The organism is Fictibacillus sp. Mic-4, assembly GCF_049843615.1.
In the GTDB taxonomy this organism is placed as follows: domain Bacteria; phylum Bacillota; class Bacilli; order Bacillales; family Fictibacillaceae; genus Fictibacillus_A; species Fictibacillus_A gelatini.
On record NZ_JBBHZM010000006.1, the window covers coordinates 1 to 56,794 of the forward strand.

The 56,794-nt window shown below is 43.6% G+C and carries 64 protein-coding genes and 1 pseudogene (1 of these 65 cut by a window edge); 30 read left to right on the forward strand and 35 right to left on the reverse strand.

All coding sequences use genetic code 11. The annotated features are described in order from the left end of the window. Positions 1–315: 315 nt before the first annotated feature. Positions 316–1,203, forward strand: a complete 888-nt coding sequence (locus WD019_RS06365; protein WP_425710948.1) for a glycerophosphodiester phosphodiesterase — start codon at positions 316–318, stop codon at positions 1,201–1,203. A gap of 151 nt (positions 1,204–1,354) precedes the next feature. Here WD019_RS06365 and WD019_RS06370 read toward each other — a convergent pair whose 3' ends face one another. From WD019_RS06370 to WD019_RS06380, 3 genes are all read right to left on the reverse strand, one after another. After that, entirely contained in the window at positions 1,355–1,738 is a 384-nt protein-coding gene (locus tag WD019_RS06370; RefSeq protein ID WP_425710949.1) for a VOC family protein, read from the reverse strand. Positions 1,739–1,869: 131 nt separating this feature from the next. Next, positions 1,870–2,208, reverse strand: a complete 339-nt coding sequence (locus tag WD019_RS06375; RefSeq protein WP_425710950.1) for a DUF4306 domain-containing protein — start codon at positions 2,206–2,208, stop codon at positions 1,870–1,872. Between the two features lie 275 nt (positions 2,209–2,483). Then, a complete protein-coding gene (locus tag WD019_RS06380; protein ID WP_425710951.1) occupies positions 2,484–2,681 on the reverse strand; it encodes a hypothetical protein in 198 nt (65 codons plus the stop codon). Between the two features lie 72 nt (positions 2,682–2,753). On the opposite strand from WD019_RS06380, the gene WD019_RS06385 reads away from it, so the two are divergent. Next, complete coding sequence (locus WD019_RS06385) at positions 2,754–3,434, forward strand: DMT family transporter (protein WP_425711042.1); 681 nt, start codon at positions 2,754–2,756, stop codon at positions 3,432–3,434. A 79-nt stretch (positions 3,435–3,513) separates the two neighbouring features. Here the strand turns inward: WD019_RS06385 and WD019_RS06390 are convergent, their stop codons facing one another. From WD019_RS06390 to WD019_RS06400, 3 genes are all read right to left on the reverse strand, one after another. Beyond that, positions 3,514–4,224 (reverse strand): B3/B4 domain-containing protein, encoded by a 711-nt coding sequence (locus WD019_RS06390; protein WP_425710952.1) that lies wholly within the window; start codon positions 4,222–4,224, stop codon positions 3,514–3,516. Between the two features lie 46 nt (positions 4,225–4,270). Then, positions 4,271–4,909, reverse strand: coding sequence for a LysE family translocator (locus WD019_RS06395; protein ID WP_026679417.1), 639 nt, complete (start codon positions 4,907–4,909; stop codon positions 4,271–4,273). 63 nt (positions 4,910–4,972) lie between these two features. After that, positions 4,973–5,596, reverse strand: coding sequence for an FMN-binding negative transcriptional regulator (locus WD019_RS06400; protein WP_425710953.1), 624 nt, complete (start codon positions 5,594–5,596; stop codon positions 4,973–4,975). Positions 5,597–5,706: 110 nt separating this feature from the next. Between WD019_RS06400 and WD019_RS06405 the strand changes: the two genes are divergently transcribed. Next, complete coding sequence (locus WD019_RS06405) at positions 5,707–7,086, forward strand: PLP-dependent aminotransferase family protein (protein ID WP_425710954.1); 1,380 nt, start codon at positions 5,707–5,709, stop codon at positions 7,084–7,086. A gap of 315 nt (positions 7,087–7,401) precedes the next feature. Here the strand turns inward: WD019_RS06405 and WD019_RS06410 are convergent, their stop codons facing one another. The 3 genes from WD019_RS06410 to WD019_RS06420 form a co-directional block, all read right to left on the reverse strand. After that, a complete protein-coding gene (locus WD019_RS06410; RefSeq protein ID WP_425710955.1) occupies positions 7,402–7,641 on the reverse strand; it encodes a hypothetical protein in 240 nt (79 codons plus the stop codon). A 110-nt stretch (positions 7,642–7,751) separates the two neighbouring features. Further along, entirely contained in the window at positions 7,752–8,120 is a 369-nt protein-coding gene (locus WD019_RS06415) for a (2Fe-2S) ferredoxin domain-containing protein (RefSeq protein ID WP_425710956.1), read from the reverse strand. 15 nt (positions 8,121–8,135) lie between these two features. Next, positions 8,136–8,336 (reverse strand): hypothetical protein, encoded by a 201-nt coding sequence (locus WD019_RS06420; RefSeq protein ID WP_425710957.1) that lies wholly within the window; start codon positions 8,334–8,336, stop codon positions 8,136–8,138. Positions 8,337–8,468: 132 nt separating this feature from the next. Between WD019_RS06420 and WD019_RS06425 the strand changes: the two genes are divergently transcribed. After that, positions 8,469–9,680 carry a GTP-binding protein gene (locus WD019_RS06425; RefSeq protein ID WP_081412776.1) on the forward strand — a complete coding sequence of 404 codons (1,212 nt, stop codon included), beginning with the start codon at positions 8,469–8,471 and terminating at the stop codon, positions 9,678–9,680. Positions 9,681–9,722: 42 nt separating this feature from the next. Here WD019_RS06425 and WD019_RS06430 read toward each other — a convergent pair whose 3' ends face one another. Continuing rightward, positions 9,723–10,697: a CobW family GTP-binding protein gene (locus WD019_RS06430; protein ID WP_425710958.1), complete on the reverse strand. Its 975-nt coding sequence runs from the start codon at positions 10,695–10,697 to the stop codon at positions 9,723–9,725. A 141-nt stretch (positions 10,698–10,838) separates the two neighbouring features. Here WD019_RS06430 and WD019_RS06435 point away from each other — a divergent pair, with 141 nt between their 5' ends. Both WD019_RS06435 and WD019_RS06440 read left to right on the forward strand, forming a co-directional pair. Then, positions 10,839–11,858 carry a permease gene (locus tag WD019_RS06435; protein WP_425710959.1) on the forward strand — a complete coding sequence of 340 codons (1,020 nt, stop codon included), beginning with the start codon at positions 10,839–10,841 and terminating at the stop codon, positions 11,856–11,858. Between the two features lie 13 nt (positions 11,859–11,871). Next, a complete protein-coding gene (locus WD019_RS06440) occupies positions 11,872–12,825 on the forward strand; it encodes a TIGR03943 family putative permease subunit (protein ID WP_425710960.1) in 954 nt (317 codons plus the stop codon). 220 nt (positions 12,826–13,045) lie between these two features. Here the strand turns inward: WD019_RS06440 and WD019_RS06445 are convergent, their stop codons facing one another. Beyond that, the gene (locus WD019_RS06445; RefSeq protein WP_026679426.1) at positions 13,046–13,387 is read right to left on the reverse strand and encodes a YmaF family protein; all 342 of its coding nucleotides are present in this window, start codon (positions 13,385–13,387) and stop codon (positions 13,046–13,048) included. Between the two features lie 216 nt (positions 13,388–13,603). Beyond that, entirely contained in the window at positions 13,604–14,530 is a 927-nt protein-coding gene (locus tag WD019_RS06450) for a substrate-binding domain-containing protein (RefSeq protein ID WP_425710961.1), read from the reverse strand. Between the two features lie 91 nt (positions 14,531–14,621). Between WD019_RS06450 and modA the strand changes: the two genes are divergently transcribed. Further along, positions 14,622–15,422: a molybdate ABC transporter substrate-binding protein gene (gene modA, locus WD019_RS06455; protein WP_425710962.1), complete on the forward strand. Its 801-nt coding sequence runs from the start codon at positions 14,622–14,624 to the stop codon at positions 15,420–15,422. Position 15,423: 1 nt separating this feature from the next. Next, positions 15,424–16,068: a molybdate ABC transporter permease subunit gene (modB, locus tag WD019_RS06460; RefSeq protein WP_026679429.1), complete on the forward strand. Its 645-nt coding sequence runs from the start codon at positions 15,424–15,426 to the stop codon at positions 16,066–16,068. Between the two features lie 284 nt (positions 16,069–16,352). Here the strand turns inward: modB and WD019_RS06465 are convergent, their stop codons facing one another. Then, positions 16,353–16,691, reverse strand: coding sequence for a MerR family transcriptional regulator (locus tag WD019_RS06465; protein WP_425710963.1), 339 nt, complete (start codon positions 16,689–16,691; stop codon positions 16,353–16,355). Between the two features lie 142 nt (positions 16,692–16,833). On the opposite strand from WD019_RS06465, the gene WD019_RS06470 reads away from it, so the two are divergent. Then, a complete protein-coding gene (locus WD019_RS06470; protein WP_425711043.1) occupies positions 16,834–18,057 on the forward strand; it encodes an MFS transporter in 1,224 nt (407 codons plus the stop codon). 85 nt (positions 18,058–18,142) lie between these two features. On the opposite strand, the gene WD019_RS06475 is transcribed toward WD019_RS06470, so the two are convergent. Beyond that, positions 18,143–18,652: a DUF3189 family protein gene (locus tag WD019_RS06475; RefSeq protein ID WP_425710964.1), complete on the reverse strand. Its 510-nt coding sequence runs from the start codon at positions 18,650–18,652 to the stop codon at positions 18,143–18,145. A 125-nt stretch (positions 18,653–18,777) separates the two neighbouring features. On the opposite strand from WD019_RS06475, the gene WD019_RS06480 reads away from it, so the two are divergent. Both WD019_RS06480 and WD019_RS06485 read left to right on the forward strand, forming a co-directional pair. Continuing rightward, positions 18,778–19,710, forward strand: coding sequence for a hypothetical protein (locus WD019_RS06480; RefSeq protein ID WP_425710965.1), 933 nt, complete (start codon positions 18,778–18,780; stop codon positions 19,708–19,710). 1,323 nt (positions 19,711–21,033) lie between these two features. After that, positions 21,034–21,336, forward strand: a complete 303-nt coding sequence (locus WD019_RS06485; RefSeq protein ID WP_425710966.1) for a DUF3846 domain-containing protein — start codon at positions 21,034–21,036, stop codon at positions 21,334–21,336. A gap of 119 nt (positions 21,337–21,455) precedes the next feature. On the opposite strand, the gene WD019_RS06490 is transcribed toward WD019_RS06485, so the two are convergent. Both WD019_RS06490 and WD019_RS06495 read right to left on the reverse strand, forming a co-directional pair. Next, positions 21,456–21,653, reverse strand: coding sequence for a hypothetical protein (locus WD019_RS06490; protein ID WP_026679435.1), 198 nt, complete (start codon positions 21,651–21,653; stop codon positions 21,456–21,458). A 195-nt stretch (positions 21,654–21,848) separates the two neighbouring features. Next, entirely contained in the window at positions 21,849–22,469 is a 621-nt protein-coding gene (locus WD019_RS06495; protein ID WP_425710967.1) for a cell wall hydrolase, read from the reverse strand. 305 nt (positions 22,470–22,774) lie between these two features. On the opposite strand from WD019_RS06495, the gene WD019_RS06500 reads away from it, so the two are divergent. Next, positions 22,775–23,113: a hypothetical protein gene (locus WD019_RS06500; protein ID WP_425710968.1), complete on the forward strand. Its 339-nt coding sequence runs from the start codon at positions 22,775–22,777 to the stop codon at positions 23,111–23,113. Positions 23,114–23,163: 50 nt separating this feature from the next. Here WD019_RS06500 and WD019_RS06505 read toward each other — a convergent pair whose 3' ends face one another. Beyond that, complete coding sequence (locus WD019_RS06505; RefSeq protein ID WP_026679438.1) at positions 23,164–23,715, reverse strand: DJ-1/PfpI family protein; 552 nt, start codon at positions 23,713–23,715, stop codon at positions 23,164–23,166. A gap of 682 nt (positions 23,716–24,397) precedes the next feature. On the opposite strand from WD019_RS06505, the gene WD019_RS06510 reads away from it, so the two are divergent. After that, complete coding sequence (locus WD019_RS06510) at positions 24,398–25,678, forward strand: amidohydrolase family protein (protein WP_425711044.1); 1,281 nt, start codon at positions 24,398–24,400, stop codon at positions 25,676–25,678. 54 nt (positions 25,679–25,732) lie between these two features. Then, complete coding sequence (locus WD019_RS06515) at positions 25,733–26,251, forward strand: GNAT family N-acetyltransferase (protein ID WP_425710969.1); 519 nt, start codon at positions 25,733–25,735, stop codon at positions 26,249–26,251. Between the two features lie 154 nt (positions 26,252–26,405). Here WD019_RS06515 and WD019_RS06520 read toward each other — a convergent pair whose 3' ends face one another. Further along, on the reverse strand, positions 26,406–26,909 hold the full coding sequence (locus WD019_RS06520; RefSeq protein ID WP_425710970.1) for a GNAT family N-acetyltransferase: 504 nt from the start codon (positions 26,907–26,909) through the stop codon (positions 26,406–26,408). A 243-nt stretch (positions 26,910–27,152) separates the two neighbouring features. Between WD019_RS06520 and WD019_RS06525 the strand changes: the two genes are divergently transcribed. From WD019_RS06525 to WD019_RS06535, 3 genes are all read left to right on the forward strand, one after another. Next, positions 27,153–27,734 (forward strand): TetR/AcrR family transcriptional regulator, encoded by a 582-nt coding sequence (locus WD019_RS06525; RefSeq protein WP_026679445.1) that lies wholly within the window; start codon positions 27,153–27,155, stop codon positions 27,732–27,734. A gap of 3 nt (positions 27,735–27,737) precedes the next feature. Next, the gene (locus tag WD019_RS06530) at positions 27,738–28,940 is read left to right on the forward strand and encodes an MFS transporter (RefSeq protein WP_425710971.1); all 1,203 of its coding nucleotides are present in this window, start codon (positions 27,738–27,740) and stop codon (positions 28,938–28,940) included. 189 nt (positions 28,941–29,129) lie between these two features. Then, positions 29,130–30,200: a PrsW family intramembrane metalloprotease gene (locus WD019_RS06535; protein WP_425710972.1), complete on the forward strand. Its 1,071-nt coding sequence runs from the start codon at positions 29,130–29,132 to the stop codon at positions 30,198–30,200. Positions 30,201–30,754: 554 nt separating this feature from the next. Here WD019_RS06535 and WD019_RS06540 read toward each other — a convergent pair. Next, the gene (locus tag WD019_RS06540) at positions 30,755–31,729 is read right to left on the reverse strand and encodes a nuclease-related domain-containing protein (RefSeq protein WP_425710973.1); all 975 of its coding nucleotides are present in this window, start codon (positions 31,727–31,729) and stop codon (positions 30,755–30,757) included. Between the two features lie 815 nt (positions 31,730–32,544). Between WD019_RS06540 and WD019_RS06545 the strand changes: the two genes are divergently transcribed. Further along, the gene (locus tag WD019_RS06545; RefSeq protein WP_425710974.1) at positions 32,545–34,038 is read left to right on the forward strand and encodes a flavin monoamine oxidase family protein; all 1,494 of its coding nucleotides are present in this window, start codon (positions 32,545–32,547) and stop codon (positions 34,036–34,038) included. A gap of 98 nt (positions 34,039–34,136) precedes the next feature. Here the strand turns inward: WD019_RS06545 and WD019_RS06550 are convergent, their stop codons facing one another. Then, positions 34,137–35,570 (reverse strand): alanine/glycine:cation symporter family protein, encoded by a 1,434-nt coding sequence (locus WD019_RS06550; RefSeq protein ID WP_425710975.1) that lies wholly within the window; start codon positions 35,568–35,570, stop codon positions 34,137–34,139. A 774-nt stretch (positions 35,571–36,344) separates the two neighbouring features. On the opposite strand from WD019_RS06550, the gene WD019_RS06555 reads away from it, so the two are divergent. Next, positions 36,345–38,384: a molybdopterin-containing oxidoreductase family protein gene (locus tag WD019_RS06555; RefSeq protein ID WP_425710976.1), complete on the forward strand. Its 2,040-nt coding sequence runs from the start codon at positions 36,345–36,347 to the stop codon at positions 38,382–38,384. An 18-nt stretch (positions 38,385–38,402) separates the two neighbouring features. On the opposite strand, the pseudogene WD019_RS06560 reads toward WD019_RS06555, so the two are convergent. Next, positions 38,403–38,561 (reverse strand): annotated as a pseudogene (locus WD019_RS06560) (cytoplasmic protein); the annotation flags it as partial. A gap of 762 nt (positions 38,562–39,323) precedes the next feature. Continuing rightward, the gene (gene msrA / locus WD019_RS06565; RefSeq protein ID WP_425711045.1) at positions 39,324–39,848 is read right to left on the reverse strand and encodes a peptide-methionine (S)-S-oxide reductase MsrA; all 525 of its coding nucleotides are present in this window, start codon (positions 39,846–39,848) and stop codon (positions 39,324–39,326) included. A 389-nt stretch (positions 39,849–40,237) separates the two neighbouring features. On the opposite strand from msrA, the gene WD019_RS06570 reads away from it, so the two are divergent. The 3 genes from WD019_RS06570 (at position 40,238) to WD019_RS06580 (ending at position 41,070) form a co-directional block, all read left to right on the forward strand. After that, positions 40,238–40,414, forward strand: coding sequence for a hypothetical protein (locus WD019_RS06570; protein WP_425710977.1), 177 nt, complete (start codon positions 40,238–40,240; stop codon positions 40,412–40,414). Further along, the gene (locus tag WD019_RS06575; protein ID WP_425710978.1) at positions 40,404–40,595 is read left to right on the forward strand and encodes a hypothetical protein; all 192 of its coding nucleotides are present in this window, start codon (positions 40,404–40,406) and stop codon (positions 40,593–40,595) included. The genes WD019_RS06570 and WD019_RS06575 overlap by 11 nt, the downstream gene beginning before the upstream one ends. 61 nt (positions 40,596–40,656) lie before the next feature. Beyond that, the gene (locus WD019_RS06580) at positions 40,657–41,070 is read left to right on the forward strand and encodes a hypothetical protein (protein WP_425710979.1); all 414 of its coding nucleotides are present in this window, start codon (positions 40,657–40,659) and stop codon (positions 41,068–41,070) included. Here WD019_RS06580 and WD019_RS06585 read toward each other — a convergent pair. Then, positions 41,042–42,700 carry a NucA/NucB deoxyribonuclease domain-containing protein gene (locus tag WD019_RS06585; RefSeq protein WP_425710980.1) on the reverse strand — a complete coding sequence of 553 codons (1,659 nt, stop codon included), beginning with the start codon at positions 42,698–42,700 and terminating at the stop codon, positions 41,042–41,044. The two genes, WD019_RS06580 and WD019_RS06585, sit on opposite strands and share 29 nt — an antisense overlap. Positions 42,701–43,368: 668 nt before the next feature. Between WD019_RS06585 and WD019_RS06590 the strand changes: the two genes are divergently transcribed. Together WD019_RS06590 and WD019_RS06595 are read left to right on the forward strand one after the other, a co-directional pair. Continuing rightward, a complete protein-coding gene (locus WD019_RS06590) occupies positions 43,369–44,400 on the forward strand; it encodes a processed acidic surface protein (protein ID WP_425710981.1) in 1,032 nt (343 codons plus the stop codon). A gap of 2 nt (positions 44,401–44,402) precedes the next feature. After that, positions 44,403–45,071, forward strand: a complete 669-nt coding sequence (locus WD019_RS06595; protein ID WP_425710982.1) for a class D sortase — start codon at positions 44,403–44,405, stop codon at positions 45,069–45,071. Between the two features lie 569 nt (positions 45,072–45,640). Here the strand turns inward: WD019_RS06595 and WD019_RS06600 are convergent. Both WD019_RS06600 and WD019_RS06605 read right to left on the reverse strand, forming a co-directional pair. Beyond that, positions 45,641–46,132 (reverse strand): peptidoglycan-binding domain-containing protein, encoded by a 492-nt coding sequence (locus WD019_RS06600; RefSeq protein WP_425710983.1) that lies wholly within the window; start codon positions 46,130–46,132, stop codon positions 45,641–45,643. A gap of 334 nt (positions 46,133–46,466) precedes the next feature. After that, positions 46,467–46,568, reverse strand: coding sequence for a YjcZ family sporulation protein (locus WD019_RS06605; RefSeq protein ID WP_081412782.1), 102 nt, complete (start codon positions 46,566–46,568; stop codon positions 46,467–46,469). Between the two features lie 238 nt (positions 46,569–46,806). Between WD019_RS06605 and WD019_RS06610 the strand changes: the two genes are divergently transcribed. Then, positions 46,807–47,643 (forward strand): C39 family peptidase, encoded by an 837-nt coding sequence (locus tag WD019_RS06610; RefSeq protein WP_425710984.1) that lies wholly within the window; start codon positions 46,807–46,809, stop codon positions 47,641–47,643. Positions 47,644–47,826: 183 nt separating this feature from the next. Here WD019_RS06610 and pqqE read toward each other — a convergent pair whose 3' ends face one another. The 9 genes from pqqE to WD019_RS06655 form a co-directional block, all read right to left on the reverse strand. Continuing rightward, a complete protein-coding gene (gene pqqE / locus WD019_RS06615) occupies positions 47,827–48,954 on the reverse strand; it encodes a pyrroloquinoline quinone biosynthesis protein PqqE (protein ID WP_035352019.1) in 1,128 nt (375 codons plus the stop codon). After that, positions 48,929–49,270: a pyrroloquinoline quinone biosynthesis peptide chaperone PqqD gene (gene pqqD, locus WD019_RS06620; RefSeq protein WP_425710985.1), complete on the reverse strand. Its 342-nt coding sequence runs from the start codon at positions 49,268–49,270 to the stop codon at positions 48,929–48,931. The genes pqqE and pqqD overlap by 26 nt, the downstream gene beginning before the upstream one ends. Positions 49,271–49,509: 239 nt before the next feature. Beyond that, on the reverse strand, positions 49,510–50,250 hold the full coding sequence (pqqC, locus tag WD019_RS06625; RefSeq protein ID WP_425710986.1) for a pyrroloquinoline-quinone synthase PqqC: 741 nt from the start codon (positions 50,248–50,250) through the stop codon (positions 49,510–49,512). Between the two features lie 2 nt (positions 50,251–50,252). Further along, positions 50,253–51,185, reverse strand: a complete 933-nt coding sequence (gene pqqB, locus WD019_RS06630) for a pyrroloquinoline quinone biosynthesis protein PqqB (RefSeq protein ID WP_425711046.1) — start codon at positions 51,183–51,185, stop codon at positions 50,253–50,255. Next, complete coding sequence (locus tag WD019_RS06635; RefSeq protein WP_425710987.1) at positions 51,167–51,403, reverse strand: hypothetical protein; 237 nt, start codon at positions 51,401–51,403, stop codon at positions 51,167–51,169. The genes pqqB and WD019_RS06635 overlap by 19 nt, the downstream gene beginning before the upstream one ends. Before the next feature lie 49 nt (positions 51,404–51,452). Then, positions 51,453–51,545 (reverse strand): pyrroloquinoline quinone precursor peptide PqqA, encoded by a 93-nt coding sequence (gene pqqA, locus WD019_RS06640; protein WP_154658063.1) that lies wholly within the window; start codon positions 51,543–51,545, stop codon positions 51,453–51,455. Between the two features lie 369 nt (positions 51,546–51,914). Next, positions 51,915–52,550, reverse strand: a complete 636-nt coding sequence (locus WD019_RS06645) for an NUDIX hydrolase (RefSeq protein WP_425710988.1) — start codon at positions 52,548–52,550, stop codon at positions 51,915–51,917. Between the two features lie 40 nt (positions 52,551–52,590). After that, entirely contained in the window at positions 52,591–53,106 is a 516-nt protein-coding gene (locus tag WD019_RS06650; RefSeq protein ID WP_425710989.1) for a histidine phosphatase family protein, read from the reverse strand. 21 nt (positions 53,107–53,127) lie between these two features. Beyond that, entirely contained in the window at positions 53,128–53,913 is a 786-nt protein-coding gene (locus WD019_RS06655; RefSeq protein ID WP_425710990.1) for a carbon-nitrogen family hydrolase, read from the reverse strand. A gap of 210 nt (positions 53,914–54,123) precedes the next feature. On the opposite strand from WD019_RS06655, the gene WD019_RS06660 reads away from it, so the two are divergent. The 5 genes from WD019_RS06660 to WD019_RS06680 all read left to right on the forward strand — a co-directional run bounded on the left by WD019_RS06660 (position 54,124) and on the right by WD019_RS06680 (position 56,546). After that, the gene (locus WD019_RS06660) at positions 54,124–54,780 is read left to right on the forward strand and encodes an ABC transporter ATP-binding protein (RefSeq protein ID WP_425710991.1); all 657 of its coding nucleotides are present in this window, start codon (positions 54,124–54,126) and stop codon (positions 54,778–54,780) included. Next, a complete protein-coding gene (locus WD019_RS06665) occupies positions 54,777–55,553 on the forward strand; it encodes an ABC transporter permease (protein WP_026679472.1) in 777 nt (258 codons plus the stop codon). The genes WD019_RS06660 and WD019_RS06665 overlap by 4 nt, the downstream gene beginning before the upstream one ends. A 33-nt stretch (positions 55,554–55,586) precedes the next feature. Further along, entirely contained in the window at positions 55,587–55,931 is a 345-nt protein-coding gene (locus WD019_RS06670; protein WP_425711047.1) for a DUF6176 family protein, read from the forward strand. Between the two features lie 67 nt (positions 55,932–55,998). Then, the gene (locus WD019_RS06675) at positions 55,999–56,148 is read left to right on the forward strand and encodes a hypothetical protein (protein ID WP_245595308.1); all 150 of its coding nucleotides are present in this window, start codon (positions 55,999–56,001) and stop codon (positions 56,146–56,148) included. Positions 56,149–56,372: 224 nt separating this feature from the next. Continuing rightward, on the forward strand, positions 56,373–56,546 hold the full coding sequence (locus WD019_RS06680) for a hypothetical protein (protein WP_425710992.1): 174 nt from the start codon (positions 56,373–56,375) through the stop codon (positions 56,544–56,546). A gap of 27 nt (positions 56,547–56,573) precedes the next feature. On the opposite strand, the gene WD019_RS06685 is transcribed toward WD019_RS06680, so the two are convergent. Continuing rightward, positions 56,574–56,794, reverse strand: the final stretch of a protein-coding gene (locus WD019_RS06685) for an NAD(P)/FAD-dependent oxidoreductase (protein WP_425710993.1). The gene runs 751 nt beyond the window's last position; 221 of the gene's 972 nt are visible here — the last part of the coding sequence; its start codon lies off the right edge, out of view; it ends in the stop codon at positions 56,574–56,576.

Here is a 56,794-nt window from a genome sequence, read left to right on the forward strand (position 1 = left end):
TATCTACTTATTATCGGATATCAACTGTTTATTGTCCAAATGCCATAAAAATAGACCACAATAAAGAAGTTTAAACCTATTTTTTACTTTCATTTTCTTATCAATAAGAACGTTCTTAGATGAAGGGGCACTAGTTTTCTAGTTTCATTGAAATGGAATAATTCGCCGGCAGAGGCCGCTGGCATTTTTCCCCGCCATGCGTTTGACAGTTCTCACTTTACAAAACATTTACGCTTTCTTCACAGGAAACATCCATTGTCTTAAAATCTATCAATTATCCTATAAACGATGTTAATAGAGAGGAGAATTCGTGCAATGAAAAGAATAGTAAGAAGTGTCTTCATGTCAGCGGCCCTTGTTGGGATTGGAGCAGGAGTAGCTTGTAAAGCGGAGGCGGCTGAACCGAACCATCCGTCGCTCAATCCGAACAAAATTTTAAACATTGCCCACCGCGGCGCATCAGGCCATGCTCCAGAGCATACAATGCTATCCTATGAAATGGGGCAAAAAATGAAAGGCGATTATATAGAAATCGATCTTCAAATGACGAAAGACGGAAAACTGATTGCGATGCATGATGAATCATTGGACCGGACAACAAACGGGACGGGCCCCGTTAAGGAGCGCACATTGCAAGAAATCAAGCGGCTCGACGCCGGCTCCTGGTTCAATGAAAAGTACCCGGACCTTGCCAGAGATGAATACGCCGGCCTGAAGGTGCCTACGCTGGAAGAAGTGATCCAAAAATTCGGCAGAGGCGCCAACTACTATATCGAAACGAAATCACCTGAAGTATATCCGGGAATGGAAGAAAAGCTGCTCAGCATCCTGAACAAATACAAATTGACAGGGCCAAATGTTCCTTCCAGTAAAGTCATCATCCAATCGTTCAGCCCAGAAAGCTTGAAGAAAGTCCATAAGCTGAACCCTGCCATTCCTCTCGTGCAATTATTATGGTACGACAGCAATGCGGCCGTCACTGACGCCGAGCTGGAAGAATATAAGACGTACAGCGTCGGTATTGGAATGAATTTCGACAAAATTGACAAAGCGTACGTTCAAAAGGTGAGAAAACACGGACTTCTCATCCATCCTTATACGGTCAATGATAAAAAAGATATGCGCAAACTGCTCGATTGGGGAGTGACGGGAATGTTCACCAACTTCCCTGACCGCCTGCAGGAGGTTTTGCAAGAAAAGTAGAGTACGTGTAAAAAAAGCCCCTTTGGCTGGCAATAACCTGGCAGTTTTTGAAGATGATCCTGCATACGCAGGGTCTTCTTTTTTATTTACGGAAGCGATCAGCAAAAAATCTTATGTTCCGGCTGTTAAAAAGAGCAAGTAGACTCGTAGTCTACTTGCTCTTTTCCATAACCGCAAAATAATTGTTTTCGTTATCGGCGAAGTTAAATACCCGTCCGGAAGGCATATTGACAATTTCCCCGACAGTTACATTTTTACTTGCTAAATCGTTGTATAACTTATCGAGATTTTCCGTGAAAAACATTAACGAAGGCGTTCCGAGATTTAATTCAGGCTGCATTTTAGCAACGAGTTCCTTATTGTGAAGAATAATGCTCGTTTCAGCTTCCTTTGTTGGGGCGATTTCAATCCATCTCATTCCCTGGCCGTTATTCTCATCCGAAATCACGCTAAATCCTACTTTTTCTGTCCAAAAATTGACTGCCCCATCCTGATCGTTGACGTACAACATAATTTGACCAACTTGATTAATCATTCATTTCCCTCCCTGGTTTTGGCGTTATTATTTATTTCTGCAAACCTTTCGGATTATCCTTGTTACAATTCTACTCCGTTCAAAAAAAAGCTGATCGTTCAGCTTGATTGACCGTCTAGTGCAAGAAGCAATTACCTTATGATTCTACGTATAATATGCGACGTTATTTTTCCAATCCAGTAAATGATTAATCCCATTAAGAGTAAAAATGATAAAAGCAAAACTGCAGTCATTATCGGTTCACATTTAAATGCATAAATGAATTTATCCACATCATAAATTTGATCGGGTTCGGTTACGCTTTCAGGGGTAAAGACAATTTCATTTCTCCAATCTTCATCAAGCATCAAATAGGAAGCTGTCCAGGTAGTGACGAAAAAGCTAAACGCAAATATCGGCAATAGCACGATAAAAAGAATGAGCCTTGCCACACTCCATGGTCCCCATGAACAATTTCCATTCCTTTTCACCTTGCACCTCACCTCTGGTTTTCCGTTAATTGGCTTTATTGTAAATGTATAAGAATATCTTTGGAAAGTACTATCTTTTCCTAGTACCCGATCAAACGTTCTATCTCTAATGCCCTATCGGCTAAGAACGTTCTTATGTTCAATTTCGCCTAAGTAAAAGATACGATGATGAAAGCAAAAAACAGATTCAACTTCTCTAGTGGTGTTATTTCATGAATGTTTTTAACTAAAGATTTAAAAACATTCAGTTTTCTTGCCTTCAATTTATTTGCATACTACCAATAAAGCAATCCTATTTTCGGATCAAGAGGGGTAATGGGATGAAGACGCAGGCAAAGGAGGATTTGATGATGCTCGTCGTAACTATTTTTTGGGGTTCGTCGTACTTGTTCATGAAGATGGTGCTCGGCGGAATGCGGGAATTCAATTTGATCGCCTGGCGTTTTGGCATTGCTTTTTCTTTTATCTGCCATCCTCTACCGCCGGCGTCTCCTTCAGGCTAACAATCAAACGATCAAATATGGATTTCTATTAGGCTCGATTTTATTTTTGTATTCGCCTCTGTTACATTTGGAGTGAAGTCGACCTCCGCTTCAAATGCCGGGTTTCTGGTCAGTCTTACAGTTGTATTCGTCCCGCTGTATTCGGCCGTTTTTTTTAAAAAAGCGCCTGAAAAGAGGATAGTTTTCGGCGTGTTATTGGCTCTTGCAGGCATTGGCCTGTTGACGCTAAACCATCAATTGGCGGTTCATTCCGGCGATCTTTTGTGCATCTTATGCGCCTTGTTTTATGCCTTGAACATTATGATGACGGGCAGACTGACGAAGAATGTCGATTCCATCACGCTTGGAGTGGTGCAACTCGGGTTTGCCGCTATGTGGGGCCTCTTATTTTCAACGCTTTTCGAGACGCCTGAGCTTCCGGGCACGCCCGGGTCATGGGTTGCTGTATTGGGGTTGGGCGTGTTTTGCAGCGCTTTTGGATTCATCATGCAAACCGCTGCCCAGAAACATACAACTCCGACCCACACAAGCCTCATTTTTTCATTGGAACCGGTTTTCTCAGCCGTTTTCGCTTTTCTATTCGCAGGGGAAATGCTCACAGCAAAAGGGTATGTAGGCTGTCTATTCGTGTTATCAGGTGTATTTCTAGCACAAATCAACTGGCAAGGCCCGCTTATGAAACGCGGGCTAAACAAAAGAAACAATGGGGCTAAGTTGGAGTGAACGGTTTCATTCATTCCTCCCGATTCCCCATCCGGTTCACCGAAAATTAAATAGGCTAAATATAGATGGCCATTTTGCCTTAACCAAAGATTGCAGTTTCCCTATTATTCATATCTAGCACTTCAACCTTCACACTACCACCAAGATGATATGACACTAAATCAGACAATGCGTTTAGAGCCATATGAAACTCATCGCTTCTTGTCTCATCTATTAATTCAATGCAAAGGAATGCATTTTTCGTATTTTCCGTCAGCATCGTCCTCTGGGCTTCGCGCCAATTCCAGCATCTGCATATCGCACCGCCATCATCTTTATAAACAATTTCACCTTCATATGGTGAAGCATTTTCCACACTCCCTAATGGAATAAACGGTTCATCACCATTTGCCCGTGTTAGCCGAATATCGCCTACAAAAGTGTCGATATCTTCTCCGCCACACGGAAGCCCATAGCGTAATGAAATTGAATTATAGATGTCAACAAGCGGGTTAATGGTTCCGATAGGATTGCCATTTTTCACTCTTTTTAATAACGCTTCGATGGAACTCCTTGCTCCTTTCTTTGTCTTGAATTTCCGAAAAGCTTCCCGCCAGACGGAGATGGCTGGATTCTTGCTGAATTCCTCCAGACTTAAGAATTGATGTGCTTCTTTCTCTGCCTCCCTGAGCAACTTCTCGTAAATTTCAACATCCCTTATTGAATTATCAATCCCCCGGCAAATAACGGTACCTATTTTTGCTTGAGGGAATAATGACCAAAAATCATCTTCAATGATCAACCGAGGCATCAACGATCTCTCCCTTTCATTTTACTTATAGTCCGGGTGTACACGCCTATGTTTTGGAAGGGCTGGCAAAGGCGGAGAACACCCCTAGAACAATATACAAATAACCAGTTATCCGGGACTGTAGCTTTGAACTCACTTTTCTGTCCAAAATCCGCTTTCTAATACTTGCTGCAAGAGCTGCATACAAACTATCACTTATAAAAGCCAGAATAATAAATATCATTCCTAAAAGCAAAAATTGCACTGGGACGGAACCAGCAGAAGGTGATATAAATTGCGGAAAGAAAGCTAAGAAAAAGAGTGCCGTCTTAGGGTTCATTATTTCTACGAGCGCTGATTGATAAAAAATCTTTATTAATTTTTTGCGAGGGGCTTTTGGAATTTCTGAAGCCGTAGAATCAGATGCAGAAAATAACGTTTTGCACCCCAGATAGATCAGATAAGCGGCCCCCAGGAATTTAACGATCGTAAAGGCTGTTGCTGATGTCATAAGGATCGCAGAAACCCCGATGGCTCCAGCTAAAACATGGACAGAACCGCCAAGAGATACGCCAAGAACGGATACCAGGCCCGCTTTCTTTCCTTGATCGATGCTTCTTGCCATAATATAGAGTACAGCTGGTCCAGGTATGATTAACAATGTAGCCGCAGCAATGACAAATAGCCAAATTGTCGAAAACTCCATAAAATCCAACTCCTTGTAGTATTTTTGCAGATGATTTATTTCAAGAAACAAGAGTTAGGCCCATTATTTAAAAAGTTCTTTCCGCTTTTCACGCATCCACCGGGCAACCTGAGTTTCCCCTTGTTCATTTGATTTTTCAAGCTCTGCGACAATCGATTTGTAATCGGTGTCACTGCGATTCTGGCTCATTTTGGCTGCAGCTTGAATATCGGTGATTTCAATTTCAAAGCCAACGATTCCTTTCATTTCACTCTCAAGCAACTCTGGATCAAACGTATCCCAGAGCCGGCCATTTTCCCGGTGAGATTCATAATGTTGAAGCATCGAATCCAGAGCCGATCTCAACTCATCCCCACTGATCACACGAGCGGTCCCATATGCATGTACAGCGAGATAATCCCATGTAGGAACCTCTTCAACCTCATACCAACTTGATGAAATGTAAGCGTGCGGCCTTTGAAAAATAAGCAACACTTCACGATGAGGATCCAACGTTTTTTTCTGCCTGTTTCCGTATGCAATGTGCCCGGTCGCAAAGATTTTCCCTTCCTCTTCACGAATGTCGAGCGGAAGGTGGGTAGCCAACGGGCGCTCTCCATCAACCGTAACCAATAAGGCAAACGGATTAGATTTCATCATTTGAACTGCTTCATTATGATCCATACGGTAATACTTAGGAATATACACAATCATCATCCTTTCAACTTGTAATTTAACTTTAAAAAAATAGTACTATGCATACTGACATGAAAAAAGGTACAATATTAAATAAATATACATGTCAGAAGGGATCGTAAATGAAAACGACCATTTTTAGACTCAATAATGACTCTCCCAAATACAAACAAATCTATGAGCAATTTAAATTATTTATTGAGCAAGGCGACATAAAAGCTAACGAGCAATTGCCCTCCATTCGCCAACTCGCAGACTCTCTTCAAGTAAGCCGAAATACAACATTAATGGCTTATGAACAGCTTGTAGCTGAAGGGTATATTCGCGGGGAAGGACGAAAAGGTTATTTTGCAAATGAGCTAGAACCTCTGATCTCTCAGGAGGCATTCATCTCTTATCCTAAAAAACAGACAGAGGCCAAGAAACCTCCGATTGTTAATTTCAGGGCAGATAGCGTTGATCAAACACATTTCCCGCTGAAAATTTGGAGAAGAATCGCCAATCATGTTTTAACTTTGCAGGAAAGCTTTCGATACGGGGAACCATTTGGGGAAGTAGCCTTGCGCGAACAAATTTCCGCCTATTTATTTCAATCACGCGGAGTGAAAACAAATGCAGATGCAATCATTATCGGAAGCAGTACCCAACAAATGCTTGTCTACCTTGGGCAAATCCTAAAGGATGAATTCCGGAGCATTATCGTTGAAGACCCTGGATACGACGGCGCCAGGGAAGCTTTTCAATTCCATCGTTTCACGTTTGAAACGTTGCCGGTTGATGAAACAGGCGCTGATCTTTCACTATTAGAACAAATGAAATCACGGTTAATCTATGTCACCCCTTCCCATCAAAGTCCAATGGGAGCAAGTATGTCTATCGGGCAACGGCAAACGCTTATTCATTGGGTGAACAAGATGCGCGGGTATATTATCGAAGACGATTATGATAGTGAATTTCGCTATACCCAACAACCATTTCCCGCTCTTGCCTCCATTGATTCAGCAAGAGTCATTTATTTAGGGAATTTCTCAAAGTCATTTCTTCCAGGAATCCGTTTAAGCTATATGGTATTGCCGGAACCGCTTTTAGAACGTTATAAACTTCAATTCCGTTATTTTGAAAGTACCACTTCCATTCTTAGCCAGCTCACCATGGCTAAATTTATGGAGGAAGGAGAATGGAATCGCCACATTAAACGCATGCGTCTTGTTTATAAACGAAAAATGCAGCACTTAGTTTCTGAACTAAGAAAACAATTCGGACAAACGATTTCGATTATTGGCGAGCAGTCTGGTTTGTACGTATTAATTAAAGTACACTTGAACCGCTCTGAAGAATGGCTAATCGAGCGTGCTTCTTCATATGGTGTTAATGTGCGTCCCACCTCACTCTATTTCGTAAAAAACTATACCGATCAACCGATGATTAAACTTGGATTTAGTCACCTTTCTTTTGATGAAATTGAGCTTGGTGTAAAACTCTTAAAAAAAGCCTGGGTTTAAAAACGCTCAGGATAGTAAGTAACGTCTTCAACAAACTTTACTTTTAGAAACCGATTTTTCGTTACCGAAGGAAAAAATCGATTTTTCCATGGCTAAGTTCGTTTTTTAGAAAGAGGGCTTTTCGTCTTTGTATATTTGGACGGAAGCTTTCCCGCTTTTAGGGCAAGAGACGATTGAAATTGGATAATCGCGCGAAAGGCTTTCATACGGTATTAAGAACAGCCCAATCTCTATCATTAATAAAATTGGCAAGGGAAGCTGCTTCTTTCGATCACAAAAGAACAAGCCGCCTGGTAAGGGAGGGACGATCGGTCTTCAACAGAATTGGGCGGCAATTTCCGATTGAAATTCATCACCTAAAATGACGGCTTTGTAAATTGAATGTCGTTCACCTTTCATAATTTCATAGCCTGATGCGCCATGGCCATCTTCTTCTAGCAACTGATGGATTAGCCTGCCGCTTTCGTTTGTTTCTTCCGTGTATGTGTCGCTGGGTATGATAATCTTGCACCGAACAACTTTGGGCGCCTCTTTTTTATAGTCAATGGCACTCATTTTCCCTCCCCTAATGATGCCGAAATACTTCACACGTCCTTCGCCCGGGACTCGCGTGTCGAAATTAATTTTATTCCGTCTATGGGATGCACGCTGTTCACACAAGAGATTTATCGATATTTTTTCACGCCTTTAATGACGCTGTTTTCTTTATTTCTCACAAATTGATGATGCTGGTATGAATGGCTGATTTTCTTATCTAATGCTGCCCCGCTTGCGATCGATTGCACGAGGGCTTTTGCGTCCCCGGGCTTGATATCCTTATACCAAATCCCTTCTGGATAGACGATTGTCACACATGCATCATGACACCTGCCATTGCACCTCGTTCTTGTTGTATGAATCACCTCATCAAGACCCCGGCGGTTTAGCTCAGCCCTGATCGCGTTGGTTACTTCATCTCCTTGATTGCGCAAGCACGATGCGCCATTGCAGATGAGAATATGGTGTTTTAATTCAGAAAAATCCCAGGTAGCCATTGTTACCTTCCTTTCTTATTCATTCATGGATAAAACGTCGACAATATGCAGCTCTTTTTTACCATAGGACAGATGTTGATCAGTTGCTTGTTTTGGCTTGCTGCTGGCGGCATCGCAGCCAGTCATTAAGGCCGAACAAGCCAAAAGGATATAGTTTCTTTTCAGTTCTTTTCTCCATTTCCTAAAATATAAATCGTAATGATTACGATTTATCAAAAATACTACTACCTTATTTGTTGATAAGTCAAGAAAAATATTTTTTCCTTTTCGCAGCGAGGCTTACGGAAAAATTACGCTTTTCTTTTTTTAACGGTTTATGCTATTGTTAAATCGTAATGATTACGTTTTATGGATAAGGAGTGTTTTACAGTGAAAAAAATTCCCGTAACGGTCCTGAGCGGTTATCTCGGTTCGGGAAAAACAACTTTGCTCAATCACATTTTAGCGAACCGCGAAGGGCTTAAAATCGCGGTCATCGTCAATGACATGAGCGAGATCAATGTTGATGCGGCTCTTGTGAAACAAGGCGGGTTTTCGCGAACAGAGGAAAAGCTGGTCGAAATGCAAAACGGCTGCATTTGCTGCACCCTCCGCGAAGACTTGATGAAAGAAGTCGAAAAGTTGATCAAGCAAGGAAACATTGATTATATCGTCATCGAATCTTCTGGAATAAGCGAGCCGATCCCTGTGGCGCAAACATTTACATACATCGACGAGGAATTGGGGATCGATTTGACCAAATCATGCAGGCTGGATACGATGGTCACGGTCGTCGATGCCAACCGCTTTTGGGATGACTTTGCATCTGGAGAAAGCTTGCTCGACCGAAAGCAGGCAGTGAACGAGAATGATGCCCGCGAAGTGATCGATTTAATCATTGACCAAATTGAGTTTTCCAATGTGCTCATCCTCAATAAAACCGATTTAGTCGAGCAAGAAGAAGTTGACCGGCTGAAAGGGGTTTTGCGGAAACTGCAGCCTGAAGCCAAAATCATCGAGACGGCCTTTGCAAACGTTCCATTAAAAGATGTTTTGAATACAAAGCGGTTTGACTTCGAGCAAGCGAGCCAGTCCGCCGGATGGCTAAAAGAGCTGAACGAGGAACATACGCCTGAAACAGAGGAATTCGGAATTTCATCTTTCGTTTACCGGAGAAAACGGCCATTCCATCCTGAGCGTTTACTTGAATGGCTCGAAAATTGGCCGGAAGATGTCGTCCGGGCAAAGGGCATCTTCTGGGTGGCCACACGGAATAATATGGCCGGGCTGCTATCGCAAGCAGGAACTTCCATCATCATCCAGGGCGCAGGCGAGTGGCTTGCCGCCTATCCAGAGAATGAACGGCAAAAGCTGCTCGACGAAGACCCCGAATTGCAGAAAAACTGGGACGAAGTATATGGCGATCGCATGACTGAACTCGTTTTCATCGGCCTCGACATGAACCGACAACAGGTTGAACAGTCTCTCGATAACTGCCTTTTGACGAATAAAGAAATGAGCGGTGATTGGGACAAGCTGTCCGATCCGCTGCCCCAGTTTGCCATTGGCACAGAACAATAAACATAAGCTCCCTTTCAGGAATACTGGAAGGGAGCTTATGTATTAAGAGCTCGCCGTTTTTAAGACAAGTCGCCGGAAGCTTTCTTTCATCTCCTTCACCGGCAATCGGTGCCCGATCATGATGATGCACGTCTCGCGCTTTTCTTCACACGCGAGCCTCGTGAAATGAGACCGGCCTGAAGCATACTGGAATTGGAATAACCCGCCTTCTCTCTTTAAACGGACGATCCCCTTGCCCCTCACAACATTTTCCGGGAGGGCATGGAGCCATTTCTCAATCGAAGCGCGTTCAATGGCCGGAACATTTTCCATTTTTATTGCCTGGAATGGATGGTGGTGGCCTTCTTTATGATGGGGGCTGTTCGCTTGATCGGGCGCCGGGACGGTAAAAGAACCGGCCCATTTCTTAAACACGGTGTCCATGTCAACTTTCCCAAATGCCGTTTCAATGGTTTTTGTTTGCCCTTGAAGCAGTTTCTGTATTTTCTTTATGGCTTTTCCCTTTACCTTTTCGCTGACAAGATCGGTTTTATTTAAGATGATCAACGTGCTTGCACTTAATTGTTCATCAAGCAAATCGCGGATTTCCTTCGAACTCGAAAAGATGCTGCCATATTCCAAAAACTTGCTGCAATCGACGATGCCGATGATCGACTGGATTTCAAAGCGATCCATGAGCGCGGGATCCTTCAGCGCTTCCACGATTTCTTTTGGATTGGCAATTCCCGTCCCTTCAATAAGGAGCACATCCACCTCGTTCTCTTTTTTCAAAAAAAGCGCCAGCTCTTCAATCAAGTTCTCCTTAACCGTGCAGCAAATGCAGCCATCCAGCAACTCTACCATTTTTTCACGCTGAAAGAGGTGACTTTCGACATTCGCCTGGCCCAGTTCATTCAATACGATTCCGGGCGTGGCGTTCATGCTTTTGCAATGTTGGAGCATGTTCAGCATGACTGTCGTTTTGCCGCTCCCAAGAAACCCTGTCAAAATAAACACTGGAATTTTCCTCATTTTCATAAATATCCTCCTATGTACAAAAATAGTTTGATTGCATTGGCGATCCCAATCCTATAATACTTGCAAATCGTAATGATTATGATTTAGAATTAAAATATCATTTTTCAGCTTTGTTGGATGAAAATTAGGAGGGCACCCTTTATGGCTTACATAAAAAAGACGGAAGGCTCTTTGAGAAAAGATGTAATCGGGATTTGCCTTTTTTTAATGTTTCTCGTTTCTTTCCTTTTCACGGAACAGATTAAACAGGATCCGCTGATGGCGAAACTCCCAAAAATGTTCGTCCAATTCAACACCATTTTTTTGAGCATCATCATCGAGACCATTCCTTTTATTCTATTAGGCGTGTTTATTTCATCCTTTATCCAAACATTCGTTTCAGAAAAAGCGATCGCGAAATTCATTCCAAAAAAACCGATAATGGCGATTGTTCCCGCGATTTTGCTTGGCTTTGCTTTTCCATTATGCGAATGCGCAATCGTTCCTGTGGTGAGAAGATTGATAAAAAAAGGATTGCCCCTCCATATCGGGGCTGTCTTGCTTATTTCCACCCCTATCCTTAATCCTGTCGTCCTCCTATCAACCTATTTTGCGTTCCGGAATCATGAGGCGATCCTTTACGCGCGGATGGGTCTTGCCATTTTTGTGGCGGCCATAGTGGGGACCATCACCTATTTTTTTTTCAAAAACCGCAAAGAATTGAAGTGGAGCAAGGAAGAATTGGCCGGTGAAGCCGTATCGGGGGCAACGCGAACGTTAAGCAGATGGAAGCAGACGTTTTACCATGCTTCAGATGAATTTTTTGACACTGGCAAATACATCATTATCGGCGCGTTTCTTGCCAGCCTGTTCCAAACCTTTTTCAACAGGAATTTCCTTCTATCCATCGGAACGGATGATGTCCGCTCCACTGGCCTGATGATGGGACTCTCGTTTCTTTTGTCGATTTGTTCAGAAGCCGACGCATTTATTGCCGCTTCCTTTGGCACCACGTTTTCAAAGGTGTCGTTAATCGCTTTTCTCGTATACGGTCCCATACTGGACATTAAAAATGCGCTCATGCTCTTTGCCACGTTCAACACCCGCTTTGTTCTCGCGTTCATTTCAATTGTCACAGTAGTTGTGTTTTTCTCGGCCCTGTGCCTGAAATTCATTTTATAATGGAGGGAAGGAATTGAAGAATGAACAAGATTGGGAATTCCATACGTATATTCGCGCGATCATATTATTCGGATTCATGCTGCTCCTATTTGCTTTTATCGTAAGCGGGAAAATCAACTCGTACGTTTCGCCGCGAATGGTGCCTTTTTCGTATATGGCCATGATTGGCTTTGGTTTGCTCGGTGCCGTCCAGATGTTCAGGGGGACGGCGAAAAACACGGAGGAGGAAATGAATTGCGGCTGCGGCATTGATCACCGCCCAAAAGGCTCCCCGCTAGCCCAGTTTTCTCTCTATCTCATTTTCGTCATCCCGGTTTTAGCCGGCCTCATGATCCCGGAAGCGGCGTTGGACACATCCGTTGCGAAAAATCGCGGCGTCAAATATGGCTCTGGCATTTATTCGAAGCCGAGTCCCCCAAAAATGGAGAACGAGAAATCAAACGCATTTAAAATCGATGCCGACGAATATTTGAAGGATCCAGATGGCTATATAAAAAAAATGGAAAAAAATGCAGCAAAACAAGCCGGAGTAGACGAATCTGCTGCAGGATCAGATGATGCCCGAGCGTATTACGCTTCTTTGGTGAATACGCTCGCGAGGACAAATAAAATCATCGTCACTCCGAACAACTTTATGGAAGTCATGGCTGCCATGGATCATGACATTCGCCCGTTTGTCGGCAAACAAATGGAGATTAGTGGTTTTGTTTACCGGGAATCCGGCTTCAAAGCGGATCAAGCCGTCGTTGCCCGCTTTGCCGTGGAGTGCTGCATAGCGGATGCTTCTGTTTATGGCGTCCTCATGTCAAGCAAAGACATGAAAGCCTATCAAGATGATGCATGGATCAAAGCAACTGGTGTCATAACGAAATCCGTTTACAACAAACATCCGATCCCGCTCATGAAAGTCCAACACTTGACAAGAATTAAAGAGCCGAAAGACCCTTATGTGTACCCGGACATGTAGCCATGGAATGATGGATAGATCGTGGGATGCGATAAGACACCCATTTAGAAAAATCAACGCCCGGGTATTTCCCGTTTTACTGATGAGAAATGTAAAAGGAACGGCGAACTGATATGTTCACCGTCCCTCTCTAGAAAGTGTTGATTTATTTTTCTAATCGCTAAATGAGGAAATTTCTTGCATCCCTTATTTATCCCGGCGGGCTTTAGAAAAGTCCATCTCACTTGTTCCCGGGGGCCGGCTGGTCGACTCCCTTTACCCGATGCCTATGCCCATCATCGGTTGACGTATAGAAATCGTAATAATGGACATGCATCCCGTTCCCCACCGGGATCGCCGGTCCGGACCAGGCCTGGTAATGATGGGTGTGGCCGTCTTCAAAAACGACATATCCCTCCGTATAATGAATATGGCTGCCATCCTGGGTGCGGGTCGGAGGATGTGTAACATCCAGGCATTGGTGTACATGCCCTCCTTCCATCGACGTATAATCGACAGAACCATGGGTATGATGCGGAACAAATCCTTCCACAAAGTCATCCTTCCCAATTTTTCGATTCATGCAGCTTCCCCCTTTTATGCATTTTTATCATGTTTATGCGCCGAAATAGTATTGTTGACCTGGCGCGTGAAAAACGCAAGGCTTCATTTCCAGGCGGCTGAATCAGGACCCTGGCACCAAAATTTTTACTCCTGTAAAACTTTCTCGAATGTGGCGGCACGAATGTCCGCGAACAGATCATTTTAATGAAATTCACTGGCCGTCATTCGGATCGCTTTAAAAAGGCGTCTCATATATAACTTCTCCGGTCAGCGATACATCATAGCCGCCGATGGAAGCGACTTCTTTTTTAAACGCATCGGAACGTAAAATTTGTTTCACGACATTCAGTAATTCCCCGGATGATTTGAGAATGACAAGGTCGTACCGTTCTTGGATTAAAGGAAGGAAATCGATGCCGACGATTCTGGCCGCTTTTTCAATACCGATTCCTACATTCGCTCTCCCGCTTGCGATCGCAGAAGCGACGCTTAAATGATTTGACTCCTCGTTTTCATAGCCGCTAATGATGTTTGGTGAAATATTGTGAAGGATTAATTGTTCGTCAAGCAACACCCTTGCCCCTGAGCCTTTTTCCCGATTGGCCAATTGAATGAACGGCTTGCTCAGGTCACTCCACGTTTGTATATTCTGGGGATTTCCGTTTGGAACATAGAAGCCGGCCATGCGCGAGACGAGGTTGACAACCGTATAAGAATGTCCAGTAAGCAACTTTTTAACATAGGGAACATTATATTCGCCTGTTTCACCATCAAACAAATGCAGGCTGACAATGTCGCACTCGCCCTGATACATCGAGATAAGACTATTTAAGCTGCCAACATAAGAGCGCAATGGCCTTAAGGGAGAATTTTTTTCAATTTCACTTGCAAGGAGGTCGAGAACCATATCTTGTCCACTAATGACCACGGTTCTTGGGCTTGATTTTTCTACTTTTTGCAGCTTTTCATTGTGTGAAGGCACAACGGCGGACTGCCGATTTCCTCTCTTATAGTTTTCAAGGTCGGCCTGGTCGATGCGCATTTGCCTCCCGACACGGAAAGCGGGCAATTCTCCTTTTTTAATAATGTCGTAAACGGTTAATTTTGAAACTTTCAAAAGGCCGGCCACTTCTTCAACGGTATATGAATGCTCTTTGTTCATAAAAAATCCCCTTCTTTCTTGCAAAAACTAATCTATATTCAATTATAATAAGTTATAACTAATTATAATGAATTATAATTTGGAGGGCGCTATGAAAAAATTTCTCATATCCATCTTAATGTTCGTCATTATGATTTGCAGCGGATGTTCAACTCCGGGTGTGACAAAAAAAGATTCTTCCTCAGCCGGCAAACAAACGGAGCTGACAATCTCAGCGGCCGCAAGCTTGAATGATGCGCTTGCTGAAATCAAATCCGTCTATGAAAAAAAGCATAACAACGTACATCTTTCCTTTAATTTTGGCGCATCCGGAGCGTTAGAGCAACAAATATCCCAGGGTGCGCCAGTCGATTTGTTCTTCTCCGCGGCCAAAGACAAGTTAGATTCTCTTGTTCAAAAGGGATTGATCGACAAAAAACAAGCTTGCGATCTTGTCGGAAATGATCTCGTTTTGATCGTTCCGAAAAACGAAAAGGAAAAGGTCTCGCGTTTTGAGCAATTAACGGACAACAACATAAAAAAAATCGCCATCGGCACACCCGAATCCGTTCCAGCAGGCGCCTATGCGAAAGAAACACTGCAAAATTTGAGAATCTGGGACAACGTTCAAAACAAAGTCGTCCAGGCAAAAGATGTTCGCCAGGTTCTGTCCTATGTAGAAACCGGTAATGTGGATGCCGGGCTCGTTTATAAAACGGACGCGCTTCCCTCCTCAAAAGTGAAAATCGTTCGAACAGCGAATGAGGACACACATCAGCCCATCGTTTATCCGCTCGGCATTATTAAAAGCTCAACACATATGAAACAGGCGGAAGCATTTTACCGATTCATGCAGGGCGATGAAGCGCTCCGTATTTTGAAAAAGCATGGGTTTAAAGGATTGAAACAATAAAATGGTGAACGACTTCTGGTCTCCAGTAAAACTATCGATCAGCATTGCATGTGTATCAAGCATTTTTGTTATCCTTTCAGGCACAATCGTTGGGAGGCTGATGGCCCGGAAACGTTTTGCCGGAAAGGTCATTGTTGAAACGATGCTTATGCTGCCGCTCGTACTTCCGCCATCCGTCGTTGGCTTCTTGCTGATTGTCATCTTTGGGAGTAACAGCCCGGTCGGCCGGATCTTTCATCAACCGATTATGTTCACATGGTGGGCGGCGGTCATCGCTTCGTCAGTCGTCGCCTTTCCGTTAATGTACCAGGCGGCAAAAACCGGATTTCAGTCGGTCGATGGAGAAATTGAAGACGCGGCAAGAGTGGACGGGGCGAATGAATTCAAGGTGCTGCTGTTCATTTCCATTCCGCTTGCGTTCAAATCGCTTCTTTCGGGGGCAGTCTTGAGCTTTGCGAGAGCGCTCGGCGAATTTGGCGCAACATTGATGTTCGCTGGGAATATCCCCGGGAGGACGCAAACGATTCCAACCGCCATTTATGTCGCCATGGATTCCGGAAATATGCAGTTAGCCTGGCTCTGGGTGCTCGCAATCATCGCTATTTCATTTATGATGCTTGTCATTGTACAGCTCAGACAAAAATAATGTTCTTTTATTTCGTATCAATTGCGGTTTGGAAAATAAAATTCGAGGTTTGGAAAATAAAATAAGTGTTTTGGAAAACAAATTTCCCACTTAGAAAATAAAATTCGGAGTTCGGAAAATAAAGTACGGAGTTCGGAAAATATCGCGATGAATTTTTGCGATCTGTCCTTTTTGCATTCAAAATTGTTACGATTTTGACTTTTAAATGCGCCTATCTAGCAAACGGGCTTATAAATGCTTTCTTGAAGCGTGAAAAAGCCGATGATGAAATCGGCTCAAGGGTATTATTCATTATTTTTCTCATTGGAAGCTGTATTGGCCAGCTTGAGAAAAACGTCATTGATGTTTTTCATCCGGGCCTCCACCTTTTTAGCTGCCGCATCCAGCGTGAATCCTTCTTCAATCAATTCTTGAATGAGAAGGATTTTTTTTATGTTTATATAATTGTACCTGCGGGTCGTTCCTTCCCCTTCCTTCTCTGACTCGATGATCCCTTTTTCTTCCCAGTAGCGTATTTTTCTTGTCGGCACCCCGGTAATGTCAGAAACTTCTCCGATTCCCACAACAAGTTTTTTTAACAAATCAAAGTCAAGCAATGGATCGATCTCATGTTTATCGCTCACAATCTTCCCTCCCTTACTCTTCGTAATTATTTTACAACACAAGAAATTTATTTACAAAAATTAAACGCAATCTATTGACTCTGTTTGTAACTTAATTACAATGTATGTATATAATGTTCATTAAGTGAAACTAAATGTTCAAATGAATAAGGAGGCCATTTCTTTGGAAAAAGCAGTCAGCAACATCCAGCATGCAGCTTCTGATAAAAACTATCCCCTTCTAACGGCGATTTTTTTCTGGTGCGGGTTGGTCGTCGTCTCAAACCTGTATGTCACCATTCCCCTTGTTTCAATCTTTTCAGACACATTTGATGTATCAACGGCGCAAGCCACATGGACCAGCAGCGTTTTTTCACTTTGTTATGCCGTAGGCTTTTTGTTTTTTGGCCCATTGTCCGATCGCTATGGTCGCAAAACCATTATTTTGATCGGGCTTGGTGCGCTAGCCGTTGTTTCTCCTATCATTGGCTTGTTTCATAGCCTGCCCTTGTTAGTGGCTCTTAGAGGAGTTCAAGGGATTGCAGCGGCGACGTTTGCGCCGGCCGCTCTTGCTTACGTTGTTGAAGTATTTCCTGCGGATAAGCGGGTCACTGCGATTGGATTTGTCAGCACGGGATTTTTAATGTCCGGCATTGTCGGCCAGGTCATAAGCAGCCTTATCAGCCAGCATTTTGGCTGGAACAAAGTGTTTTATCTTCTTGGCGTGATTTATTTGCTTTCTGCCTTTTTAGTTGCGCTGTTTCTTCCGGCGAATGATGCCAGGCGAGAAGAGGGGGGCGTTCTTGCATCTTTCACACAAATGGGAAAAGTGTTTGTGAAAAGAAACTTGTTAAAGTGCTACATCATCACTGTGACGCTTCTGCTTTCTTTTGTCGGCATGTATACGGCGCTCGGGAGCTATTTAAGCAGCCCGGCATTTGGCCTTGGCGGGCAGGACATCTTGTACGTCCGCACTTTCGGGATCTTAGGCATGCTGCTTTCCCCGTTTGCCGGGCGCCTGGTTGCAAAGTTTGGCATTCTCACTGTTCTTAGAGGCGGCCTGGCATGCTCCGTCTTCGGTCTTGCGATTTTGGGAGCAAGCTCCAACCTCGCTTTCCTTGTTGCAATGAGCATTGTGTTTGTGGCGGGGATTTCCATCACCGTCCCGACGCTTATTTCGCTTGTTGGCCAATTGGGTGGTGACGCAAGGGGCGCTGCGGTTTCTCTTTACACATTTATATTGTTTATTGGCGCGACCATCGGCCCGATGATTGTCGTTGATTTACTGAAAGCAGGAAGCTATCTATTAACCTTCGAAACGCTGGCGCTTTTGCTTGGAATAGGGCTTTCCGTCTCATTTTTTATTCAACAGGAAAATAGACTGTAACACGTTCAAGGTATGATGAAAATGGCTCATTTTCAGTGGGAAAATTTTAAAACTCAAAAAGCCGGGCGTTCTCCCCGGCTTTTTCTTACACTTTAAACCTTGTATTTTCTAGCACTACAATTTTTTCTTGGGATGACATGGCCAATTTTTTCGTATGTTGGACAAGCTCAAGGATATTGCCGCACGCTTGTTTCGCTCCTTTTACTAACAAAGGGACGCCAATCGAATCGATTTTCAGCCTTCTCGAGAACAAACCGCCAAAGGTCATGGCGATTGGCACGGTAGGTGATGTGTTCGAGAAAATGATTTTTTCATCAATGTTGTATTTTTCCTGCAAAAGCGTGCTTAAATTTTTCACACCTGGAATCAATACTTTCGATGAACCCCGGCCGATCGTATAAACTGGATGCCCATCCTCATCAATTCCATGAAAAATTAGCTTCCCCATATCGGACGTTTGCAGCTTGTTGAAATAGTTCACGTTTAAAATTTCTTCTGTTGTCAGTTTTCGATCTAAAGGTAGCTGCTTTAAATGATAAGCTGCGGCCAGCGCAGTCGTATGCGTTCCGCCAAAGTCATTATAGATGTAGATCATGTTCTCACTCCGTTACTTGAATCTAGCACCATTATTTCCAATACTTTTTACCGGCAATCATGCCTCTTTATGTTCCTTTCTCCTTTATTTATATGATGAATCGTTTTGTTTAAGGAGGAAGCGGCATGCGCGCGGGGAAAATTGAAAATTTCAAGTTATTGAGTGAATTTCAAACGGTAGAGGAATTTAATTCGACCATCCGGCGGTTTCTTCAGGATCATCGGGGTGAGTTTACGAAAGGTGAGCTGCTTGCGTTTCATCATCTTACAAAGTTCAGCATAAAAGTGATTGGCGTGTGCAATGCGAAAATCGGCACGCTTGTTTCGTCATGTCTTTCGGACAAAGGCGGAGTCTCCCGTTCGACGTTTGAACGAATGCTTCGGAAAGCCAAAAAGCTCGGGATTTTGTCGATTCATCATGCGCTCCGTCAAAAGGGAGGATTTGCCCATAATCTTTTTGTTTTTCATCAGTATGACAGGGCGAGCAAGGAAAAATTGACGGAGCCTGCACGAACGGAAAAGCCGGGTGGCACAAAGGCTGAGCGCAAATTTTCACAACCGGAAACTACTTCTTTGGAAACAAATAAAAAAATAATAAAAACCAACAACTTACGTCTTAATAGTATTGATGCAGCGGATCCTGATTACACCTACTTGCCGGATGATATTCCTAAAGAGTTCATTCATGCAGTAAAACCTTTTTTCACGAGAGCTATTGAAATTTATTCGCTATGGCAAAAGGTTCGAATGGCCTATCGGAGTTTTTCGTTTGAACAACATTTAGAAGAGCTTGTCGATCAAGCGATTTACGCCTTTAAGGTCACGGTCTTTCAGTATAAGTGTGGGCGCATTAAAACGTCTTTTGTTCAGTATTTTTATGGGACGTTAACAACGGTTTTTTCGCGTGAAAAAAGGCGTGAGCGCCGAAGGAATGACGACCCCATTCCGAATTGGCTTGAACCTGACTGGGACAAAAGCTGCACAAATCCTAATTGGTATGAAATCGTAAAGCCCGAGCTTCGCAATAATTGCCCGATCCCGAATTGGCTTGAAATGTAAGAGCCCGGTTACTTAAAAGCTGGTCCGATTATGTATTGGCTAGAAACGAAGAAGTGCTAAACCGTGCTCTATTTCATCTACTCCAAAATGATGAGAGCTTGTCCAAAGCCGCGAAGTTATTGGCCAAACTCGGATGCTTATTGTCCGGCAAACATGGTTTATTGGCCTGGCTCTCGGATATTGGCTAAAATCATGGATGTATTGGCCAAAGTCGAGAAGTTATTGTCTGAACCCTGATGATTATTGTCCGGCAAACATGATTTATTGTCCCAGCTCACGGATATTGACTAAAATCACGGGTGTATTGGCCAAAGTAGAAAAATTATTGTCCGAAGCCGTATAGTTATTGTCTGAACCCTGATGCTTATTGTCCGGTATACATGATTTATTGTCCCAGCTCACGGATATTGGCTAAAATCATGGGTGTATTGGCCAAAGTCGAGAAGTTATTGTCCGAACCCTGATGATTATTATCCGAAAGCTTGATTTATTGGCCAAACTTACGGATATTGGCCAAAACCATGGATGTATTGGCCAAAGTAGAGGAGTTATTGTCCGAATCCTGTTGTTTATTGTCCGGCAAGCTTGATTTATTGGCCTAGCTCACGGATATTGGCCAAAATCATGGGTGTATTGGCCAAAGTCGAGAAGTTATTGTCTGAACCCTGATGCTTATTGTCCGGCAAACATGATTTATTGTCCTGGCTCTCAGATATTGGCCAAAATCACGGAGGTATTAGCCAAACTCGAGAAGTTATTGTCCGAACCCTGATGCTTATTGTCCGAAAGCATGATTTATTGTCCTAGCTCACGGATATTGGCCAAAATCATGGATGTATTGGCCAAAGTCGAGAAGTTATTGTCCGAACCCTGATGCTTATTGTCCGGCACCCAAGATTTATTGGCCAAACTTACGGATATTGGCTAAAATCATGGGTGTATTGGCCAAAGTCGAGAAGTTATTGTCCGAACCCTGATGCTTATTACCCGGCACCCAAGATTTATTGTCCTAGCTCACGGATATTGGCTAAAATCATGGGTGTATTGGCCAAAGTAGAGGAGTTATTGGCCAAAGCCACCAAGTTATTGTCCGAACCCAATCAACAGAAAAATTGCCCGCTCCCGTATTGGCTGGAATGGTGAGTCTGTACATTTTCCCCCCGCTAAAAATGTTGATTTTTCCCGGGAAATACGAACCTTCTTGTCGAAAAATCATTCATTTTAACGAACAAACTTTCTATTCGGATGAACTATTTTATAGTACTATAGAACTATGTTACGTTATAACGAACAATTTGATCATTCGACAAGGGGGGAACAAAAATGTCGGAACTCTCAGTGATACTGATTGATCAGAAGAAAAAACCGCGTTCCATCAAAATTAATCATTCGCTTGAGGCCTTTGAGGAAATTGTGAATGGACCGGTAGAGCTGCTCAAATTTCATCGGGAACCCTATCGACTCGTCTGCCATGTAAAAGAAGGGTATGATTTATACTATAATAAGAAAACACCTTCCGGAACGTTTTTCGTCGTCAAATACCAGAACGGATTCGAAAGCCTCAATGAATTGGAAGTGGACGAGTTAAAAAAAGTGCTTCGCATGAAGATGAAGAAGTGGAAATAAAGAGAGCCCCCTAAGTAAGGCTCTCATTTCATTTGGAGGAAATTGTCTTTATATAAACAGCCGGGAATTCCTATCATTTTCAGAATTCCGCATATGATGAGATGATAGACGATCATCGCTTATTTAAAAATATCCATCGAAACGATGCCTTTTTTAATCGAAAGTGACTTGATCCTCTGAATGTCTTTCGGGTCATTTAATTCGCTCATGAAGCTATCATACGCTTGCTGGACGGTTGATACCGGATAAATCGCCCGCTGCAAACGTTGATCCGTGATCGCTTCTACTAAAAAGAGTTCAAAAGTCTCTTTGTTCAAACAAGACCCCCTCCTTTTTTATTATCGTTATAAAATAATTCTTTCTTAGCAAAGGGATCTCCTGCTCTTTTGTTTCTTGTAACAAAAAAGAAAAAAACCGGCCTAAAAGACCAGTTTTTCAGACATTTGATCGTTCCTTTGTTGATCATTGCTTTAGTAACCTGACCGCATGAAGAAATTTATGGCTCTTTTTCTTTAACGGGCGAATACGTGCCCTCCGATCCGCTTCACGACAGGGCGTGTTAAAATCCATTTGCTTGTCGCAATGGACGGGTTGTAGTAATAATAGGAGCCGCTTGAAGGGTCCCATCCTCTCATGGCATCAATCGCCGCCCGGTACGCGGTATGGTTTGGCGACAAATGGTACTGGCCGTCATGCACCGCCGTAAAGGCATTCGTTTGGAAAAGGACGCCGTCAATCGTGTTCGGAAATTGGGCGGAATCAACCCGGTTCAATACGACGGCTGCCACGGCCACTTGCCCGATATACGATTCACCGCGCGCCTCGCCATACACGGTATGGGCCAATTTCTCTACATTTCGAAGGTGATTGTATGTATTTTTCCCTACCATTCCATTTTGCATGATATGCATATCGCTTTGGAATCGCCGCACGGATTCTCTCGTAACCGGCCCATAATACCCGGTAGGCTGAGTATGGAAATACCCCATTTTTTTAAGCTGGCGCTGAAGTTGGTAAACATGGCCGCCTCTGTCTCCTTGTTTGAGCAAGCTTGCAGCATGCGCGCTCTCCCCAAAATCAAAACCCATCACCAAAAATGAAAGAAATAGAATAATGATCGACTTTTTCAGCAAAACACATCACCTTCCTTTTTATAATTAGAACTAGTTTAGTAGAAGGCAGTCGAATTGTGTATCCGCCATTAGAATGATCTTTGTCGGAGTACCCCCTACTTTTTCACTATTTTCTAAAAAGTGCGTAATTTATTCATTGCTGCACATCATGTCGCAATTTCACGTTTTGGCACGAATACTTTACTATAAGCCCCAACGAATGAAGCCGACCATTTTTTGAATATTGTAACGTGATAGCAATAAAGCTGAAATGTTAAATTGATAGAATTGATGGAAGCAAACTTTTTTTACGAGGAGATCGAGGTATGGAAGAGCATGTGAAAAAGTCATTAGAAGAATGGAAAAATGAAATCAATGATCTATTGATCGCAATCGAAAAAGAATATAACGAAATCAAACAAGAATTGCAAATCTATTCCTACAAGTTCAGCATTACGAAACAGGTGATCCAGTCAACGGTCAATGATGAGCTAATCCGTGATATCCGTGAACGCTACCAGACTCCTTTTGAGCAGAAATTCAATCAATTGAAAGAAGATATAAAAGATCTAGAGGAGAAGAAAAAAGTCTTTCAAATGTTTGTCGATAAAATTGACAAGGTGAAAGGAAAAGATGAAAACAGGTCGTATTCGCCCGCCAATTGAATGGCCCCCACTTTAAGCTTTGTCTTAAAGTGAGGGCATTTTTTTTCGCTTTATTTTAATAGCCTGATAAATTCGCGCATGAATCCAGGCAGGTCAGGCCACGCATGGCCCGAGACGAGATTTTTGTCGGTATGAAGCGTTTCGTCAATATATGTAGCCCCGCATGCGATCACATCCGGCTTGCAGGCAATATAAGCAGTATATTCCCGGCCTTTCATTAAATCAGGAACGACGGAAAGCACTTGCGCCGCATGGCAGATCGCGCCAACCGGCTTATTTTCCTCAAAAAAGTGGCGGATAATCTTCGGGAGTGCATCATCCATGCGAATATATTCGGGAGCCCGCCCTCCCGGAATGATTAGTCCGTCAAACTTGGATGGATCAACATCGTAAAAAGCGACATTCGAATCAAGACAATAGGCAGGCTTTTCAACATATGTTTCCATGCCTTCGACAAAGTCATGGCTCACGGTTTGCAGTTTTTTGACTGTTGGGGAAGCGATCGTCACTTCAAAGCCTTCTTCCAAACAACGGTAATACGGGTAAAAAACTTCGAGAGCCTCCACCGCATCTCCAGTCACAATCAGCACTTTTTTGCTCATCGATCAAGACCTCCTTGAAAGTATCATCATTCACATACATATTCTTTAATTGTTTGTAAGTTCCTTCTTCATTTTAATAGAAAGACTCATAACGAATAAGTACCCACTTTAAAGAAATAAATAACCTGTTTGGCGAAGAAAATCTAGTGCCCCTTCTAGAAAAATAGTTTGAATTTCAGTACTCGAACATTCGTTATTTTAAGAACACCTCGTTAGATCTGTGAAATGAGGAAAAACGATCACGAATCGTTACATGATTTAAAACGATTTCGTTCTCGGACAATAAGGGCTCTTATTTGGACAATAAGTCATCCGGTTGAGACAATAACATCTTACTTTTGGACAATAAGCGAAAAAACTACTCCTTTTATTGTCCGACACAGGCCAATTATTGTCCGATGGAATCGATTTATTGTCGGAAATCTACTGTTTATTGTCCAGATGTCATGAAAATAGCACCACACTACCACACTAGAGAAGTTAGATCCTGTTTTTTGCTTCTAATTTTTTTACAAGCGAAAATGGATTCTTGAAAATAAGAACTTTCTTAGCTGAAAGGGCACTAGTTTAGACGAAGAAGTGAGTTTCATCATTTTTTTGCAATTGAATGAATTGCCTTTCAACTTAAAAAAGTAGTATCGTTAAAGCAGATGTACAACTTTTTCGAAAATGGGAGGGGATAATCATGTATACATTAGTGAAAAATGCTACAGTAATTGATGGAAATGGCGGGCAGCCTCTTGTAAATGCTGCCGTTCTCATGAAAGGCGAGCGAATTGAAGCGGTTGGAACCCTTGATCAAATCAAGCAGCCGGATGCCGATGTTGATGTGATTGATGCCCGGGGAGGATTCGTCTTGCCGGGGATGATTGACTGCCACGTACATATGATGATTGAATGGGCGCGGGCCGGTCTTGAAAAACGGCTGGCGACTCCGTTCTCCCTTCGGTTTTATCAAGCGGCAGACTATTTAAAACGGACGCTTCATTCCGGCATTACATCGGTAAGGGACGCGGGATTTACGGACGTCGGCGTAAAAGAGGCGGTTGAACAGCGGCTCATTTCCGGCCCCCGCATGCAAATCAGTGTTATTCCGCTTACGACAACAGGCGGGCATGGAGACGCCTGGATGCGATCCGGGATTGATATGACCGATGTCAGTTATCCAACGATGCCAAGTGGAATTTGCGACGGTCCTGACCAGGTGCGAAAAAAAGTGCGCGAGGTTCTTCGCGCGGGTGCCGACATTATTAAAGTCCATGCTACCGGTGGCGTGACGAGTCCGACAGACCATCCGGAATTCACTCAGTTTTCCCGGGAAGAGCTAGAAATTATGGTACAGGAAGCGGCATTTCGCCGGGGAGTAAAGGTAATGGCCCACGCGCAAGGAGCGGAAGGGATTAAAAACGCTGTCCGGGCGGGAATCCATTCGATTGAACATGGGATCTACCTGGACGATGAAGCGATTGAATTAATGTGTGAAAACAAAACTTTCCTCGTGCCGACGCTCCTCGCTCCTATCGGGGTGCTGGAAGCCGCCGAAAAGAGCGGTACGATGCCGGAACATGCGATAGAAAAAACCCGCGAAGTGATAGAAATCCATCGTGAAAGCATAGCGAAAGCGCACAGGGCTGGCGTGAAAATTGCCATGGGCACAGACGCTGGCGTCATCCCGCATGGAACGAATTTACGTGAATTAAGCCTGATGTGCCAAATTGGTATGACTCCAATGGAATCGATCGTCGCCACAACTAAAACCGCCGCCGAATGCCTTGGCTGGGACGATCGGCTCGGGACAATTGAAATCGGCAAACTCGCCGATCTGATCATCGCTAAAACAGATCCGATCGCAGACATTCAATCACTTGAACACCCGGACAATATTGTCATGGTCATGAAAGGCGGCCGAATCGAAAAAGACTTGTTGACCGCAAAAGGAAGCCAATCCTTGCATCTGGTTTAGGAGAAGTGGATCCTTCGTGCATTTTGGAAATACGATCATGTGGAGGAACTTCATTTGGAAATTAGAAAAGCGAGTAAAAAAGATCTAGCGGGCGTGGCGAGAGTGTATGTGGATAGCTGGCGGACTACGTATCGCGGCCTGGTGCCTGGCGAATACCTTGACGGGTTATCTTATAAGGATGCAGAAAAAAGATGGACGGATTTTTTGCAAGGCGGCAATGAACCTATTATTTATGCCGCCGTTCATCAATCTGGAAAAATCATAGGTTTTGCAGCGGGCAGAAAGAGTGATGATGAACATTTTAAAGGAGAACTCTATTCGCTTTATCTCTTGCAGGAATGTAAGGGGCAAGGCCTTGGCAAGCAACTTCTTTCAGCCATCGCCAACCATTTTAAAGAAAACGGCATTTTTTCCATGATGGTCTGGGTCATGAAGAAAAATCAATCCGGTAGAGGTTTTTATGAACGGATAGGCGGCAAAGAATATATCCATAGGACCAGCACATTTGGAGGAACCGTGGTAGATGATGTCGCGTATGGCTGGAAGGACATCTCGAAATTATGCTTAAAGTAAAATTTTGCAGAAAGAGTGGATGCATCACTGGCCGATGCATCCACTCTTTTTGGAAATGCATCCTTCGGCAACGCCAGTGCCAGCACATCCTACGCATCGCAAGAAATTCGCGGTGGGCGCTTAAAGACCTGGCGGCAAGCCAGTTTTTTCTAATTTAAATCGATTTATAGTAAAAGACGGTGGCGTCGAGTTCCCCATTTGCCGACATGGCATAGCCCGGGATTCGGCCTGCCCGGATAAAGCCGAGAGCCTTATAAAGCCGGTTGGAAGGGTCCCCTTCCCGCGTATCAAGCACAAGAAGCGACTTGCCTTCTTGCTTCGCCCGCTCTTCTGCTTTTTGTATCAATGAACGGCCAATTCCCCGCTGTCGGCAATCGGGATGTGTCATTAATTTGGCAATTTCGGCCCGGTGGCGGCCGTTTGGCTTCGTGCATAAATGTAGCTGGACGCTTCCGACGATCTCATCGCCCTGTTTTGCCACAAATATAATCACTTCAGGACCCGGGACGCTTTCCCAATAGTTTTGTGCCTCTATCCATTTTAATGGCGGGAGAAATCCGATGGACGCCCCCTCATCTACTACCTTTACAAGCAGCTCTGAGAGCGAATCGACATTTTCCCCGATCGACATCAACTCTTCAATTTTTATATCGCTCAACCAAATTACCCCCTATCCGCTTTTCTATCCATTTACTATAGATGAAGGCTATTTTCCACACAATAACGATGTCAGATGATCTAACAAACAATTTGGCGATCCTGGTATTAAATGGAGACCGTAAATTTATTTACGAAAACTAAAAAACTACTTTCCATTTTAAACGGGCTAAATTATCTTGCTTCTCTTCCTTTCATTTGCTAAGATTACTGACGAACGTTCGTAAGTCATGAGGTGGTTTTATTGAAAAGTAATGAAATTAAGGATGCGGCTTTAAAATATTTCACCATTCATGGGTATGAAGGAGCATCTCTTTCTCAAATCGCTGAAGAAGTCGGCATGAAAAAGCAATCGATCTACGCCCATTTTAAAGGGAAGGATGATCTTTTTCTTCAAGTTTTGCGTGATGCAAAAGAGACGGAGCTTTCTTCAAAACTCCGCTATTTCAGCGAAACCGATACACAGCATCCCGAAAAAGGGTTATACGGATTCCTTCAACTGATCATTGATCTATTCCAAAAAAATGAGCAGATCAAATTTTGGCTGCGTATGACCTTTTTTCCGCCGGCCCATCTTGCAAAAGCCATTGAAAAAGAAGTGGTCGAAATCGAGGAGAAGGTGCAGGCAATGCTGGAGAGCAAATTTCAAGAGTGGATGGATGCCGAAGCAATCGCCCGGGACGTGGCAAAAACACCGACGCTCGCCTTCCTTGGCGTCGTCGATTCCATTTTGGTCGAGCTCGTATACGGAAACGATGAGAAACGGCTGAAAGACAAATTAGAAGCCTCCTGGACCGTATTCTGGAGAGGCATTAAGAGGTGTTGATCGATGAAAAAAACCATAAAAGAACAAAAGGCGGTCTTGGTGATTCTTCTTAGTAATATTTTCATTGTATTTCTCGGCATTGGCCTGATCATTCCCGTCATGCCGTCTTTTATGAATATCATGCATTTAACAGGAAAGACGATGGGCTATCTTGTCGCCGTATTTTCGGTGTCACAACTGATTGCTTCGCCATTTGCCGGGCGCGCTGTCGACCGTTATGGCAGAAAAACAATCATCCTCATCGGCTTATTCCTTTTTGGCGTTTCAGAACTTATTTTTGGATTAGGCACGAATGTAGCAGTGCTTTATTTATCAAGGATTCTCGGGGGAATAAGCGCTGCCTTTATTATGCCCGGCGTTACGGCTTATGTTGCGGATATTACAACTACCGAAGAACGGGCGAAAGCGATGGGCTATCTGTCCGCCGCCATTAGCACCGGCTTTATTATCGGGCCAGGCATCGGCGGCTTTATTGCAACCTACGGAGTGCGGGTTCCTTTCTTCTTCGCGGCTGCCATTGCTTTTATCGCATGCATTTCATCCTTTTTCATTTTAAAAGAGCCGCTTACAAAAGAACAGCTTTCGGAAATTTCTGCCAATAGCAGGCAAACAAGCTTTATGAGCGATTTAAAACGGTCGCTTCACCCGCTTTACTTTATTGCATTTATCATTGTATTTGTGCTCGCATTCGGTTTATCAGCATATGAAACAGTTTTTAGCCTATTTTCTGATCATAAATTTGGCTTCACTCCGAAAGATATTGCGGCCATTATTACAATCAGCTCGCTTTTCGGCGTGGTTGTGCAAGTCTTTTTGTTTGGAAAAATGGTCGATTTGCTCGGCGAAAAGAAACTGATTCAGTTGTGTCTGGTTATCGGCGCGGTACTAGCAGTGGCGTCCACCTTGATTTCCGGTTTTTGGGCGGTGCTGGCGGTAACTTGCTTCATCTTCCTCGCCTTTGACTTGCTTCGTCCGGCATTGACGACGTTTTTATCAAGAGCTGCAAAGAAAGAGCAAGGATTTGTTGCCGGAATGAATTCTACCTATACGAGCTTAGGAAATATTGCCGGACCGGCGATGGGCGGAGTGCTTTTTGACGTCAATATCAACTTCCCCTATCTTTTCTCAGCTGCCATTATTGCCGTTGGGTTCGGCTTTACAGTGATTTGGAAGGAAAAGCATCTGGAAAAAAATTTTGCGGAATAATTCAGTTAAATTTTGTTGCTTACAATCGTTGACGGAAATATTGTTTTTAAAAATGGAGTGGCTCAAGGAGTAAAATAGCATCGCCTCCTCTTCCGGGCTGAAGTCGGCCGTGTATTTCCCCCTTCTTTTACACATATTATCAAGGAATGGCCCGGTTTATTTTTTGATCATACAAAGGGGTGAAGGCAAATGAAATGCCCACATTGCGACTATTCTAATCCGGAAGGGGCGAAGCGCTGTTTAACGTGCAGCCATAAATTAGTAAGCCCCGACTATCCAGAGCAGGATCCGAGCAAGTTATTTTACGAATTTGCGCAGCTTGTTGACGGGATTCCGAGTGCCAACCGGTCAGTCAAACCTAAGTTCCAAAATATCTTTTCGCGCGTGTTTCGAAAACATAGTGATATCGAGGCGGAACGGCTATTTATTGTCGGAACCTCGCTCACTACGCCCGATCTCGAAGAAGTGGAGGCAACCTGGCCAAAACCGTGGCTTTTTGCGAGGGTGTTCCTCTTTTCACTCATCGCATTTATAGGGCTGTACTTAGGTGTAAGCTTGTTTAAAAATATCAACTTTATCCCGGGGCTTATCGTCGTTGGCGCTTTCGCCGTCCCCTTTACAACGTTGATTTTCTTCTGGGAAATGAACGCTCCCCAGAATATCGCCATTTACAAAATTGTCTATGTCGTCTTTATCGGGGGAATCCTCTCCCTTTTAGTGGCCCTCGTTTTTTATGATATTCTTCGGAATAACATTAATCCTGTCACGATTGGGATCATTGAGGAATTGGCAAAAGTGGTCGCCGTCATCTTTTTTGTTCGCCACCTTAAATATAAATATGTTCTAAATGGGCTGTTGCTCGGGGCTGCGGTCGGGGCCGGTTTTGCCGCGTTTGAAACGGCAGGATATGCACTCAGGGCGCTCCTTTCCGGCAGCTTTCCTTCGCTTTACAACACCATCTTGTTGCGCAGCGTGTTTTCTCCCGGAGGGCATGTCGCATGGGCGGCTTTGACAGGGGCTGCATTTTGCAGGGTGCAAGGAGACTCGAAATTTCATCTTAACATGCTAAAGAAGGCTAAATTCGTTAGTATTTTTCTTTTAGTCGTTGCGATGCACGCTCTCTGGGACTCGCCCATACCCGGCATTTTTCCGATCGGACAGCTCGTTCTAATGGTCATATCATGGGTATTTGTTTTCTGGATGATCCGCATCGGACTTAATGAAATCACCGAGAAGAAAAAACGGTTGTCCGTTCCATAGAGAAAGGCAGAACCGGCAAAGCAGCGGCTAAATGGGGTCGCTGTTTTCTTTTGGGACAAAATTTCTTTTTCGTCTGGCGCTCCGGACCATATCTCCTCGCTTTTCGATAATAAATTCGCTCATTCGGCCAATAAAATTCGCTCTCCGACAATACGTTCTCTCGTTTGGACTGTAAACCTTGCTCCTCTGACAATACGTTCTCTGTTTTGACATTGAGTTCCGCTATCTGGGGCAACAAAATTCCTCGGGCCCAAGAAGCCACTGAAAAAGTTCCTTTTAATAAAAAACTAAAATTTTTGAAAAACCAAAACCCAAAAAAACAGTATTTTTCACTTAGGAAGTGGGGGATAGCATCGTGTTTACAATGCATTTCGCTTACCAAAGTGGGGATGTATTTTTTAGGAAAAAGCATTTTTGAAAATTTCTTGGACTTTTTCAGTGACCTCCGGGCCCAATATAAATTTGTTAATTACAGCAGATTAGCATGTGAATTTTGAAGGATTTTTACTGATTCGGATTATTTTAATTCTTCTAGCTACTAAAGATTCCAATCGTTATTCATCAAGATAAGAGAGCTCATATTTTCTTCCTCTCAGGCTGCCGGAATGTTGCAATTTAAGGGAAGTCAAAAGTTTAGAAGTTACTGAAATAGAAGGAATTTGCAAGAATTCACGGGCTTGATGATTCGTGATCGTCGTCCCTACTAAAAGGGCATAATCGTGAAGTGAAGAAAGGTGGGCATCTTTTGAAGAATGCTTGCAGTGGGGGCAAAACCAGGATCCTCTTTTTCTTTGCATAGGAAGAGAAAAGCAATTCGTGCATTGGACGCCTGTGAGAAGCTCTTTTTTGGATATTTGATATTGATCAAGCACACTATCATCCAATTGTATATACTGTTTAATGAGGAGACGTGAGATCTTCCTTATTTCTTTTAGATTTAACCACTCTTTTTTATACATCCGCTCAAGCTTTTCCACTTTAAAAGGAAGTGCGGCCGCATGCATCACTTTTTGAAAAATTTTAGGGTCATTTGGTATGGCTTTTAATAGCGTGTGCGGATTACTAATAACAATAAACGAGGCAATCGGCAGTTGCGGGAACTTGTTTTTCTGAAGCCACCATTCTAATTGAAGCATTTGACGCCGCACCTGCAAGAATGGATCTGGAAAACACTCTACCACCCCATTGTTTTCGCGAATAAGCTGGTTGCTTATCTGATCAAAGGTTAACGTGCCTGAATAATTTTTCACTTCAAGGATGAGGAGAAAATATGGGGAGATGAGCAACGAATCGATCTGAAAGTAACGATCTTTATGGTCGAGAAGCCGTACATCATGAAGGATATGGTAACGTTCATCAGAGAGAAAACTTAAATGAAAGTCAAGTGAATTTTCGCCGTATAGTCCCGCTGACCTTCTCGCTAATTCGTCTTCAATGCTCTTTCGCTTTGGATAGGATGTTGGGAGCCTTCTTAATAATGCTTCTAATTTTTGAATTTTGAGCGACTTTTTTCTTTCTTTTTTTATCAAATGACCACTTCCTTTCATAATTTTTTTAAAAAAATTCTACATAATGCGATGTATACCTTCCTTTTAATGCAAATTTTTTAGAAAAAGAGCGTTCAAACGTTTGTAATTGTCCGAAACCTGTATTTTATTGGGCCTGGACAATAATTCTTATGGTTCAGACAATTAACATCACGGTTTGGACAATAACTTTGCGACTCTGGACAATACTTCCTTGATTTTGGCTAATATCCATAGGCCTGGACAATAATTCTTATGGTTCGGACAATTAACATCGCGGTTTGGACAATAACTTTGCGACTTTAGACAATACTTCCTTGATTTTGGCTAATATCCGTGAACCTGGACAATAAACAAGCACCAATAAATGAAATATTCTGATAACGAAGCAGGAACCGATGTGCAAAACTCTGAAATGATTTGTCAGAACTGCAGTTGTAGCCTATAATCGCGTCTCCCACATTATTTTCTAATTAGGGATGACGATTGCTTCCCACAGAGGCGATGCACTTTCCCGGCAAGGCGACCCAATTTTTTAGATCGCGGAAAAAACGAAAGCCAATGCTCCTCCCGGGAACAATTGGCTTTGCTCATGATGTTGGATGAAGATATTGAAAGTCATCATGCGGTACTTTTCAAAAGAAAATATGCAATAATTATGCCAGGGAGAAGCCGCATAAATTGTAGAATTTTTTCAGAATATTATGCACCTTCGCATAATCTATTCTTTTGGTCATACTTTCCAAACATTTCAGCTTACCTATTGAATAGTCATGAAATAGAGCCTTTTCAAGTGTTTATTAAAGGAGGATTGACAGATGCCACACCAGGTCCCGCCTGCGCTGACATATAATCAAATGATCTCGGCGGTAAGAGACGGGCTTTCCAAAACTAGCGCCCCCAAGAAAATTATCATCGTTGGCGCCGGCATGTCAGGGCTGGTCGCCGCTTCTCTTTTGAAAGAGGCGGGGCATGACGTCACGCTGCTGGAAGCCACGGAGCGGATTGGAGGACGCGTTTACACACTGAGAGGTCCTTTTATTGACGATTTATATCTCGAGGCTGGCGCTATGCGCATTCCCTCCACCCACCATCTCGTTTTGGAATATATTAAAAAGTTCAGATTGCCGGTCAATTCATTTGTAAACACGACTCCCAACGATGTTATTTTCGCAAATGGCATAAAAACGACATTGGCTACCTATCAAAGGAACCCGGATATTTTAAATTACCCTGTCGCACCTCACGAAAAAGGGAAGACGGCAGAAGAATTGTTCACAATGGCAATCAAGCCTGTAATCGATTTCATTCAGAAAGATCCCGTGAAAAACTGGGGGATTGTCAGCAAGGAATTTGATAAATATTCTATGGATTTCTTTTTGCGCTACAATCCGGTTGGTTTGCGCCTGTCCAGCGGCGCCGTCGAAATGATCAAAGTGCTCATCGGACTTGAAGGATTTCCTGAACTTGCTTTTGTCTCGATCTTAAGAGAAATGATGGTTCTGTTCAGTCCCAATATGACCTTTTACGAAGTGACGGGAGGGAATGACCGGCTTCCTAAAGCATTTGTGACCCAGTTGAAAAATGAAATATTTCTCGGGCAGCGAATGACGAAAATCGTCCAGCACGATCATCAAGTAACAATCCATACGATCCATTCCAAAAGCTTGAGACCGCTCAAATATACCGGAGACCTCGCCATCGTGACGATTCCATTTTCCTTGCTCGCATTTGTCGAGGTAGAGCCGCGCAATTCCTTTTCCCATTACAAAAAGCAAGCGATTCGCGAACTTCACTATGTTTACTCGACAAAAATTGGCCTGCAGTTTAAGCGCAGGTTCTGGGAACAGGAAGGAATATATGGCGGCAAAATGCTGACGGATTTGCCGATCCGGTTCGCTTATTATCCAAGCCACCTCATTGGCACCGCCGGATCAGGGATCGTTTTGGCCAGCTATACATGGGAAGATGATACCTTGCCATGGGATAACCTCCCCGAAGACGACCGCATTCGGAATGCTTTAGACAACATGGCCGCCGTCCACGGCAAGCAGATTTACGATCAGTTCATTACAGGAACTTCTTTCAGCTGGTCCCAAAACCGGTACTCCGGTGGCGCCTTTTCCATGTTTAAGCCCAACCAGGAAACAGAACTGGGCCCTTACATTTCTGCCCCTGAAGGAAGGGTTCATTTTGCGGGAGAGCATACCTCATCGGCACCCGGCTGGATCGAAGGAGCGATAGAATCTGGTATTAGAGTTGCGCATGAAGTGAATCATTTGCCAGGAAGCTTTTTCGGCGAAAGCACCTGACTAACCCGAGAAAACAAAACGGGAGACGCAATGAACGATTAAATGCCAAAGAGCAAAAAAGCGATTCAGAACGAAAGATGTCTGAATCGCTTTTCCTATTAAACGATGTTTTCTTTTTTCGATAAGGAAGAATTTCGGGAATCCTCCCAACCTTCGATGTTTTCAAGACCTTGAATCGTGTCTTTATAAAAAACAGGATCTTTGCCCGCTTTTTTCTGTTTTATATAATCACGTAACGCAGCAAAGGCGATTTTTGATAGTAATGTAATCGCAATCAAATTGATGATTACCATAAAGCCCATAAATAAATCCGCTAAATCCCATACAAGCTGGACCTTTGCCACTGAACCAAAAATGATCATAGCTAACACGCTCATTCGGTACACCATCAACCATGCTTTGCTCGTGTTCAAAAAGCGAATATTCGTTTCTCCATAATAATAGTTACCGATTAACGCACCGAATCCAAAGAGGAAAACAAAGATGGCAAGACAGCCTGATGCCCAGGATCCAATGTGTTCGCTTAATGCTGCTTGCGTTAGCGCAATTCCATCTAGTCCGGGTTTTTTGTACGCATCAGAGAGCAAAATAATAAATGCTGTGCTTGTACAGATAATCAAAGTATCTGTTAACACACCAAATGCCTGGATAAGCCCTTGTTTTACCGGATGGCTTGTTGTAGCCGTTGCGGCAACGTTCGGGGCGCTCCCCATACCGGCTTCATTCGAGAACAAGCCGCGTTTAACTCCATTCATGAGTGCTGCGCCAATTGAACCACCTGCTATTTGTTGAAAACCAAACGCATTTTTAACAATAAGAGATAGAACTTCTGGCATTTTTGTAATGTTCGTCACGATGACAAATAATGCTGCACCAATGTACAATACAGCTAGAAACATAACCTTGTATTCCGCCATTTTAGCGATACGCGTCACTCCGCCAAAAATAATCGCAGCGAAACCAAGTGTCATGATGATTCCGAGAATTAAACGATTCGTGCCAAATGAGTTCTCAAAAGCAATGGTAACGGTGTTAGATTGCACGGAATTGAATACCAGACCGAATGAAAGCGTAATCAAAATGGAAAATAATACTCCCATCCAACGTTTGTTTAAACCTTTTTCCATATAATAGGAAGGCCCGCCACGGAAACCATTTTTATCTTTTACTTTATATACTTGCGCCAACGTACTTTCAATAAAGCTGGATGCAGAGCTAATAATTGAAATAAGCCACATCCAGAATACAGCCCCAGGTCCCCCTAATGCGATCGCAATCGCAATTCCTGTAATATTGCCCGTTCCAACACGAGCAGCCATTCCAATACAGAACGCCTGGAATGGGGACACGGTATCTTTAGAACCTGTTCTCCCTTCCATTAAAACACGAACCATTTCCTTTAACATTCGAATCTGGATAAATTTTGTTTTAAATGTAAAATAAATCCCGCAAGCAATAAGCATAATGATGAGTACTTTTGACCAAAGGAAATCATTTGTGGAGCTAACAAATTGTTGCAGTACTTCTTGCATGTGTACACCTCCATGAAAATTTTTATCGTACTATTTCTTCCATTTACTGATATTTCAGACTTAACCTGGAGCAATTTTTTCTAATTTACAATAAAAACTACGAAAACTAACAAAAAACGAGAAAAAACTACAAATGTTTTTTCTCGTTTTTTAATGGTAGAAAAATTGTTATTTGTGCATTTGAGGCTTGACAAAGTCTGCTCCTTATGAGAACATAAGGACTCTTTCGCATTTTTGGCAAATATTAGGGTTCTCACAAAAAGACAATTGGCCGTATTCTCAGCTTCAAGACACACTTCTTTCCAGTTGTTATCAACTTCTTTATTACAAGAGAGTTGCTCATGGTTAGCTAGCCCTTTAGCTAAACGAGGTATTCTTAAAAAAACGAATGTCCCATTACTGAAATCCAAACTATTTTTCTAGAAGAAGCACTAGATTTTAAAACTTCAGGTTGCAAATTGAACTATCCATCCAGATGACTGATGTTCGGCTAACTGACGGAAGGGGCGGTTCGCCAGATGAAGGCGGTGAAACCGGACAGATGCAATATGTTCTTGAATCGAATTTTATAGAACCCCAACTCCTTACTATTAAAACGGTAAAAGCGATGATGCAAATTTGCCCGAAAAAAAGATCTTCTTCCAACTTCTCATGAAATCCTCTCCCCAGATATAAAGGCTGATGTCATCGAGTGTAAGCTCTTTTTGTTGCATTCGTTTGACGATTTTCATGGTATAATCTACTAAACAATTTTTACTGGAAAGGAATCTTATCATGAAATCATATGTCGATGTGAAGGATGGCGTCGTCCCTTCTGTTTGTTCGCTTGATTGTCCGGATCAATGCGGGCTGCTCATTCATAAAAAAAGCGGGAAAATCGTCAAAATCGATGGCGATCCTGACCATCCGGTAACGCAAGGGAACATTTGCAACAAAGTCAGGAACATGGGAGAACGAATTTATGATCCAAAGCGGGTTAAAACTCCGTTAAAACGCATCGGCCAAAAAGGCGAGGGGAAATTTGCCCCCATTTCATGGGAAGAAGCTATTCGAGCGATTACCGATCATTGGAAAAAATTAATTGCCGAAGATGGCCCGGAGTCGATTCTTCCTTACAGCTTTTACGGCAATATGGGGCTGATCAATGCGGAAGGAATGGACCGGCGCTTCTTTCATCGCCTCGGTTCAAGCCAGCTTGACCGGACGATTTGTTCCGTTGCTGGCGGGAAAGGCTATAGCTACACGATGGGCGGAAGTTTTGGGACGGATCCTGAAGAGATGACAGAAACAAAGCTGTTCATTATATGGGGAATTAATGCAGTCAGCACGAACATGCACCAGATGACAATCGCGCAAAAAGCAAGAAAAAATGGGGCGAAAATCGTTGTCATTGATGTCCATAAAAACCAGACCGGACGCATGGCAGACTGGTTCATTCCGATTATCCCTGGAACAGACGCTGCGCTTGCGTTAGGCATTATGCATATTCTTTTCAACGAGCAGCTTGTCGACCGGCCATTTTTAGAAACGTATACGGTTGGGGCCAAGGAGTTGGAAAAGCATGTGAAAGAATATACGCCAGAGCGAGTTTCTGAAATTACCGGCGTTCCTGAAAGCGACATTTACAAGTTGGCGCGGATGTATGGGACAACTTCCCCTTCGATGATCCGGATCGGCAACGGCCTGCAGCATCATGACAATGGCGGAATGATCGTCCGGACGATTGCCTGCTTGCCGGCGCTGACGGGTCAGTGGCTCGTCAAAGGCGGCGGCGCGCTGAAATCGAATTCCGGATATTTGGCCCATAACACAACGGCATTGCAGCGTCCCGACTTGATGAATGGGCGGCCGCGTACGATCAATATGAACCAACTAGGAAGCGCGCTTCTCGAAATGGAAAAGCCGATCCGCTCACTATTCGTCTATAATTCTAACCCCGCCGTCGTTGCGCCTGAAGCCAATAAAGTGCGGGAAGGCTTGGCTCGCGAGGATTTGTTTACGATTGTCCATGACTTGTTTATCACGGAAACGGCAATGTACGCCGATATCGTGCTACCCGCGACATCAGCTTTTGAAAATACGGATTTCTACACGTCGTACTGGCATCATTACATTCATTTGCACGAGCCGGTCATTGCCCCTTACGGAGAAAGCAAATCCAACACGGAAGTATTCCGTTTGCTGGCGGAAGCGATGGGGTTTGATGAGCAGGCATTCAAAGATTCCGATGAAGAATTGATCAGCCAGGCTTTAAGCGGAAGCGACAATCCTCATTTAGCGGGCATTACGTACGAGGAATTAAAGAAAAGCCGCTTTATGAGAGCGCGCCATACCGGCAATCTAGTAGACCGGCTAAAAACGCCAAGCGGCAAAATCGAGTTGTTTTCGAAAAAGATGGAAGAGGATGGCCATCCGCCACTTCCTGTTCATGTGCCCTTAGTAAAAGAGAGCGATTACCCGTTCCTATTCGTACCGGCTCCGAACCATAACTTTTTAAATTCGACGTTTTCAAATAATGAGAAGCATATGAAGCTCGAAAAAGCACCGAAATTGTTCATGAACGCGGCTGATGCCGAACGTCTCGGCATAGAGGACGGCGAGGTTGTCCGGATTTGGAACGACCGCGGGGAATGCGAGCTGCCGGTTTCCATCGGCGATCACGTCCTGCCCGGCGTCGTCGTCAGCCAGGGTCTCTGGTCAGACGCTGCTGGCAAAAAGCACCTCGTCAACAGCTTGACCCCGGATCGGCTCGCCGATATGGGCGGAGGCGCAACCTTTTTTTCAGGACGAGTGAATGTAGAGAAAACTGTGTAGGTGCAGTTTTCTCTTTTTTCAAAAACTCACATCAAGCATTCCGTTTAGAAACTTTTTTGTGATTGGAAATCCGGAGCTCTCACCGATAACAGCATCGATCCCACAGTGAGGGCAAATGGCTGTATTCTCTTCGTCACACCACTTTTCAATTTGACCAGGGCTGAAAATTTCCAAACAGTTAATCTTGAATAACCACGTTTTATATAATTAAATGAAAAACTTACTTTTTTGCTATTTTTTCATAAACGGAAGGTACAGAAAAATGAATTTCATTGGAGAAAATTTCAAAAACATTCTACTTGTCATCTTTTGTATAATGACCTTTATCAATCTATTTGTAAGGGATGAGAAAATTACAATTATAGGAAATACAATTGCTATAATCCTAATAACTATCGCAGGAATAATTTCAAGAACCACGAAGGCGAAAAAAAATTGATAGTACCCCAAAAATTTAGTTGTCGCTATACTTTCTTTTCACTAAACGAAATAGACCACCCTTAAGCTCGCAACTCCAAGCGGTCTATTTCGTGTAGATAAAGAAGATCCCTCGAAGGGAACATTGCAAAACAGTAGGTTGCCCCCTCATACGATCATTTTTATTATTATACACAATGCACGAAAACTGTCTTCTCTACCTCCAAAAATTAATTACGACAATATATGCTGTGAATTGGGCAATAAGTTCCTCGCTTTGATCAATACAGTCATGAGTTTCGACAATAACTTAAATCGTACGGACAATAAATCCCCGTGTTTGGACAATATCCTGCCTAGTTCGGATAATAAATCCCCGTTTGGACAACAATTTGACTCGATCGGACCATAAATTCTTGCGTTTAGACAATTTCTTGACTCGGTCGTCCTTGTTCAGAAAATAAATACCCGCGTTTAGACAAAAAATGCGGAATGCCCGCATTTTGCGAAAAAAGCTGATGATCAACTCTTTTCTCCCCAGTTTTCTTCTATAAACGCGTCCCTGCCGGATTCTACCCGTTCTTGTTTGTAGGCTTTGGGGTTCTTTTTATAAAAATCCTGATGGTAATCTTCCGCAGGGTAAAAGGCGGTCGCCGGTAAAATTTCCATCACGATCGGCTTATTGAAGCGGCCGCTTTCCTCTACTGCCTTTTTCGATTGTTCCGCTAGCTTCTTTTGTTCTTCTGTATGGTAAAAGATCGCTGTCCGATATTGCGGCCCCCTGTCGATGAACTGCCCACCGTCATCTGTCGGGTCTATTTGCGGCCAGTACAGGTCCAGCAGCTTTTGGTACGGAAAGACGTCCGGGTCGTACGTAATTTGCACTGCTTCATAATGCCCGGTCGTTCCTGTTTTTACCTGCTCATACGTTGGATTTTCGACATGGCCGCCTGTGTATCCTGAAACGATGCCGTGGATGCCCGGAAGTTCGTCAAACGGTTTGACCATGCACCAGAAACACCCGCCGGCAAAAGTTGCGTGCTCTATTTTTCCCATCCAATGATTCTCCTTCTATTTCATAGTCCTTTCTCTCATATTAACGCTCCAACTTCTCATAGGCTAGCTTTTTGATCATTTCTTCATGCTCGGGATAGTGGTCGAGCAGTTCTTTTATCATTAGATTAAAAATTGCCTACGGGGCTTCTTTTTACCTCCCCGTATGTATCGCATGTCCCTCTTGCCAGCCTGGCGCCGGTACTGATGGTCGTCGCATGGAAAATTAGCAGGAAAGAGCAATTTATTGAGATTCTCAAAGAAAAAACAGGGCAATCATTGGTGTTGATTGTTACCTTTGTCCTTACCTTTTCCTTCAATTTGACAATAGGGATCGGCGCAGGGCTCTTCGTTTCTTTCGCCCTTTTCCTTAAAAAGAAGAAATGGCAAAAGCCACTGGCAAAATCGATGCGCAAAATGATATGAGGGCTGCCCCGCTCTGGTTAGAGGCAGGGGCTCTCCTGTTTGGCCAATTAATGCCGCATTGCTGCATCGCGGATAAGAGAAAAAATAACGCGCATACTATCTCTATTTGGGAGGTGATCTTACATGAACAATGACCTTAAAAAGCAGCAGAATGCGCCGACCCAGGGCCAGGGAGCGGGATCCGAATACAATGAGGCCCATGCCGGGCAGCTGCCGGATTACGGAAAAAATGATATCGATCCGAACGCCGTCAATGCATCCGACAATACCGAGATGCTTTACGGCATGAACGATCTCGACGGTGAAGTAAAATAACGTTTTTCTGGATGATGGCTGCTCTTTTTTAAAATACGGATGCAGCCATCGCTATTTTTTAATGTTTATTCAATCTGGAGGCTGCAAGGGATATTGTGATGAGCTTAAGGCACTAAGATTCCGTGTACTTTCGTTTCATGGCTACTATGTTCAGGTGAAAGCGCCTGAGAAAATCGCAACAATTCACTCAGAAGGGCAGCCTAAAGAAGACCAGGACCATCGATCAAGCGACAACTTCGCAATCGACAATTTGCCGCCTTACGCGACAAAATTGCAATGGAAAATCGTTGAAGGACCGAAAGACGCTCACTTCGATGTCATGCATGATGACAGTTTCGGCCTCGATGAAACGATCTTTTATGACCTCCACAACGAGTCAACCACAGAGATTAAGAAGAGCGGGGATTTGTACATCGCCAATCCAACGAACACAGGCGGCCAGAGCTTTACCGTCGAAGTGTACGCGATCCCTTGATAAGCCAGAAAGCCCGCTGAACATGTACATAGCGGGCTTTCCGAATTTTAAATGGAGAGCTGCGCCATTCTTCGGCTCTTTGCCTATTCTCTAAGATTATAAAGCCGCTCATCAGCTGTGAAATGAAATTCCCGCAAGGACGGAGAATAGCGAAAGTGCCAATAGCGGTTTGGACGAATGAGAAAAGAAGAGAAGCGAGCCATGGTATTCCGCCAACGTGCACACAACGGTTGGCGGCGGCAGAGGATGCATTTAGCCGGCTTGCCAACCATCCGAAAGGATCATTATCCAAAATCCGGTCGTAAGCATACCATGCGCCAAGCCATGCTCCGGCTGCCTGGTTTGATTCTGCCGAAATCAAGCGGATCGAGAACCAATCCTGGCCGTTCGTCGCAGATCCTTGCCATGTTGCAGCGAACGGGAACTCATCACATTGCTTGCCTGTCCTGTCTTCATCCTTAAACTCCTTATCGCAAGCGGATCTCGTTTTATTCCTATTTTTGTTGTATTCATCCGGATGCCGTTTCGTATACATCCTTGTGAGCGGTTCGGAGCCTAATTTTCCCGGGATTTTTTTGCCAAGAACATAAGGCTTCGTCTCTTCTGGATGATCCATCGCAAATTTCCAATGTTCCCCCGCTTCTTTTAAAATAGCAAAATCAGGATCCGTTGTTGGAACGTTTAACACCGATTTCGTTTTGCTGAATATGGCTCCTTGTGGAAAATATTGATCAGGAAACGCAAACATATATCTGGCTGAATCAAATCGTACCGTTTGTTTAATGCCGTCGATTGTCTTTGTGAAGTTCTTCGGTGCGTGATGAATGGTAAGCTTCGGCCAGAAATCCATGTACCCGATTTTATCGGGATTGTCCTCGGTTGCCTCGGGCGCTTCCGACAGAAAAGTTTTAACGCCAAAGTTATTATTCTTCCATTGGGCGATCGTCCGCTCTTCGGCCGGCGTATCCGGGTCGGGCTTGCAGTCGCCTGGATTAAGCTTCGCCTCGCAGACGACATCGATCTTTAGCTTTGCTCCATTTAATGCCGGATTTGTGACTAAAATGTCATCAAGATAATAGACGACCCTCATCTTCCGGTCATGGTTGGAACCATAGCCAATTTCGGTGAATTGAAACTGCACGCCATCATAAAAACAAATTCCGAGGTGGCATTTGCGCGGGACTTGATAGGTGGCGACGTGAGACCAACAGAAGGCGTAATGGTTCTTGATGTATCCTGTCTCAGAGCCGCTTGCCGGATTCTGGCGGCATTCATTCGTCGTCTGAATATAATCATACTCGAATTTCGGCGGCATCCATCCTGCTGCTGTCAGCTTCGGCGCGCCAGGCTGGGCATAGTAAGCGGCCCTGGCATCCTTGTCCTCTTTCCTCAGCTTCTTTAGCGTCTGGAATCCTTCCCTCTTCTGTGGTTTGTCCTTTTCGATGCCCATTTTTTCTACCGATTGGCCTTCTTTCAAGAGCCGGGCGGCCTGCTTCATTTTTTCCTTATCATTAGGAATCCAGTAGCCCCCGCCATTCGAATGGGCTTGTGCCTGGACAGGAGTTGCCAGACTTAATACAAGCAATAACCATACGGCGATTTTCGCTGCACTTCGAATTGATTTCGACATCCAATCCCTCCCATTTATTGATTTCAATTTTGAATTATACAACAATTTAGATAACCTCAATAATGCCTTATTACCTAAAATGGAAAGATAGTCCGTTTGTATTATGCCTCACTTCTCCCGGAAAAAAAGCCCCACTCGAAATCGAATAATAGTCTGCTAGTGCCCTTTCAGCTAAGAAAGTTCTTATTTTCAAGAATCCATTTTCGCCTGTAAAAAAATAAAAAAATAGGATCAAACTTCTCTAGTGTGGTGCTATTTTCATGGCATTTGGACAATAAACAGTGGATTTCCGACAATAAATCGTTTCCATCGGACAATAAATGGCCTGTGTCGGACAATAAATTTAGTATTTTGTACACTTATTTGTCCAAAAGTAAGATGTTATTGTCTCAACCGGATGACTTATTGTCTAAATAAGAGCACTTATTGTCCGAGAACGAAATCATTTTAAATGATGTAACGATTCGTGACCGTTTTTCCTCATTTCCAAGATCTAACGAGGTGTTCTTAAAATAACGAATGTTCGAGTACTGAAATTCAAACTATTTTTCTAGAAGGGGCACTAGATTGCCTTTAAGCATACTCCACCAAAAAAACAGTTGCTATTAGATTCCTTTATTCCATATAATTTACTAGAAAAATAATTTTATGAAACGAGGGGAATAGGGTTGAAAAAGCTGGGGGCCATTTTATTTGTGCTGCTATTAGTTGTCGGAATTTTCCCGAAAGTATCTTTTGCGGCCGTAGACGAAAAAGAATTGGATCAATATTTATCTGAAATTAGTACAGAACGAGGATTTACCGTTACAAAAGAAATGCTAGAGGAGCACCTTTCCTACTATGACGAAAAATTAAAAGATTTTAATAGCGTTCAGAAGCTTCGCGATTCACTCGGCGAAGTCATTAAAAGCGACTTAAGCAATCTCGATGGAATCTATAAGACTTACAACTTAGATGAGAAAAGTCTTGGAAAATTATTGGCTGAAAATGATGAAGAATTGAATGATTATATTTTTATCCATGAACTTGAAGATGCGGTTGCCTTTTATAGTGAAGGCGGCGGCGATGTTGAGCTTACCACAGACGATTTGAAAGAACTTTTTTCGCTGTTTGATTTATCTGAAAAAGAAATGCAGAACTTAACGGCCCATTTTCAATCGATTGAAGACGAGCTTTCACAGCCAGAAACGCAAGAGCGCTTAAACAACCTGGCGGATCGGATGATGAACTTCGCCGACTTTGAAACGGCGGATGATCTTACTGCAGGGCAAATTGAGGAATTATTCTCGATCTACAATGAATTCCTTCACATCTTCCATCTAAAAGCGAAAGCCAGTATCGTAAGGGGCGGGACAGAAACACCTCTATCTTTTAAAGAGCTTATCCAATTAGAAGAGTTGAAAAATGCGAATTTAAAAATCTCCCTTTATAATCTTGATGGCCAATTTTTAGCTGACATTATCATTACAGGTGATGAGATCGATTCCAGAAAGATCGTTGATACAGGAAAAAAGATTAAAGTAACGAATGAAAAAGTCGTGCAAGAAGTGAAGCATAAACAACATCAATCGGCACCGAGAACGGTAAAAGGAGCTAAGCTTCCAACCACCGCTTCCGATTATTTAACGAACACACTTATTGGACTTTTTGCGTTTGCTGCAGGACTTGTTTTATTTCGTAAAATGAAGAAAGCGTCGTAACGATGGAGAAACGAGCGAGTAAAAGAAGCCGGAGTACCTGGCGGTGGATTTTTCTTACTTTCTGTATTGGTCTTATTACGTTTGGCGTATGGTTTTCGACAACGAACGTATACAAGTTTGCCAAAGGCTATTTCGCCTACAAAGTGCATTCAAAAGATTACAAACCGCCAGCACCAAAGGCAGAGGCTAAAACTCCGGTGCACAAGCGGGGTGAAAAAGAAAAAGCGCTTTATCCCGTCCGTCCGAAAAAAGGCGATAACATTGGCGAGCTCTATATCCCGAAACTTCATGCTACGCTTCCGATATTTCACGGCACGAACGAAGATGAACTCGAAAAAGGGGTCGGACACTTTGCAGGCAGCGTACTTCCGGGAGAAAGAGACAATTCCGTTCTGGCCGGGCACCGGGATACTGTTTTCCGCAAGCTCGGCGAGGTCGGCAAAGGCGATTTGCTTATCGTAACGACATCTGTCGGCGAGTTTCAATACAAGGTGAAAAAAGTGCGGATCGTGGATAAGGACGACCGAACTGTCATCGTTCCAAAGCCGCGCCCGACACTGACGGTCAGCACCTGCTACCCGTTCTACTATGTCGGCCACGCGCCAAAACGATATGTGCTAGTTGCGAATCTCGTGTCGAAAAAACTTGCAAATGAAAAAGAAATGAGGTAACAGGTTTGAACGCCTGCTGCCTTTTTTTATTGAATCCAGGGCACAACACAATTCATCCGGGCGGGATTTCTATCATTTTCGATACGTTATCAATCAATTTGAGCACGTTATCTATCAATTGAGCGGCGCTATCAGTCAATCTTGCGTTTATCAGTCAATTCAGGTAGGATATCTATCATTTTCGATACGTTATCAATCAATTTGAGCACGTTATCTATCAATTGAGCGGCGCTATCAGTCAATCTTACGTTTATCAGTCAATTCAGGTAGGATATCTTTCATTTTCGATGAGGTAACAATCATTTCGAGCACTTTTTCAATCAATTGTGCGGGACTATCAGTCAATCTTATGTTTATCAGTCAATTCAGGTGAAATATCATTCAATTCCGATGAGGTATCAATCATTTCGAGCACTTTTTCAATCAATTGTGCGGGACTATCAGTCAATCCTGCGTGTATTCATTCATTCGGGCTAGAAGTCTGTCATTTTCAGAATCGATCAATCAGGATCAGATTTATGGAGGCAATAAACCCTGGATTTGGTACCAAATCCAGGGTTTATTATCATCTAGCGGGCAAATAACCGATACGTGTCGCTCATTGTATCACCGTTGCCATAAATTTTTGCAGTGGACGGAGAACTGTCCGACGTATTGTCATATTTCCATTCTAATCTCAGCCCCATATACGAACCTGCTCCATAAGTCGATGTGCTTTTCTTTTCGATAAATTTTGAAAAACTTTTCCACGTTTTCGGGCCGACGATTCCATCTGGAGCCAAGCCGTTTCCTTTTTGATACGTTTTTACTGCCTTGGCCGTTTTCGGTCCAAAGATGCCATCAACGTCCACAATTCCCGTTTCCGTATAAAAGGACATCACATTCAAAATGTACTGCAAGTTCCTTACTTCCGTCCCTGACTTTCCTTGCTTGAGGACAGAATTTTTATTCCAGTATTCTGGATGATGGAAACCAGCTGCCGATGCCATAGAAGGAGTCGCAATAAAAAAAGACAAAAACAAAACGAGGAGGCCTGTTACCCATTTTTTATTCGCTTTCATTACAAATTCTCCTTTCTAAAGTCAATACTAAAAACATGGCAAGTGTTCTGAAGAGGAAAATTATTCTATTCAGTTTCCTTCACCTTAAACCATTTCAGCCAGCCAATCAAGAAGTTTGGCCTTATCTAGCTTATAATAAGGCTTGAGCCCTATTTCTGGCTCAGGTCCCGCCGAATCCCTGGCAAAAATTCAAACGATAGCACTAGTTGATAAATTTTTAACGTTTTTTCAACCACTCTGCTTGCCTCAACCGTGATCCACCTGCACAAAAAGAGAAAACGCAAAAAAGCCGTGACGTCGGTCATTCACGGCTTCTGAAAAATATTAAGACCAATCAGCAAGGTCCCCGGCCAAAGCCTAAGCAAAAGCAGCCGATGATCACTAAAAGAATGAATAAAATAATGATAAGCACAAATCCGTTTCCACCAAAACTCATATGTTCCCTCTCCTTTTCCCTTTAAAAAATGCTCACTATAGGTTATGTGTCTATAGGCGTTCATGTATGGGCACATTGAAAAATGGGCGTTCGTCCTACTTCCTGGAAACATTGGAAGGGCATTTTTCTTTATTGCAAATAGAAGGATCGTTTATGCTTGTATTAGGGTATAGTTGTAGTAAACAGGCGAAGAGGTGAGAATGCATACTTAAGGAGAATTGGATCGTATGCAATTCCTATGAAAAAATTAGCGGGTTTGTTAGTCCTTTCATTTCTAATTGGAGCCGGTGTCGCTTTTTATAAAGATAACACCGCCGAATCGAAGCAAGAGACGGAAAAAGTATTATCCAGCGAGTCAAAAGAGGCTGTCCCAGCATCAAGTAAAACGAAAGAAGCGCCTCCTTCTTTATCAAAAACAGAAAGAGTGAAAGCATCTTCTTCATCCCAAAAACGAAAAAAAGCTTCTTCCACTAAACAGCAAACGTCGTATCGCTTGAGCGTTCCAAAAATTAAACAGTTGCCCGAATTGGCGCGCGGCTGTGAAGTGACATCGCTAGCGATGTTGCTGAATGATGCAGGAGTAAAGGTAGGCAAGATGGAACTGGCAAAAAAGATAAAAAAAGACCATACGCCTTATGAAAAGAAAGATGGGGTAACGTACTACGGGAACCCGAATGACGGATTCCTCGGCAATATTTATGACTTGAACGAAATGGGATACGGCGTTTACCATCGTCCGGTCGCTGATCTGGCAAGACAGTATATGCCGGGCAGAATTAAAGACTTGACTGGCCAATCGTTTGATTCCATCCTTTCTTCCTTAAAAAAGGGGCGGCCCGTCTGGACGATCATCAATGCCCAATACAGAAAACTGCCGGAATCCGCTTTTCGCACGTGGCACACGCCTTCAGGCAAAGTGAAAATCACGTGGTATGAACATGCCGTTGTGCTAACGGGGTTCGATGACAAATATGTCTATTTCAACGATCCACTCGATAAGGATTCAAAAGCGCCGCGGAACGATTTTAAGGAAGCGTGGGAACAAATGGGCAGACAGGCGATTACGTATAAGTAGCAAATTGCTCGAATTCTGGTTTGAGAGATATAAAATGAGATTTCGTCTAAATGGAGTTTATTCGTCGAGCCAGATCAGATATTCGTCTAAATGGAATTTTATTCGTTGAATCCATCCAGTTATTCGTCCAATCATCGTCAACTCGCAAAAAATGCCAAAGAGACCTTTGCGGACCCTTTGGCATTATTTTTTGTCAAGAAGATATTTCCGGTAGATCATTGGCGATGACTTAGCGATCGGCTTACGATTGGCATCCTGCACGACTTTTTCAATAAGTTGATGTTGAGGTGACCGTTGGCAGACGGGATCGGTCGCATGGGCATCCCCGGTTAAAGCAAAAGCCTGGCAACGGCACCCGCCTCTGTCTTCGTGCCTGAAATCACAAGATCGACAAGGTTCGGGCATCCAGTTTTCACCACGAAAACGGTTAAAGGACTCCGATTCGTACCAAATATGCCGTAAAGACGACTCGCGAACATTTTCAAACGATAAACTTTCTATGATTCCAGCGGTCGGACAAGGAAGGACCACTCCATCCGGGGCAACTGTTAAACCGATCGCCCCCCATCCCCCCATACATGGCTTCGGTGTCGATGCGTAATAATCAGGAATGACCCAAATTATTTCCATTTTTTTCTTAAGGCGCGCTTTAGCGGCTTCATAAATTTTACTGGCGCGTTCGATTTGCTTCCGATCTGGCAACAGCCGCTTCCGGTTAAGCAAAGCCCAGTTATAGTATTGTGTGTTAGCGAGCTCGAGCCGCTCGGCGCCCATTTCCTCAGCGAGCTGAATCACCTCATCTAAATGATCCATATTCATCCGATGCAACACAACATTTAATGATAAATGCAACTCCGCTTTTTTTACCGCCTTGACAGCTTCTTTTTTCTTCTCAAAGGCTTTATAGCCGCCGATTCTATCTGAAAGTTTTGCTTCTCCTGCCTGGAAACTCACTTGCACATTGGCTAAACCGGCCTCCTTAAGCTGAATAGCTTTTTCAGCCGTTAACCCAATGCCGCTTGTAATCAGATTTGTATACATCTCTAAGCGATCCGCATGCCGGATTAGACAATCAAGGCCGTCCTTTAAGAGCGGCTCGCCACCGGAAAAATGAACTTCTACAACCCCAAGATCAGCAGCCTCGGATAAGACACGGCACCAGTCTTCGTTTGAAAGTTCCCCTCGCTCTGATACCATATTTATCGGATTCGAACAATATGGACAGTGCAAAGGACAGCGATGGGTCAATTCCGCAAGCAGCGAGTATGGAGGCTCCACGACATTTTTACTCGTTGTTATTGGCTGTGCCATCTGTATGGATCACCACCCATCCTTGATCCTCCATTTCCTGAAGAAACTCGGAAATGTCCGCCTGCATCGCTTGTAAATCAGGCAAGGCTACTGAACCCGCTCGTTCTGTACTTTCCTGCAAAGAAGCCTTTACATTTTCGGTGATGGTGTCCACCGTTCGATTTCCGTCACATAACGCAAGGACCGATGCGGCGGTTTCGTTCAAGACAACAACCTTTTCCGGCAACAAAAGGAGATGCTTCTCCCTCACCTTATCAAATTTTAGCCGCGCTTTTGCAGCGAGTTTTGGAAAATAATTTTTTAAAATTCGCTCCACCACCTATCCTTTTTCGTGCCACGACAATAACTATCGCTGTTCGGACAAAAAAAACACGGATTTGGACAATAACGTCTTCAGTTCTGACAATAAGCAAACTGGTTTGGACAATTCCTCCTCAGTTCTGACAATAAGTAAACTAGTTTGGACAATTCCTTCTTCGGCTCCAACAATAAACTTTATTTAGGGCAGGGAAAAGCTACCTAAAACGGGTCTGCTCATCAATCAAGCGGAAAAAGTCACGTTTTCGAAGGAAAAGCCTTTTCGATGGCATCAAGTTGTGCCCACAACACGTCGCATTTAAAACGCAACGCGGCGACAGCCCGCCGTTGTTTTGCCGGCGTCTGGCAATAGGCGATCACAAGCTTAAGGGCGGTGTCCGAATCACGCGGCGCCTGGGTCAAGCGATTTTGAAAATAGTCAAAGCCGCTTTTATCAATCCATGGATAAAGCCGCTCAAGCACCTTCATTCGTTTGGAAATAAGATCGGGCGAAAACAATTCTGTTAACGAGGAGGCAATTGCTTCGATCCACGGCTTTGTCCGTGCGAAGTTGACATAAGCATCTACGGCAAAACGAACGCCGGGCACGACCCTGACCTCCTGCTCTACTTCTTCCCGGGACAATCCTACCGCTTCCCCGAGTTTCAGCCATGCTTCGATTCCGCCATCTCCCCCATGCATGCCGTCATGGTCAATGATCCGCCCAATCCACTGGCGCCTTAGCTCCCTTGACGGCAAGTTCGACAAAATGGCGGCATCTTTAATAGGTACCGATTTTTGATAGTAATATCGGTTGGCCACCCAGCCGCGAATTTGCTCACGGCTAAGTTTTCCCTCGTGCATCGCCACATGAAAAGGATGTTTATCATGATAAAACGAACGCCCGACACTTTTTAACCGCTCCGTGAATTCATCCGGCGTCCAGAGATTTTCTTCATTTTGATACAGTACGCTTACTCCCCTTTCTTGTTCGCTCAAGGTCATACCTCCACTTCCATACCATCATAGGCAATTTCAAAACCAAGCTGTTCTAATGTCTTTCTCTCTATAGAGTCCTTATGCAAAACCGGGTTGCTGTTGTTAATGTGAATCAAAATTTTCCGCTCAGCCGGGAATGTGGCTAACGTTTCCGCAATGCCTCCTCGGCCGCTAATTGGCAAATGCCCCATTCTCTGTGCGTTACGTTCGGTTGCACCCATCTTGACCAATTCATCGTCTGACCAAAAGGTTCCGTCGACCATTACAATATGAGCTTTCCTCAAACACGCCTCTACTTTTGGGGTCATCCTTTCTAATGTAGGAAAATAAGCAAGACGCCTGCCCGAACGTTCATTATGAAAAACGAGCCCGACCTCCCAAATCTCTTCCGGGCAATGCTCCTCTATGCTTGAATTGACATAAAGCGGCGGTTTTCGTGAAACGGGAACCACCTCAAGCGAAATCGACCCTTCCGCATTTTCACCTGAATCCCCTATCCGCTCGCAAAATCCGGGGGAAAGAGAGTGCCATTCCCATCTACAATAGTTATGTAACATTGGGAACACTGGAAAAGCGCTGTGCAAAGTCTTTCGGACACTCTCGGTACCATAGATGCTTAATCGAGAACCTTCCCGCAGTGACAATAACCCGATCGTATGATCGAGCTCAGCATCGGTTAAAATCACGCCGGCTAATGGCGTCTCTCGTACTCCGGGTCCCGGAAAGAGGGCGGGAAAAGATTCAATTTGCCTGTGAACATCTGGTCCCGCATTGACGAGATACCAGTCCTTTTCATTGGCACTTACCGCAAGAGACGATTGCAATTGCGGGCGAAGCCGATCGCCCCCCGCACGAGCGCCCTGACAGTTGGGGCAAGCACAGTTCCACTGCGGAAAGCCTCCTCCGGCCGCCGTACCTAAGACTCTAATTCGAATTTCGCTTCAGTCCTTTCATTTGAAATTTTGCTCGCTTCCTTCGTTTTCCCAACTAACTTCGCAACTTGCCATCCAATCACCATATTGACAAGACCCATGAGAATAAATAAAAGATAGTCTCCGATCGGATCAGGAAGCAGGAGATCAACGAGCAACCACCAGCCTGCTGTTGAGCATCCGATCATCGCGCCGATGACTGATTTCATGTAACGATTCATTTGTATAACCTCCGCTCATTTGGTGAACGCCATACACAAAAAGGCCTCCTTACTCCTTGCCAACGTAGTTATACATCGTCACTTCAGAAGATGTATTGATCACTTCGTACTCAGGTTTTACCCACATGTGATTCACCTCCATTCATGACAAAAATGTGATGATCTTCTCTAGCGTTTTTATTAATCTCTTTCACGTTCATCTTATGACGGTGGGTAACCTGAAATAACCAGAATTTCGACTTGAAGTTGTCCAAAGCACGTGCAGTTTGGCAATATGTAACAAAAAGGGACAAGAATATGTTAGCCATTTAGGAAAAACGCTAATGTGCCTTTCAAATAAAAAACCTGAGTCCGTTTCATTAACGAACTCAGGTTGCGCTAAGATGCTATTTCTTTTTCAGCTAACGCTTTCATTTCTGCGCACGTTTCTTTCTTTTTTCCCCTTACGATCCATTCGGAATCGATATCGTTCATTCCGGGTCGTTTATCCATCACCTTTCTAACTTAGCGATTATCTCCTCATCCCCTTTAAAATTTCTTTCATTTTTTGAATGACGGTTCGATAATATTGAATCGGGTGAGGGACAAATTGATCCCTTCCCGCATTCTTATTAATTAAGGCTTTCGTTCCATCCTCATTTATTTCAAATCCTTTTATCCTGATTGTACCTCTTTCGCCTGACCAGAGTTCAGCAAACTGATGAAACTCGGCTTTCACCATTCCTTTTACTTCTTCCTCTTGAAGGGTGAAGTCATCCAGGGATTTTCCCGTTTGATATAAAAAAACGTTGGCTATTTCCTTATCGATGAAATCATCCGCGATGACGCAGTAATCCATAATCCCGAGCGGTATTAATTCATTCGCGGACACATCGATTCCGACTTCTTCTTTAATCTCTCTTACACCATCTCTGGGGGATTCATGGGCCCATAGATGTCCAGCGGCAGTGATATCTAAAAGATTTGGATAATCCTTTTTGAAATCGCTTCGGAGTTGCAAATAGATGTAGTCTGTATCCTTTTCTTTGCCAATAAACCAGCAGTGAAAAGCTTCATGCCAAATCCCGAGTCGATGGACCTCGTCCCGGGTAGCGACACCTATTGGATTTCTGCCTTCATCAAAGATTTTCAATTGTTCTTTTTCCATGCGGTCTTCTCCCTTACTTCACGCCATAAACGTTCGATTTTTACTTCATTGTTTGAAAAACGAAGCAAAAACACGTCAGGATTGCTAAGGTTCGCCAGCCATTAAACCCAAAGTGGCTGTCATAATGCCTTAAAAGCAAAGACATTAAATTTCCGTGGGTTACGAGAAGTGTGTTTTCCACCTCGCTTTGCAAAACTTCATCCACCACGCAGACGATTCTGTTCATCGCTTCCTGGCTTGACTCGCCCCCTTCAAACTTCAGCTTTAGATCATTGAATGTTGCTTTGAGCTTTTCAAGCCAGTCTGGCAAATCTTTTGTACTGAGGATTCGTTCCGATAAACGTCGGTCAATTTCAATGTTCAGCTTTTTCATTCCGCTGATCGGCTCCACCGATTGAATGGCTCTTAAAAAAGGGCTTGATATGATTCGGTCAACCTGGATAGTGGAGAAAAAATCGGCTAAAAGTTCTGCCTGTTGAACCCCTTTTTCTGTTAGTTGCGATGTTGAAGGCTGCCCCTCTGCTTCACAATGTCTGACAACATAAATTTTTTTCATAGTACGCGCCATTTTAAACATCTACAAAACCCTGTGTTTTAACTGCGGGAATTCTTCGCGGATGGATTCGATTTGCCCAAGGTCGATTTCCGTTTTGACGATCGTTTCAAATTCGCCTGCGGAAGCGACGGCAACTCCCCATGGATCGACGACCTGGCTGTGCCCCCCTAATAGGACGTTTTTCGTTTTCCCAACACAGTTGCTTGAAACGAGGAAGCACTGGTTCTCAAGGGCACGCGCTTGATTGAATAGGTTCCAGTGGGCAAGCCGTTGATGCGGCCAGGCGGATGTGACGAGGAACATCTTCGCTCCCTTATCCACTTGTGCCCTGTACAATTCAGGAAAACGTAAATCATAACAAGTCGATAACCCGATCTTCCCAAATTCCGTCTCCAGTACTGTCGGTTCGTCCCCTCTTGTTAAAAGCTCTCCTTCTGCAGAACCGTAGCGAAACAGATGGATTTTCCGGCTCGTTCCAACAAGCTCCCCTTTCCGGTCAAAAAGAACGCTCGTATTGTAATAATTGTCGCCTTCTTTTTCTACAAAACTACCAGCGTGCACGTATGCTCCGAGTTTTTTTGCTTTTTCCGAAAAATAGCGGGTGAAATCTCCGTCAAGTGGTTCCGCTTCTTTTTTATAATGGTCAAAGGAAAAATAGCCAGTCGCCCATATTTCAGGGAGTAGAATTAAATCATAGTCTCCAAGTCCATCGAGCATCCGGCTTACCCGTTCGATGCGCTCTTCTTTCGTTTCTTCATCCTTTATTTCTGCTTGTACAGATGCAATTTTCACTACTTTTTTGGCCATCCCGGCTCCCCCTCTCTATTTTGAAAAATCAGATAGATAATGTCTTCAACATACAACATTCCCGCTTCAAAGTCGACCAAAATCTCTTTCATGTAGTAGTATGGTAACTGTAGAAACGTGCGTCTTTGCTTATAAAAAGCACTTAGACGAATAAGCGGCCAATTTAGACCAATAAACGGCCCACACTAAAAAATTGAAAGGACAGGCATCATGTTTCTCTTAAAAGAGGTCGCCTATAAAGATATTTTGCATATTCCTTCCCTTGAGATCCGCAAAGAGAAAGTCACGTGCATCGTCGGAGAAAGTGGCGGCGGAAAGTCGACGCTGCTCCGGCTGCTGAACGATTTAAGCTCCCCTGATTCGGGCGAAATTTTTTATAAAAATAAACCTATTCAAGCGTATGACCCTGTAAAATTCAGGCGCGAAGTCGTGATGCTCGGACAAACGCCGCCCATTTTCGAAGGAACGGTGAAAGATAATCTCGAAATCGGCCTTCGCTTTTCAGAAAAGCCTTTGCCGTCTGAGGAAACGCTTACTCATGCTTTGCAAATGGTACACCTTCCGAAAAAGCCGGGTGATGATGCAGGCTCTTTATCGGGCGGTGAAAAGCAGCGCCTTGGGCTCGCCCGCATCTGGCTGATGGATCCAGCCGTTTACTTGCTTGATGAACCGACCTCGGCGCTCGATCAGGAAACCGAACGGCGCGTCATGGATAGTTTCATAGATTTTGCAAAAGAGAAAAAGAAAACGGTCATTATGATTACCCATTCGCAGGCGCTTGCTGACAGGGTGGCGGATGAGATCATTGAAATCAGCAAACAGCACGGCGCCCGCCTTTATTCGATAGGAAAGGAAGGCATGCAATGAAAGGTGTCATTGAACTGCAACTATGGCAGCTTGCCGCCGCTTATATTTTTATCCTTTTATTGATCGGAATCGTTCGATGGAAAGGCATTCCCCGTGAAAAGCTAATTACAATTGCGACAGTTCGGATGACGGTGCAGCTCGTCCTTGTCGCCTATGTGTTGACGTACATATTTGATAATAGCAATCCGTTCTATACGATCGGCATTGTCGCCCTAATGGAAGCTTTCGCCATTATGAATGTGTATAAACGGGTCAACCATCCGTTGTCCGGCGAGTTAAAAAAAGTGATCGCATTCTCGATGATTGTTGGAACGTTCGGGCCGATCTTGTTTTTCATCTTTGTTGTCATCGGCCACACCCCGTGGTTTGAGCCGCAATACGTTGTCCCTATTTCGGGGATGATTATCGGCAATGCGATGACCGGCGCAGCACTCGGGGCCGATTCGCTAATGAATGGGATGAAAGCGGAACGGGCGCTCGTTGAAGGGGCATTAATGCTAGGTGCCACACCGAAGCAAGCGGCGAACAAAATCGTTAAACAAACGTTTGATCAATCAATTTTGCCGACGGTCAACTCAATGGTCGGCATGGGGATCGTGACACTGCCCGGCATGATGACAGGCCAAATTTTATCCGGTACCTCTCCCCTTGTTGCAATCCAATACCAGATTGCGATCATGCTCGGAATTTGCGGCAGCGCATCACTGACAGTCATCATATTTGTCGAGTTTGGCTATCGGACATTTTTCAATAAGCGCGCGCAGTTGAAGTGAATAATTATCATGGGAGGACTGTGGAAAATGCCATTGAAAGTAGAACTTTCTAAATTTAAAGTAAAACAAGGAAAGTCTAAAGTTGTTGATGAATGGATGAAATTTTTACATGATCATATGGAAAATGTTCTTTTAACGCTTAAAGATGAAAAAATATACATAGAAACCATCTTTCGTGAAAAAAATGGAGAAAATGAGTACCTTTATTGGTATTCGGTTCAAGGGGAAGGCGGTATAAATGTTGAAAATTCTCAACATGAAGTGGATAAAGTCCACTTAAAGTATTGGTATGAATGCATTGACGAAGAAGTACCTCATGTTGATATGACTAAAGAAGTCGTAATGATACAAGAACCTATTCGTAAATTGATGACATGATCAAAATAACGGGTATGAACCCCCCCTAAATGTGGTAAAAGCGATAAAGGACAGAGGAGATTTAACTATGGATATCATCACATTCGGTGATAAAGAAGATGGCAAAGAATACATATTGAGACCTGCTGTTTATTGTTTAATGTTTAATAGTGGCAAAGATGAACTAGCCATTATTCAAACGGGGGATGGCAAGCTTTTCTTCCAGGTGGTGGGATAGAAAACAACGAGACACACGAAGAATTGATGAAGTTAACTATTCTTCCATTAATGCATAGGCATAAAGAACGATAAGAACGATAAGAATTAATTCATGAATCTATTGAAGTAGCTAAACAAATAAAAGAGGAATACACACAAATACAAGTCATTGCCGGAATCCTTGTGGCCACAGATAAGTTTATTGATGAGGAGTATGCAAAAAAGGTAAAGGAGTGGTTAAAAATGACGAAGGTAGCCAGACTGTATGAAAAAGAAAAAGAAGAAGCACTTGCTCAAAAGGAAACAGAAATAAAAAAAGAAATCGCCCGTTCGTTGTTGGACATCCTCGCTCCTGAAATGGTTGCTAAAAAAACCGGGTTAACGATTGATGAAGTAAAACAACTAAAGAAAAACTAAACGGCAGCTATTTCACAGGCTGCCGTTTCATTTACCTTCTCGGTCCATCTCAAGCAGTTTTTTTTGAATCCAGATGGCGGCCTGGGAGCCTTCTCCCATGGCGACGGTCACGAGTTCGGAGTGGGCAACGACATCGCCGGCTGCCCAGACGTTTGCGACATTTGTCATTTTCGTGCGTGGGTCAACTAAAATATGATTATTTTCGAGCCGCTCTACTCCGAGTTGCTTTGCCAGGTCGGAATTTACCT

Excerpts from the sequence above, each read along its gene's own strand:
- WD019_RS06365 (WP_425710948.1), top strand. The coding sequence starts at position 316 with ATGAAAAGAATAGTAAGAAGTGTCTTCATGTCAGCGGCCCTTGTTGGG.
- WD019_RS06370 (WP_425710949.1), bottom strand. The coding sequence starts at position 1,738 with ATGATTAATCAAGTTGGTCAAATTATGTTGTACGTCAACGATCAGGAT.
- WD019_RS06380 (WP_425710951.1), bottom strand. The coding sequence starts at position 2,681 with ATGGCAGATAAAAGAAAAAGCAATGCCAAAACGCCAGGCGATCAAATT.
- WD019_RS06390 (WP_425710952.1), bottom strand. The coding sequence starts at position 4,224 with ATGCCTCGGTTGATCATTGAAGATGATTTTTGGTCATTATTCCCTCAA.
- WD019_RS06395 (WP_026679417.1), bottom strand. The coding sequence starts at position 4,909 with ATGGAGTTTTCGACAATTTGGCTATTTGTCATTGCTGCGGCTACATTG.
- WD019_RS06405 (WP_425710954.1), top strand. The coding sequence starts at position 5,707 with ATGAAAACGACCATTTTTAGACTCAATAATGACTCTCCCAAATACAAA.
- WD019_RS06410 (WP_425710955.1), bottom strand. The coding sequence starts at position 7,641 with ATGAGTGCCATTGACTATAAAAAAGAGGCGCCCAAAGTTGTTCGGTGC.
- WD019_RS06415 (WP_425710956.1), bottom strand. The coding sequence starts at position 8,120 with ATGGCTACCTGGGATTTTTCTGAATTAAAACACCATATTCTCATCTGC.
- WD019_RS06425 (WP_081412776.1), top strand. The coding sequence starts at position 8,469 with ATGGATAAGGAGTGTTTTACAGTGAAAAAAATTCCCGTAACGGTCCTG.
- WD019_RS06430 (WP_425710958.1), bottom strand. The coding sequence starts at position 10,697 with ATGAAAATGAGGAAAATTCCAGTGTTTATTTTGACAGGGTTTCTTGGG.
- WD019_RS06435 (WP_425710959.1), top strand. The coding sequence starts at position 10,839 with ATGGCTTACATAAAAAAGACGGAAGGCTCTTTGAGAAAAGATGTAATC.
- WD019_RS06445 (WP_026679426.1), bottom strand. The coding sequence starts at position 13,387 with ATGAATCGAAAAATTGGGAAGGATGACTTTGTGGAAGGATTTGTTCCG.
- WD019_RS06450 (WP_425710961.1), bottom strand. The coding sequence starts at position 14,530 with ATGAACAAAGAGCATTCATATACCGTTGAAGAAGTGGCCGGCCTTTTG.
- modA (WP_425710962.1), top strand. The coding sequence starts at position 14,622 with ATGAAAAAATTTCTCATATCCATCTTAATGTTCGTCATTATGATTTGC.
- modB (WP_026679429.1), top strand. The coding sequence starts at position 15,424 with ATGGTGAACGACTTCTGGTCTCCAGTAAAACTATCGATCAGCATTGCA.
- WD019_RS06470 (WP_425711043.1), top strand. The coding sequence starts at position 16,834 with ATGAATAAGGAGGCCATTTCTTTGGAAAAAGCAGTCAGCAACATCCAG.
- WD019_RS06475 (WP_425710964.1), bottom strand. The coding sequence starts at position 18,652 with ATGATCTACATCTATAATGACTTTGGCGGAACGCATACGACTGCGCTG.
- WD019_RS06480 (WP_425710965.1), top strand. The coding sequence starts at position 18,778 with ATGCGCGCGGGGAAAATTGAAAATTTCAAGTTATTGAGTGAATTTCAA.
- WD019_RS06485 (WP_425710966.1), top strand. The coding sequence starts at position 21,034 with ATGTCGGAACTCTCAGTGATACTGATTGATCAGAAGAAAAAACCGCGT.
- WD019_RS06500 (WP_425710968.1), top strand. The coding sequence starts at position 22,775 with ATGGAAGAGCATGTGAAAAAGTCATTAGAAGAATGGAAAAATGAAATC.
- WD019_RS06505 (WP_026679438.1), bottom strand. The coding sequence starts at position 23,715 with ATGAGCAAAAAAGTGCTGATTGTGACTGGAGATGCGGTGGAGGCTCTC.
- WD019_RS06530 (WP_425710971.1), top strand. The coding sequence starts at position 27,738 with ATGAAAAAAACCATAAAAGAACAAAAGGCGGTCTTGGTGATTCTTCTT.
- WD019_RS06535 (WP_425710972.1), top strand. The coding sequence starts at position 29,130 with ATGAAATGCCCACATTGCGACTATTCTAATCCGGAAGGGGCGAAGCGC.
- WD019_RS06545 (WP_425710974.1), top strand. The coding sequence starts at position 32,545 with ATGCCACACCAGGTCCCGCCTGCGCTGACATATAATCAAATGATCTCG.
- WD019_RS06550 (WP_425710975.1), bottom strand. The coding sequence starts at position 35,570 with ATGCAAGAAGTACTGCAACAATTTGTTAGCTCCACAAATGATTTCCTT.
- WD019_RS06555 (WP_425710976.1), top strand. The coding sequence starts at position 36,345 with ATGAAATCATATGTCGATGTGAAGGATGGCGTCGTCCCTTCTGTTTGT.
- WD019_RS06570 (WP_425710977.1), top strand. The coding sequence starts at position 40,238 with ATGGCAAAAGCCACTGGCAAAATCGATGCGCAAAATGATATGAGGGCT.
- WD019_RS06575 (WP_425710978.1), top strand. The coding sequence starts at position 40,404 with ATGAACAATGACCTTAAAAAGCAGCAGAATGCGCCGACCCAGGGCCAG.
- WD019_RS06580 (WP_425710979.1), top strand. The coding sequence starts at position 40,657 with ATGTTTATTCAATCTGGAGGCTGCAAGGGATATTGTGATGAGCTTAAG.
- WD019_RS06585 (WP_425710980.1), bottom strand. The coding sequence starts at position 42,700 with ATGTCGAAATCAATTCGAAGTGCAGCGAAAATCGCCGTATGGTTATTG.
- WD019_RS06595 (WP_425710982.1), top strand. The coding sequence starts at position 44,403 with ATGGAGAAACGAGCGAGTAAAAGAAGCCGGAGTACCTGGCGGTGGATT.
- WD019_RS06600 (WP_425710983.1), bottom strand. The coding sequence starts at position 46,132 with ATGAAAGCGAATAAAAAATGGGTAACAGGCCTCCTCGTTTTGTTTTTG.
- WD019_RS06605 (WP_081412782.1), bottom strand. The coding sequence starts at position 46,568 with ATGAGTTTTGGTGGAAACGGATTTGTGCTTATCATTATTTTATTCATT.
- WD019_RS06610 (WP_425710984.1), top strand. The coding sequence starts at position 46,807 with ATGAAAAAATTAGCGGGTTTGTTAGTCCTTTCATTTCTAATTGGAGCC.
- pqqE (WP_035352019.1), bottom strand. The coding sequence starts at position 48,954 with ATGGCACAGCCAATAACAACGAGTAAAAATGTCGTGGAGCCTCCATAC.
- WD019_RS06635 (WP_425710987.1), bottom strand. The coding sequence starts at position 51,403 with ATGAATCGTTACATGAAATCAGTCATCGGCGCGATGATCGGATGCTCA.
- pqqA (WP_154658063.1), bottom strand. The coding sequence starts at position 51,545 with ATGGAGGTGAATCACATGTGGGTAAAACCTGAGTACGAAGTGATCAAT.
- WD019_RS06645 (WP_425710988.1), bottom strand. The coding sequence starts at position 52,550 with ATGGAAAAAGAACAATTGAAAATCTTTGATGAAGGCAGAAATCCAATA.
- WD019_RS06650 (WP_425710989.1), bottom strand. The coding sequence starts at position 53,106 with ATGAAAAAAATTTATGTTGTCAGACATTGTGAAGCAGAGGGGCAGCCT.
- WD019_RS06655 (WP_425710990.1), bottom strand. The coding sequence starts at position 53,913 with ATGGCCAAAAAAGTAGTGAAAATTGCATCTGTACAAGCAGAAATAAAG.
- WD019_RS06660 (WP_425710991.1), top strand. The coding sequence starts at position 54,124 with ATGTTTCTCTTAAAAGAGGTCGCCTATAAAGATATTTTGCATATTCCT.
- WD019_RS06665 (WP_026679472.1), top strand. The coding sequence starts at position 54,777 with ATGAAAGGTGTCATTGAACTGCAACTATGGCAGCTTGCCGCCGCTTAT.
- WD019_RS06675 (WP_245595308.1), top strand. The coding sequence starts at position 55,999 with ATGGATATCATCACATTCGGTGATAAAGAAGATGGCAAAGAATACATA.
- WD019_RS06680 (WP_425710992.1), top strand. The coding sequence starts at position 56,373 with ATGACGAAGGTAGCCAGACTGTATGAAAAAGAAAAAGAAGAAGCACTT.